The 54696-nt window shown below is 40.9% G+C and carries 74 protein-coding genes, 1 pseudogene and 1 riboswitch (1 of these 76 only partly in view); all 75 genes and pseudogenes read left to right on the plus strand.

What is annotated here, in order from left to right:
- Window positions 1–333: 333 nt before the first annotated feature.
- Complete coding sequence (locus tag JXR81_10685) at window positions 334–663, plus strand: hypothetical protein (GenBank protein ID MBN2755308.1); 330 nt, start codon at window positions 334–336, stop codon at window positions 661–663.
- 101 nt (window positions 664–764) lie between these two features.
- On the plus strand, window positions 765–989 hold the full coding sequence (locus tag JXR81_10690; protein ID MBN2755309.1) for a hypothetical protein: 225 nt from the start codon (window positions 765–767) through the stop codon (window positions 987–989).
- Window positions 990–1174: 185 nt separating this feature from the next.
- Complete coding sequence (locus tag JXR81_10695; GenBank protein MBN2755310.1) at window positions 1175–1801, plus strand: hypothetical protein; 627 nt, start codon at window positions 1175–1177, stop codon at window positions 1799–1801.
- Window positions 1794–2090, plus strand: a complete 297-nt coding sequence (locus JXR81_10700) for a hypothetical protein (GenBank protein ID MBN2755311.1) — start codon at window positions 1794–1796, stop codon at window positions 2088–2090. The genes JXR81_10695 and JXR81_10700 overlap by 8 nt, the downstream gene beginning before the upstream one ends.
- Before the next feature lie 55 nt (window positions 2091–2145).
- Entirely contained in the window at window positions 2146–2679 is a 534-nt protein-coding gene (locus JXR81_10705) for a hypothetical protein (GenBank protein ID MBN2755312.1), read from the plus strand.
- Entirely contained in the window at window positions 2676–3227 is a 552-nt protein-coding gene (locus tag JXR81_10710; protein ID MBN2755313.1) for a hypothetical protein, read from the plus strand. Before JXR81_10705 ends, JXR81_10710 begins: the two co-directional genes overlap by 4 nt.
- Window positions 3228–3273: 46 nt before the next feature.
- Window positions 3274–3492, plus strand: a complete 219-nt coding sequence (locus tag JXR81_10715) for a hypothetical protein (protein ID MBN2755314.1) — start codon at window positions 3274–3276, stop codon at window positions 3490–3492.
- A 24-nt stretch (window positions 3493–3516) separates the two neighbouring features.
- On the plus strand, window positions 3517–3891 hold the full coding sequence (locus JXR81_10720) for an ankyrin repeat domain-containing protein (GenBank protein ID MBN2755315.1): 375 nt from the start codon (window positions 3517–3519) through the stop codon (window positions 3889–3891).
- 117 nt (window positions 3892–4008) lie between these two features.
- Window positions 4009–4668 carry a hypothetical protein gene (locus tag JXR81_10725; protein MBN2755316.1) on the plus strand — a complete coding sequence of 220 codons (660 nt, stop codon included), beginning with the start codon at window positions 4009–4011 and terminating at the stop codon, window positions 4666–4668.
- On the plus strand, window positions 4655–5893 hold the full coding sequence (locus tag JXR81_10730; protein ID MBN2755317.1) for an MFS transporter: 1239 nt from the start codon (window positions 4655–4657) through the stop codon (window positions 5891–5893). Before JXR81_10725 ends, JXR81_10730 begins: the two co-directional genes overlap by 14 nt.
- A 69-nt stretch (window positions 5894–5962) precedes the next feature.
- Window positions 5963–6388, plus strand: coding sequence for a transcriptional repressor (locus JXR81_10735; GenBank protein ID MBN2755318.1), 426 nt, complete (start codon window positions 5963–5965; stop codon window positions 6386–6388).
- A gap of 45 nt (window positions 6389–6433) precedes the next feature.
- Window positions 6434–6712, plus strand: a complete 279-nt coding sequence (locus JXR81_10740) for a ferrous iron transport protein A (GenBank protein ID MBN2755319.1) — start codon at window positions 6434–6436, stop codon at window positions 6710–6712.
- Complete coding sequence (gene feoB, locus JXR81_10745; GenBank protein MBN2755320.1) at window positions 6705–8849, plus strand: ferrous iron transport protein B; 2145 nt, start codon at window positions 6705–6707, stop codon at window positions 8847–8849. The genes JXR81_10740 and feoB overlap by 8 nt, the downstream gene beginning before the upstream one ends.
- Window positions 8850–8861: 12 nt before the next feature.
- A complete protein-coding gene (gene zupT, locus JXR81_10750) occupies window positions 8862–9650 on the plus strand; it encodes a zinc transporter ZupT (protein MBN2755321.1) in 789 nt (262 codons plus the stop codon).
- Window positions 9651–10028: 378 nt separating this feature from the next.
- Entirely contained in the window at window positions 10029–11090 is a 1062-nt protein-coding gene (locus JXR81_10755; protein ID MBN2755322.1) for a hypothetical protein, read from the plus strand.
- Between the two features lie 11 nt (window positions 11091–11101).
- The gene (locus JXR81_10760; GenBank protein ID MBN2755323.1) at window positions 11102–12001 is read left to right on the plus strand and encodes a zinc ABC transporter substrate-binding protein; all 900 of its coding nucleotides are present in this window, start codon (window positions 11102–11104) and stop codon (window positions 11999–12001) included.
- Window positions 12002–12056: 55 nt separating this feature from the next.
- Entirely contained in the window at window positions 12057–12872 is an 816-nt protein-coding gene (locus JXR81_10765) for a metal ABC transporter permease (protein MBN2755324.1), read from the plus strand.
- Window position 12873: 1 nt separating this feature from the next.
- Window positions 12874–13413, plus strand: a complete 540-nt coding sequence (locus JXR81_10770) for a DUF1007 family protein (protein MBN2755325.1) — start codon at window positions 12874–12876, stop codon at window positions 13411–13413.
- Window positions 13385–14284, plus strand: coding sequence for a hypothetical protein (locus JXR81_10775; GenBank protein ID MBN2755326.1), 900 nt, complete (start codon window positions 13385–13387; stop codon window positions 14282–14284). The genes JXR81_10770 and JXR81_10775 overlap by 29 nt, the downstream gene beginning before the upstream one ends.
- A gap of 27 nt (window positions 14285–14311) precedes the next feature.
- Window positions 14312–15274 (plus strand): aldo/keto reductase, encoded by a 963-nt coding sequence (locus JXR81_10780; GenBank protein ID MBN2755327.1) that lies wholly within the window; start codon window positions 14312–14314, stop codon window positions 15272–15274.
- Complete coding sequence (locus tag JXR81_10785) at window positions 15271–16074, plus strand: SDR family oxidoreductase (protein ID MBN2755328.1); 804 nt, start codon at window positions 15271–15273, stop codon at window positions 16072–16074. Before JXR81_10780 ends, JXR81_10785 begins: the two co-directional genes overlap by 4 nt.
- Window positions 16075–16367: 293 nt before the next feature.
- Window positions 16368–18239: a TonB-dependent receptor gene (locus JXR81_10790; GenBank protein ID MBN2755329.1), complete on the plus strand. Its 1872-nt coding sequence runs from the start codon at window positions 16368–16370 to the stop codon at window positions 18237–18239.
- A gap of 18 nt (window positions 18240–18257) precedes the next feature.
- Window positions 18258–18503, plus strand: a complete 246-nt coding sequence (locus tag JXR81_10795) for a hypothetical protein (GenBank protein ID MBN2755330.1) — start codon at window positions 18258–18260, stop codon at window positions 18501–18503.
- Window positions 18471–18606, plus strand: a riboswitch (cobalamin riboswitch). Its footprint overlaps the gene before it by 33 nt.
- A 26-nt stretch (window positions 18607–18632) precedes the next feature.
- Entirely contained in the window at window positions 18633–20903 is a 2271-nt protein-coding gene (gene metE / locus JXR81_10800; protein MBN2755331.1) for a 5-methyltetrahydropteroyltriglutamate--homocysteine S-methyltransferase, read from the plus strand.
- A 300-nt stretch (window positions 20904–21203) separates the two neighbouring features.
- Entirely contained in the window at window positions 21204–21425 is a 222-nt protein-coding gene (locus tag JXR81_10805; GenBank protein ID MBN2755332.1) for a 4Fe-4S binding protein, read from the plus strand.
- A gap of 26 nt (window positions 21426–21451) precedes the next feature.
- A complete protein-coding gene (trxA, locus tag JXR81_10810; protein ID MBN2755333.1) occupies window positions 21452–21775 on the plus strand; it encodes a thioredoxin in 324 nt (107 codons plus the stop codon).
- Window positions 21776–21787: 12 nt separating this feature from the next.
- The gene (locus JXR81_10815) at window positions 21788–21955 is read left to right on the plus strand and encodes a hypothetical protein (protein ID MBN2755334.1); all 168 of its coding nucleotides are present in this window, start codon (window positions 21788–21790) and stop codon (window positions 21953–21955) included.
- A 48-nt stretch (window positions 21956–22003) separates the two neighbouring features.
- Window positions 22004–22210 carry a DUF2892 domain-containing protein gene (locus tag JXR81_10820; GenBank protein MBN2755335.1) on the plus strand — a complete coding sequence of 69 codons (207 nt, stop codon included), beginning with the start codon at window positions 22004–22006 and terminating at the stop codon, window positions 22208–22210.
- Between the two features lie 2 nt (window positions 22211–22212).
- The gene (locus JXR81_10825) at window positions 22213–22527 is read left to right on the plus strand and encodes a hypothetical protein (protein MBN2755336.1); all 315 of its coding nucleotides are present in this window, start codon (window positions 22213–22215) and stop codon (window positions 22525–22527) included.
- A gap of 26 nt (window positions 22528–22553) precedes the next feature.
- Window positions 22554–22874 (plus strand): DsrE family protein, encoded by a 321-nt coding sequence (locus tag JXR81_10830; protein ID MBN2755337.1) that lies wholly within the window; start codon window positions 22554–22556, stop codon window positions 22872–22874.
- Between the two features lie 6 nt (window positions 22875–22880).
- Window positions 22881–23309 (plus strand): transcriptional repressor, encoded by a 429-nt coding sequence (locus tag JXR81_10835; protein MBN2755338.1) that lies wholly within the window; start codon window positions 22881–22883, stop codon window positions 23307–23309.
- A gap of 96 nt (window positions 23310–23405) precedes the next feature.
- Window positions 23406–24095 (plus strand): peroxiredoxin, encoded by a 690-nt coding sequence (locus JXR81_10840; protein MBN2755339.1) that lies wholly within the window; start codon window positions 23406–23408, stop codon window positions 24093–24095.
- Between the two features lie 374 nt (window positions 24096–24469).
- Window positions 24470–25042 (plus strand): glutathione S-transferase N-terminal domain-containing protein, encoded by a 573-nt coding sequence (locus JXR81_10845; protein ID MBN2755340.1) that lies wholly within the window; start codon window positions 24470–24472, stop codon window positions 25040–25042.
- A gap of 14 nt (window positions 25043–25056) precedes the next feature.
- Entirely contained in the window at window positions 25057–25341 is a 285-nt protein-coding gene (locus tag JXR81_10850) for a co-chaperone GroES (protein ID MBN2755341.1), read from the plus strand.
- 29 nt (window positions 25342–25370) lie between these two features.
- Window positions 25371–25874: a DUF302 domain-containing protein gene (locus JXR81_10855; protein ID MBN2755342.1), complete on the plus strand. Its 504-nt coding sequence runs from the start codon at window positions 25371–25373 to the stop codon at window positions 25872–25874.
- Between the two features lie 13 nt (window positions 25875–25887).
- Window positions 25888–26853, plus strand: a complete 966-nt coding sequence (locus JXR81_10860) for an SLAC1 anion channel family protein (GenBank protein ID MBN2755343.1) — start codon at window positions 25888–25890, stop codon at window positions 26851–26853.
- A gap of 17 nt (window positions 26854–26870) precedes the next feature.
- On the plus strand, window positions 26871–27224 hold the full coding sequence (locus JXR81_10865) for a thioredoxin family protein (protein MBN2755344.1): 354 nt from the start codon (window positions 26871–26873) through the stop codon (window positions 27222–27224).
- A gap of 89 nt (window positions 27225–27313) precedes the next feature.
- On the plus strand, window positions 27314–27724 hold the full coding sequence (locus JXR81_10870; GenBank protein MBN2755345.1) for a NifB/NifX family molybdenum-iron cluster-binding protein: 411 nt from the start codon (window positions 27314–27316) through the stop codon (window positions 27722–27724).
- Window positions 27721–29100, plus strand: a complete 1380-nt coding sequence (locus JXR81_10875) for an FAD-dependent oxidoreductase (GenBank protein MBN2755346.1) — start codon at window positions 27721–27723, stop codon at window positions 29098–29100. The genes JXR81_10870 and JXR81_10875 overlap by 4 nt, the downstream gene beginning before the upstream one ends.
- Window positions 29101–29116: 16 nt before the next feature.
- Window positions 29117–29296 (plus strand): 4Fe-4S binding protein, encoded by a 180-nt coding sequence (locus JXR81_10880; protein ID MBN2755347.1) that lies wholly within the window; start codon window positions 29117–29119, stop codon window positions 29294–29296.
- Window position 29297: 1 nt separating this feature from the next.
- Window positions 29298–29714, plus strand: coding sequence for a hypothetical protein (locus tag JXR81_10885; protein MBN2755348.1), 417 nt, complete (start codon window positions 29298–29300; stop codon window positions 29712–29714).
- Between the two features lie 44 nt (window positions 29715–29758).
- The gene (locus tag JXR81_10890) at window positions 29759–30589 is read left to right on the plus strand and encodes a prolipoprotein diacylglyceryl transferase (protein MBN2755349.1); all 831 of its coding nucleotides are present in this window, start codon (window positions 29759–29761) and stop codon (window positions 30587–30589) included.
- Window positions 30590–30709: 120 nt separating this feature from the next.
- The gene (locus JXR81_10895) at window positions 30710–31174 is read left to right on the plus strand and encodes a transcriptional repressor (GenBank protein MBN2755350.1); all 465 of its coding nucleotides are present in this window, start codon (window positions 30710–30712) and stop codon (window positions 31172–31174) included.
- A gap of 104 nt (window positions 31175–31278) precedes the next feature.
- Complete coding sequence (locus JXR81_10900; protein MBN2755351.1) at window positions 31279–32640, plus strand: FAD-dependent oxidoreductase; 1362 nt, start codon at window positions 31279–31281, stop codon at window positions 32638–32640.
- Window positions 32641–32735: 95 nt separating this feature from the next.
- Window positions 32736–33068, plus strand: coding sequence for a DUF5320 domain-containing protein (locus tag JXR81_10905; GenBank protein MBN2755352.1), 333 nt, complete (start codon window positions 32736–32738; stop codon window positions 33066–33068).
- Between the two features lie 72 nt (window positions 33069–33140).
- Window positions 33141–33527 (plus strand): NifB/NifX family molybdenum-iron cluster-binding protein, encoded by a 387-nt coding sequence (locus JXR81_10910; GenBank protein MBN2755353.1) that lies wholly within the window; start codon window positions 33141–33143, stop codon window positions 33525–33527.
- A 17-nt stretch (window positions 33528–33544) separates the two neighbouring features.
- Window positions 33545–33901: a NifB/NifX family molybdenum-iron cluster-binding protein gene (locus JXR81_10915; GenBank protein ID MBN2755354.1), complete on the plus strand. Its 357-nt coding sequence runs from the start codon at window positions 33545–33547 to the stop codon at window positions 33899–33901.
- A gap of 18 nt (window positions 33902–33919) precedes the next feature.
- Complete coding sequence (locus tag JXR81_10920; protein ID MBN2755355.1) at window positions 33920–34225, plus strand: rubrerythrin; 306 nt, start codon at window positions 33920–33922, stop codon at window positions 34223–34225.
- Window positions 34226–34241: 16 nt separating this feature from the next.
- Window positions 34242–34466: a DUF5320 domain-containing protein gene (locus JXR81_10925; GenBank protein MBN2755356.1), complete on the plus strand. Its 225-nt coding sequence runs from the start codon at window positions 34242–34244 to the stop codon at window positions 34464–34466.
- 2 nt (window positions 34467–34468) lie between these two features.
- The gene (locus JXR81_10930; GenBank protein ID MBN2755357.1) at window positions 34469–35107 is read left to right on the plus strand and encodes a class I SAM-dependent methyltransferase; all 639 of its coding nucleotides are present in this window, start codon (window positions 34469–34471) and stop codon (window positions 35105–35107) included.
- Window positions 35104–35976: an ATP-binding protein gene (locus JXR81_10935; protein MBN2755358.1), complete on the plus strand. Its 873-nt coding sequence runs from the start codon at window positions 35104–35106 to the stop codon at window positions 35974–35976. The genes JXR81_10930 and JXR81_10935 overlap by 4 nt, the downstream gene beginning before the upstream one ends.
- Window positions 35973–36833, plus strand: coding sequence for an ATP-binding protein (locus tag JXR81_10940; GenBank protein MBN2755359.1), 861 nt, complete (start codon window positions 35973–35975; stop codon window positions 36831–36833). Before JXR81_10935 ends, JXR81_10940 begins: the two co-directional genes overlap by 4 nt.
- A gap of 21 nt (window positions 36834–36854) precedes the next feature.
- On the plus strand, window positions 36855–37625 hold the full coding sequence (locus JXR81_10945; protein MBN2755360.1) for a radical SAM protein: 771 nt from the start codon (window positions 36855–36857) through the stop codon (window positions 37623–37625).
- Window position 37626: 1 nt separating this feature from the next.
- Window positions 37627–38106: a peptide deformylase gene (gene def / locus JXR81_10950; GenBank protein MBN2755361.1), complete on the plus strand. Its 480-nt coding sequence runs from the start codon at window positions 37627–37629 to the stop codon at window positions 38104–38106.
- A 23-nt stretch (window positions 38107–38129) separates the two neighbouring features.
- Complete coding sequence (locus JXR81_10955) at window positions 38130–38756, plus strand: class I SAM-dependent methyltransferase (protein ID MBN2755362.1); 627 nt, start codon at window positions 38130–38132, stop codon at window positions 38754–38756.
- Window positions 38753–39049, plus strand: coding sequence for a DnaJ domain-containing protein (locus JXR81_10960; protein MBN2755363.1), 297 nt, complete (start codon window positions 38753–38755; stop codon window positions 39047–39049). The genes JXR81_10955 and JXR81_10960 overlap by 4 nt, the downstream gene beginning before the upstream one ends.
- Window positions 39050–39117: 68 nt before the next feature.
- Window positions 39118–40092, plus strand: a complete 975-nt coding sequence (locus JXR81_10965; protein MBN2755364.1) for a ketoacyl-ACP synthase III — start codon at window positions 39118–39120, stop codon at window positions 40090–40092.
- A 101-nt stretch (window positions 40093–40193) separates the two neighbouring features.
- Window positions 40194–41210: an arsenic efflux protein gene (locus tag JXR81_10970; GenBank protein ID MBN2755365.1), complete on the plus strand. Its 1017-nt coding sequence runs from the start codon at window positions 40194–40196 to the stop codon at window positions 41208–41210.
- Window positions 41211–41231: 21 nt separating this feature from the next.
- A pseudogene (locus JXR81_10975) lies at window positions 41232–41553 on the plus strand (DsrE family protein).
- Between the two features lie 42 nt (window positions 41554–41595).
- Window positions 41596–42567, plus strand: a complete 972-nt coding sequence (locus JXR81_10980) for a hypothetical protein (protein ID MBN2755366.1) — start codon at window positions 41596–41598, stop codon at window positions 42565–42567.
- Between the two features lie 9 nt (window positions 42568–42576).
- Window positions 42577–43359 (plus strand): Mrp/NBP35 family ATP-binding protein, encoded by a 783-nt coding sequence (locus JXR81_10985; protein MBN2755367.1) that lies wholly within the window; start codon window positions 42577–42579, stop codon window positions 43357–43359.
- A 1-nt stretch (window position 43360) separates the two neighbouring features.
- Window positions 43361–44068 carry an MBL fold metallo-hydrolase gene (locus JXR81_10990; protein MBN2755368.1) on the plus strand — a complete coding sequence of 236 codons (708 nt, stop codon included), beginning with the start codon at window positions 43361–43363 and terminating at the stop codon, window positions 44066–44068.
- Between the two features lie 15 nt (window positions 44069–44083).
- Window positions 44084–44455, plus strand: coding sequence for a CoA-binding protein (locus JXR81_10995; protein MBN2755369.1), 372 nt, complete (start codon window positions 44084–44086; stop codon window positions 44453–44455).
- A gap of 27 nt (window positions 44456–44482) precedes the next feature.
- On the plus strand, window positions 44483–45526 hold the full coding sequence (locus tag JXR81_11000; protein ID MBN2755370.1) for a hypothetical protein: 1044 nt from the start codon (window positions 44483–44485) through the stop codon (window positions 45524–45526).
- Complete coding sequence (locus JXR81_11005; GenBank protein ID MBN2755371.1) at window positions 45523–45987, plus strand: DoxX family membrane protein; 465 nt, start codon at window positions 45523–45525, stop codon at window positions 45985–45987. Before JXR81_11000 ends, JXR81_11005 begins: the two co-directional genes overlap by 4 nt.
- 337 nt (window positions 45988–46324) lie before the next feature.
- On the plus strand, window positions 46325–46684 hold the full coding sequence (locus tag JXR81_11010) for a type II toxin-antitoxin system RelE/ParE family toxin (protein ID MBN2755372.1): 360 nt from the start codon (window positions 46325–46327) through the stop codon (window positions 46682–46684).
- Window positions 46668–46970, plus strand: a complete 303-nt coding sequence (locus JXR81_11015) for a helix-turn-helix transcriptional regulator (protein MBN2755373.1) — start codon at window positions 46668–46670, stop codon at window positions 46968–46970. The genes JXR81_11010 and JXR81_11015 overlap by 17 nt, the downstream gene beginning before the upstream one ends.
- A gap of 134 nt (window positions 46971–47104) precedes the next feature.
- Complete coding sequence (locus JXR81_11020) at window positions 47105–47605, plus strand: hypothetical protein (GenBank protein ID MBN2755374.1); 501 nt, start codon at window positions 47105–47107, stop codon at window positions 47603–47605.
- 108 nt (window positions 47606–47713) lie between these two features.
- Window positions 47714–47998: an Asp-tRNA(Asn)/Glu-tRNA(Gln) amidotransferase subunit GatC gene (gene gatC, locus JXR81_11025; GenBank protein ID MBN2755375.1), complete on the plus strand. Its 285-nt coding sequence runs from the start codon at window positions 47714–47716 to the stop codon at window positions 47996–47998.
- A gap of 15 nt (window positions 47999–48013) precedes the next feature.
- A complete protein-coding gene (gene gatA / locus JXR81_11030) occupies window positions 48014–49477 on the plus strand; it encodes an Asp-tRNA(Asn)/Glu-tRNA(Gln) amidotransferase subunit GatA (GenBank protein ID MBN2755376.1) in 1464 nt (487 codons plus the stop codon).
- Between the two features lie 12 nt (window positions 49478–49489).
- Window positions 49490–49798, plus strand: a complete 309-nt coding sequence (locus JXR81_11035) for a hypothetical protein (GenBank protein ID MBN2755377.1) — start codon at window positions 49490–49492, stop codon at window positions 49796–49798.
- Between the two features lie 15 nt (window positions 49799–49813).
- A complete protein-coding gene (gatB, locus tag JXR81_11040; protein MBN2755378.1) occupies window positions 49814–51271 on the plus strand; it encodes an Asp-tRNA(Asn)/Glu-tRNA(Gln) amidotransferase subunit GatB in 1458 nt (485 codons plus the stop codon).
- A gap of 282 nt (window positions 51272–51553) precedes the next feature.
- Window positions 51554–52936: a 23S rRNA (uracil(1939)-C(5))-methyltransferase RlmD gene (gene rlmD, locus JXR81_11045; GenBank protein ID MBN2755379.1), complete on the plus strand. Its 1383-nt coding sequence runs from the start codon at window positions 51554–51556 to the stop codon at window positions 52934–52936.
- Window positions 52930–53700: an ATP-binding cassette domain-containing protein gene (locus JXR81_11050; GenBank protein MBN2755380.1), complete on the plus strand. Its 771-nt coding sequence runs from the start codon at window positions 52930–52932 to the stop codon at window positions 53698–53700. Before rlmD ends, JXR81_11050 begins: the two co-directional genes overlap by 7 nt.
- Window positions 53697–54696, plus strand: the 5' portion of a protein-coding gene (gene miaB, locus JXR81_11055) for a tRNA (N6-isopentenyl adenosine(37)-C2)-methylthiotransferase MiaB (protein ID MBN2755381.1). The gene runs 272 nt beyond the window's last position; only the first 1000 of its 1272 coding nucleotides appear in the window; the start codon lies at window positions 53697–53699; its stop codon lies off the right edge, out of view. The genes JXR81_11050 and miaB overlap by 4 nt, the downstream gene beginning before the upstream one ends.

Raw genomic sequence — 54696 nt, forward strand, 5'->3', positions numbered from 1 at the left:
CCATAATCCATCCTCCTTATTATACTCAGTACACTTAAGTGTACTTCAGATTATGGCCGTTTACACAAATTTTATGACAGACTCAAAGATTATCTTTATGGTTCCTATGAGACAAAATCGGCTGTAAAGAAAAAGGCAGAAACAGATGAAACTGTTGGAGAGCCGGAAAGTTTTAAAACCGTACACCTTTATCCTTTTACATTTGATTTCTTCGGAGGATTATCAGGTTCATATTATGGCGGTTCCGTTGTTCCTGATAGTATATATTTTAACTTTGGGGCATATGTATTGTATCATTTTAATGATATTGTCGCTTTTAAGACCGGCATATTATTGGCGCCTTCGGGATATGAATCATTTTATGTAAGTTATCTTAATATCCCGGTTGCGATTGTATTTAAGTCATACGCGCTGTCAACATTGTCTCTGGGAATGTATTTTGGACCCAAATTAGTGGGAACATACGATGGTTATTCCGGCTACGCGGATTCTGACATATATGGCACAGATATAGGTATACATGGCGGATGCAATATATATAATATTCGTGGTGACTTTGGGACATATTATGGGTTTACGGTACATTACAGCCTGCTTCCTTTTCATCCTGAACTTGAAACACATAACGGCACTATCATGTTGAATTTGGGATTAACGTTATAAGAGTTTTATATGAAAATTTATTCCGCCCCGGCAGCAGAAAACTTGATAATTGATAAAACCCCTGCTATACTTTTTATGTTGTTAAATTAAGGGGGAATGGAATGGCAAAAGAAATATCTAAAAAACAGCTTCTTAAATCTCCGCGCAGAAAAGAAACCATTGAATCTGCCAAGCAGTCGCTTCTTCAGCTTATGGAGCCGGATAACAGGGCCCTATTCAACACGCTGACAGGCAGGCAGCAGGAAGAACTTATCCTGGAAATGGCTTTTGAACACCATGTGATAGAGATTAAAGAGCAGGCTTTCCGCGCAACAAGGGCTAACTGATTTTTTCCTGTATGCCGCTAAGTCTTTTTTCGGTAAAAAATTTAAACGATCAAATTAAAAAATAAAATAATGTTGAAAAAAACTTTTAATATGCTACAATAACTTCATCAAACATGGGAAAAATCTCATAAACATCACGTGACACAATAATTTTGGGGCCCGTGATAATCAAAAGGAGACATTTAATGTCCGCAGTTTACAGAAAGAAACCCGCCGGTCAGGCAGGAAGCAAAGATGCAGGCAACAGCAGGTACGTTGGGGGAAATTCAGGCTATACTACAAGGTTAACGTCGCATGAAAGGCCTGCAATGGGCAATTCAAGAGACGGCGCTAAAAGATATGGTTCTGCAGGTACGGGGTCAACGGGTTCATATTCCAGAAACACATCCGGTTTTTCACGCGACGGCAATACGGCCGGTTTTTCCCGTGACGGCAATACCGCGGGTTTTTCCCGCGATGGCGGGAAGAAAAAATTCTTTAATGACAGAAAAAAAGATTTTGGAGCGCAGGGCAGGCCCCCGTATAAACCTTTTAACCAGCAGAAAAAACATAACGGCCCACCCAGGGATTTTGTTGAAATAGGAAAATTTGACGCGGCTAAAAGGACATACTCTTTTGGAATGCAGAAAACTGAAACAGGCGACAGCGCTCTTGTTATATTACAGACGCGCAACGATAACGGCAGGTTAAGGCAGGATACGGTTCTGGTGTTTGAAGACCACGTTGAAGGTTTCATAGAAGCTATTAATAAGGCCATGGTGGTTTTCAGGGAAAAGAAAGGTGATGGCGTGAAAGAGGAAAAAGGTGAGTGATAAAGAAAGCGGCTGCGGCGGATGCAATAAAGATGAATCCGGAGCCTACCTTGCAAATGGCACTTTTATGGAAAGCTGCCCGGAAACCGCGATAACCAGGGAATTTGAATTAACCGACGGCATAAAAAACGGAAGTTACAGGGAATTATCCGGCGAAGAAGACAGGGTTTCTGTAACCGGGTCTTATAAAAACGGACTTATGCACGGCGAATGGTCTTTTTACGGGGCTGACGGCAGGCTTTCTAAAGTTCAAATATTCAACGAAGGAAGGCTTATAGAAGAAAGATGATACCTGTATAAAAACCGTTAAAAAATACCGGTTTTTTTTAAGGGGAAAATAAAAGATGCCCGCCCATAAACAGAAAAAGAAAGGCAATATAAAAATACTCCCGTTAATAATAATTGTTTTTATTTTTTTATGTGCTGTTTTTTATTTATTGTACTTTGTTAAAGGCAATAGTATCAGCAATGACAGGGCTGTCATTTACTCCTTTCCGATAGAAAAACAGGCAATAACACCAATCGGGGAAAAAATATCATCAGATAAAAGGTCTTATGAATATTATGAATACGGGGATAAAAGAAGTAAAAGGGGGGTATATGTCCTTAAAGTCATTAATAAGGATGGCAGCGAAGATTACCGTTACACCTTAAAACTTCCCGTTGAAATAGCTGATTATGATTTTGGCCCCGGGGTAAAAGCTTACGTGACGCTTGAAGATGATCCGGCGCAGAAGGATACGGTAATTTTCAGGGTATGGATGGATTCTGAAGAGTACAGGAAAAGTGTTGAAAACAGTTTAAGCGGGCTTTTCAGGCTTATAAAAAAACACAGGCCGGAAAGTATGGTAAGGGGAGAAATAAAGGTGAGGGAATGAAGAGGGGGGCGCGCGTGGTATCTGTTAAAATAAAAAAAGATAATTTTCTGCGTAATATGGCGGCGGGTTTTGCGGTATTTGTAATTTTGGATTTTGCGGTAATAATGTCAACCATGAAAGAGACGGCCAAGCCGGTGATACCGGAAACAATACAAACCGAAGCTTTAACACAGGATATAAAATCAGAAAAAATGCCTGTGTTCAGTGAAGAACTTAAATTTGAACTTTATTATGACAGCGTCATAGGCCCTGCAACCGGAATGCACAGTTTAAAGGTGTGCTGTCCTGCCGGCCTTGTAAAAGAATATTACACATATAAAATGCCGTGGGAGCTTATCCTGTATAAATTCAGCGCGACAATACCCACGGTGGTGTTGTTTGAAAAAGACGAAGAAAAAAAAGAGGGTAAAATAAAAATTTTAATACTTGATCCAAAGGTACAGGGCACCGACATAAAACAAAGTGATATCCTTAAGTTTATCAAAAAAACCGGAGATTACCTGCCCGGCTATTCCTGGCAGGCGGATGTGTTTACAGAGGCGTTTTGAATATAGTATAATTACATCGGTGTGAAAATTGATATGGGGGTGGCGTATGGCTGATTGTGAGTGTCTTGAAAAATGTCCGTTTTTTAATGACAAGATGGTAAATCTGCCGGCAACAGCGGAGATTTACAAGAAAAAGTTCTGCAGGGGAGATTTTGAAGGCTGCGCAAGATATATTATTTTTAAAAAACTTGGAAAAGAAAAAGTACCCGCTGACCTGCTTCCAAATCAGGCAGACAGGGCACAGGTAATAATAGCGCAGGGATAGGCAATAAAAAAATATGGCGGGGATATGGATATATTTGAAGCCGCAAAAAAAGGGGTTATTAACGAGTTAAAAGAGTGCGCTAAAAATAGCATTGATATAAATTCCCGCGACCGTGACAGGATTTCCCCCATAGTATGGGCGGCGTATCATAACCATACAGGCGCGGTTAAATATCTTATTTCGGCCAAAGCTGATGTTAATTCCCGCGGCCTTGACGGCATTACCGCGCTTATGCGCGCTGTTGAAAATAAAAACACTGAAATGGTAAAACTGCTTATTGCCGCGCGTGCTGATCTTAACGTTACGGATAAATATAAAGGAACAGCCCTGACAAGGGCTGTTAACGAGATAAAAGATGTATTAATAACAGCCCTTTTAAAAAAATCCGGCGCAAAATAAATAATTTAAAAAAAACGGTATTTCGGATTATATAATAATTGCTATAATTCGAATTGTAATTCTGTTTGTTGCAGGAAAGGTTATATACAGTAGTATAAAAAATTAAGGGGCAATACTATGTGCGGTGAAACAAAAGAAGGATGCGCATGTGAAGATGAGAGGGAAGAATTTAAAGAAATGATAGGTTATACACTTTCCGGATATGGAATCGGGCTGGCGCTTGGCGCGGTTCTGGATTATCTGGGTATGCCTTTAAATGCTGTCGGCAACTGGCTGGTGAGGACATTTTCCGGCGAGGGGGAAAGCATCTTTGAAGGGATATTCGCGATAAAGAAAAAAATTCAGGGCAAAGCAATGTCGCTGGCGCAGGCATACGGCTGGGGAAAATTTTTTGGAATGGCGCTTCCCTGGATAATAGATTTTACAAGCAGGTTAATGGGTGTTGATATGCTTGGCGTGCAGGCTTTTTATATACCGTATTTTTACGCGCTGTCCGACCAGATGGGCGCAAGCGTTTCCGGATTTATGTATTTTTCCAAAAAAGAAGGCAATGTATCTAAAGGTTTCAAAGCGTATATAAAAAATCCGGTCATGCTTGCGGGCTTGTTTATACTTGCAATAGTGCCTGCGGGGCTTTTGGGCGCAAGGCTGCTTGGGTTTAAACCGGATACGCAGACATATTCAGCAATAGAGACCATAGCGGCAAATCTTTGCTGGATACCGCCGCTTATAGGAATTCTTCAGATAAAAAAGGAGCAGCCTGATGCCAAAAGTTGAAATGACAGATGATTTAAAAAGGGCTTTTCAGCTTGTAATATTTTTTGGTTTTGTAAGCCTTTTGGGCGATATTATTTATGAAGGAGCCAGAAGCGTAAACGGGCCGTATTTAAAAACCCTGTCCGCTAACGCGGCAATGGTGGGTTTAATCGCGGGTATAGGAGAGTTTGTAGGTTACGCTTTAAGGCTGGCATCAGGATATTTCGCGGATAAAACAAAAGGGTATTGGGTATTTACTTTTCTGGGTTACGGGCTTTTAATTACCGTACCCATGCTTGCTTTAACCGGTGTATGGCAGATGGCGGCGGTGTTTATGGTATTGGAAAGGCTGGGTAAGGCTGTGCGCGCGCCGGCAAAGGATACAATTTTATCAAGCGCGGCAAAAAGAATCGGCACCGGAAAAGGGTTTGCAATTCAGGAAGTGCTTGATCAGTTTGGCGCGCTTTTGGGGCCTTTGATATTTGCGGGATACTTTGCCGCAACAGGCGGCGGTGTTAAAACCGCAATTGATTACAGGCACGCGTACGGAATTTTTATAATTCCTTTTATACTGCTTATGATATTTGTATGGATAGCATATACAAAAGTGCCTGACCCGTCAAAGCTGGAGCCGCCAAAAAAAGACGGCGACCCGGAAACAATCACAAAACTTTTCTGGATATATAATATTTTTTCTTTCGTTACTGCTTTTGGTTTTATAAGTTATGCAATCATGGGTTTTCATTTTAAAGCAGCCGGGGTTATATCAGACGTTATGATACCTTTATTTTATGCCGCAGCCATGCTTTCAGACGGCGCGGCGGCTTATGTTATGGGGCACTGGTATGATTATTTGAAAGAAAAATTAAACCACCACGGCGGCGGCCTTGTTACTTTGGCGTCAATGCCTGTATTAACAGCTTTAATTCCTTTTCTGGCTTTTACAAATAAGCCGTGGCTTGCTTTTGCATCCGCGATATTATGGGGGGTTGTAATGGGAGCGCATGAAACAATAATGAAAGCGGGAATAGCGGATATTACCCCCATGAAAAAACGCGGTACCGGGTACGGTATTTTTAACTTTAATTACGGTATAGCGCTTTTTGCAGGCAGCTGGCTTGCGGGAATCCTTTATGAAATTTCACTTCCTGTTTTATGCTGGGGAATAGCCGGCGTGCAGGTACTGGCGCTTGGCGTGTTTTTCTATATGGAAAAAGAGATTAAAGTAAATACGTCCAAAATATAAAAGCATATTGACAATCGCCTGATATTTTGTATAATGCTATTGAGATTCAATATCAAAATGGAGAAGGGCATGGATAAGGAAAAAACATTCAGCAGTTTTTTGGAAAAGAAGTCCCTTAAAAAAACCCGGGGCAGGGATATTATTGTAAAAGCCGCCGCTTCTATTAAGGGCCATTTTGACGCGGAACAGCTGCTTGATTCGGTAAAAAAAATTGACATTAAAACCTCAAGGGCTTCGGTTTACCGCACTATCCCCCTTCTGGTAAAAGCTGAAATAGTTGAAGAAAGCATCCAGAAAGACGGGCGCAGGATATATGAATTTTCACAGGGCAACGGCCATCATGACCATATGATCTGCACAAAATGCGGGGCAATACTGGAATTTCACGATAATGTTATTGAAAAACACCAGGAACTGATAGCAAAAAAATATAATTTTGAAATGACAGGGCACAGGATGGAAATAAGAGGCGTTTGCAGCAGGTGCAGAAAGTAATTTTTTTAAACGCTAAATGAGACTGTATCTCAAAAGGAGCCGGATATGAAAATGTCGGAATTAAAAGCGGGCGATAAAGCTGTTGTAACTTCGGTTGACGCGCATGGCGAAGTGGCGCAGAGGCTGCTGGATATGGGGCTTGTAACAGGGACAAAATTCAAAGTGGTAAGAAAGGCGCCTTTGGGAGACCCCATTGAAATTAAGCTGCGCGGCTTCATGATGGCTTTAAGGGTTAAAGAGGCGTCATTTATATCTGTTGAAAAAACAGGGCAGGTTGGCGACGGCATACCAATGTCCGGCAGAAGAGGGAACCGCAATGGGTAAAAATAAAATAATAAAAGCCGCCTTTGCGGGAAATCCTAATTCCGGAAAGACATCGCTGTTTAACGCGATTGCAGGCACAAATTTAAAAGTGGGAAACTGGTCCGGTGTTACCGTTGAAAAATATGAAGCGGAAGTTGAATATGAAGGGTATACGATAAATTTTGTAGACCTGCCCGGGACATATTCGCTTACGGCGTATTCCCCGGAAGAGACGGTGGCAAGGGATTACATAGAATCAAAGGAAGCCGACGTTATTGTTAATGTGGCTGACGGCACCAACCTTGAACGCAGTTTGTATCTTTCTGTCCAGCTTCTGGAATTGCAGCCCAAAACAATAATGGCTTTAAATATGTATGATGAAGTGGAAGAGAAGGGTATTAAAATAGAGTTTAAAATGCTGCAGCAGCTTTTGGGATGCCACGTGGTGCCGGTTTCCGCCGCCAAAAAAACAGGGCTTGAATCGCTTCTTAGCCACATAGTAAGGCTTTATGAAGGGAAAATTACTCCCCCTGAAGCTAAAATCACTTATAGTGATGAAATTGAAGACGCAGTTGAAAAACTGCAGGCAATGGTTGAAGCCGACCCTGCAATGTCATCAAAGTTAAAACCAAGGCTTGCCGCGATAAAACTTCTGGAACACGACGCGTTTACTTATAATATGGCAAGGCACAGCCCCGCCTGGATACGGCTTGAAACAGAGCTTCCGCAGATATTAAAAAATCTTGAAGCCGCGGTTAAAATGAATATTCAAAAAAAGATAGCAGAAGACAGGCATGCTTTTGTGCGCGGCGCTTTTAAAGAAACTGTTATGGAAAAAGAACAGGATAAAAAGACTGCCACTGACATTATAGATTCGGTTTTAATAAACAGGGTGCTTGGTCTTCCGGTATTTTTTGTGATAATGTGGCTTATTTTTCAGATGACGTTCAAGCTTGGCGAAGCTCCGATGGGATGGATAGAAAATTTTTTTAACTGGCTTGGAAATAAAGCCGGCAATAATATAAGCAATAACCTGATGCGTTCAATTGTTGTGGACGGAATCGTGGCCGGTGTGGGCGGCGTGCTTGTATTTCTTCCCAATATACTTCTTCTGTTTTTTGGGCTGTCTTTTCTTGAAGCCACGGGTTATATGGCGCGCGCGGCTTTTGTGGTGGATAAGGCTTTTCATAAAATAGGGCTTCACGGCAAGTCGTTTATTCCCATGGTCACGGGTTTTGGATGTTCTGTGCCGGCGTTTATGGCGTGCCGAACGTTAAAGAACCGCGGTGACCGGCTTGCCACAATGATGGTAATTCCGTTCATGAGCTGCGGGGCAAAACTTCCCGTGTACGTGCTTTTAATAGGGGCGTTTTTCCCGGAAAATACTGCCGGCAATATTCTGTTTGGCGTTTACCTGTTTGGCATACTGGTGGCAGTGGCGTCTGCAAAACTTTTTAAATCAACTGTTTTTAAAGGGCAAAGCGAGCCGTTTGTAATGGAACTTCCCGTTTACAGGCTGCCGTCGCTTCAGTCCGTCCTTATGCAGATGTGGATGAAGGCGTGGATGTACATGAAAAAAGCCGGTACAACAATCCTTGCCGCTTCTTTAATAATATGGTTTGCCTCAAATTTTCCGGTAAACCATAAGCTGGCTGATGAGTACGCGCAGAAAACAGCGGCTGTTGAAAATATGAAAACCATTCCGGAAAGCGAAAAACAGAGTATAATAAAAAACTTAAGAAATGAACTGGCCGGCAAAGAACTTGAATACTCTTTTGCCGGAAAATTCGGCAGAGCGGTGGAACCGCTGATAAGGCCGCTTGGTTTTGACTGGCGCATAGGCGTGGCTTTAACCGCCGGTATTGCCGCCAAAGAAATCGTGGTGTCCACGATGGGGACAATTTATTCGCTTGGAGATATAGGCGAAGAGACCTCGCCTTTAAAGGAAATGCTGCATTCAGACCCTTCGTATAACACGGCTGTAGCGCTTGCGCTTATAGTTTTTGTGCTTTTGTACGTACCATGCCTTGCGGCAACCGCGGTTTTTCATAAAGAGGTCGGTAAGATGAAAATAACTTTATTTTATATAGCATATTCCATGTCTGTGGCGTGGGTGCTTTCTTTTATAGTTTACCGTATCGCGCTGTTGTTTTTATAAAAGGGAGAAAAGATGGAAATAAATATATTATACGCGCTTTTGCTGTCTTTGTTCGCCGGTATGTCAACCGCTATAGGCGCGGCAATCGCGTTTATTTCCGGCAGCAGGGGGGGAAAGTTTCTTTCGTTCGGGCTTGGTCTGTCTGCGGGAGTTATGGTTTACGTATCATTTATGGAAATACTTCCTCATTCAGCGGAAACCGCCGGGCCATGGATATCTTTGGCGGCATTTTTTGGAGGAATGGGGTTTACCGCGCTGATTGACAAAATGATACCGGAAGCGCAGAACCCGCATGAAGTAAGGTCTGACGCAAGCGTAAAAGAACTGAAGATTAGCGGCAAACATTCAAAACACAAACTTATGCGCACCGGGCTTTTTACCGCCGCGGCAATTACAATTCATAATTTTCCGGAAGGGTTCGCCACTTTTGCGGCGGCCGCAAGCGATATCAAACTTGGAATAACAATTGCGATAGCCGTGGCTATACATAATATTCCGGAGGGTATTTCGGTGTCTGTACCGATTTACGCGGCAACCGATGACAAAAAAAAGGCTTTTTTATACTCTTCGTTATCTGGGCTTGCAGAGCCGGTAGGCGCGCTTTTAGGCTGGCTGATACTGGCGCCTTTTCTTACACCGCAGCTTCTGGGTATTGTAATGGGGGCTGTCGCCGGAATCATGATATATATTTCGTTTGATGAACTGCTGCCCACAGCGCGTGAATACGGGGAAGGTCACACGGAAATCGCGGGTATAGCCGCGGGTATGGCGGTAATGGCGGTAAGTTTGAATCTGTTGTAAAATTTTGATAATTGTTTTTAATCTTGTTTTTAAAAAACTTGACAAAAAAGTATAAAGCGGTATTCTATGTACATGAAAAAAAATATATTACTTTTTTACTTTTTTTTATTATTTTGTTTGTTTCTGTGGCCGGTGCTTTTCATCATCATAACAATCATCATGAAGAAAGAAACTGTAATATATGTAATTTCATAGGTAAGTATTTAGCAACTGTTCCTGTAACTCTTTCTTTGGTACTGTTTTTTATTTGTATTATAGTAAAGTTTTTAACAAATGTATTTTCATTTAAAGAATATTATAAGTTTTTTGTTGCAAGGGCGCCTCCGGCAAACTGCTGAATTTTCAAAAGCGGTTTTATAAAAAACACGGAGGCGCGAAATGCGTAAATTAATGTTTATTGTTTTATTTATATCTATTTTTTCGTTTTTAAATGCTGCTGAACAAAGTGCGGCGACAGCCCTTCCTGACATCAGTTTTATAGGCCAGGCGGGATTAAATGCTATGGCTGATTCGGACGGCAATAAAGAAGCATCTGTTTCTTTTGATGGTTTTGAAATATGCGCGACAGGTTATATGCATCCCGATGTCCGCGCGGATTTTGTTGTTGGCGCGCATAATCATGATGGTTCAATTAATTTTGAAGTGGAGGAAGCCTACGCCACATTTGCCAACCTTCCCTTTTCTACAGGTTTAAAGGCCGGAAGGAAACTGGTTGATTTTGGAAGGATAAATCACATACACTCGCACGAGTGGCTTTTTTTAGGCGCCCCTCTTGCGTATGGCAGTTTTCTTGGGGAACACAGCCTTGCCGGTGACGGCGCTTCCATAGACATGCTTTTGCCGCTGCCTTTTTTTATTAATGTACAGGCCGGCATATACAGGGTATCGTCCGCACACAGCCATGAAGAAGCTGAAGAATCCGAAGAACATCATCATGCTTTTTCACCTGCGGGAGAGATATATAACGCAAGGGTATGGTCTTCTTTTGCGCCTGCCGAGTCTGCTGAAATAGAGCTGGGACTTAGCGGGTTAAAAGGCACAGGAGCTCATTACCTTGAGCATATGGACAGAATACAAATGACGGGAGCGGATTTTACTTTCAAGTTTTGGCCGTCAGCTTATTCGCGTCTGATGGTGCTTGCAGAAGCGGTTTATTTAAAACGCGAAGTACCGCCCGGTACTTTTGAAAGCTGGGGCGCTTACGCGTATCTTGGTTACAGGATAGACAAACAATGGGAAGCGGCATTAAAGTATGACTGGTCGGAAACGCCGGGCCCCGAAAAAACAAAAAAATCCGTGTTTTCTGTGATAGCGTCTAATTACATGACTGAATCGCTTAAATTAAGGGCGGAATATTCCTATTCCCCTGAAGCACAGGAACATACCGGAATGCTTAAAGTAATCTTTGGAATCGGGCCGCATACGCACCCGCTTCAATAAAGGGGTGAAAAATGAAAAAAATACTGCTTATGCTGGCTGCGGCTGTTTTTCCATTTATGCTTTTTGGCGGGACGTTAAAGGTGGTATGTACTACGCCTGAAATTGCGGATATAGTAAAAAATATCGGCGGGGATAAGGTGGAAGTATACTGGCTTATGGACGGCAGACAGGACCCGCATTCCGTGGAACCAAGGCCTTCAATGGTAATGAAAGCAAAAAATGCTGATGCCGTAGCCGTTATTGGAATGGACCTTGATATGTGGATGGACGGGGTTATAAGGGCTTCCAAAAATAATAAAATTCAGAAAGGCGCTGACGGCTATATTGACCTTTCGGCAGAAATTAATAAACTGGAAGTGCCGAAAGGCAAGATTGACGGGTCAATGGGCGATGTGCACATCTATGGCAATCCCCACTATCACCTTGATCCAGCGAACGGGATTTTAATGGCAGGGACTGTATTAAAAAAACTTTCAGCCATAAGCCCTGCGGACACGGATGCGTTTAAGTTAAATTATACGGTATATGCCGACAAGCTTAAGGAAAAAATAGAAGAATGGAAAAAAAGAATGTCGGTTTTTCAGGGCATATCCGTGCTTCCAACGCATAACTGCTGGCTGTATTTTACAGAAGCTTTTGGAATGAAAAGCGCGGGATATTTGGAAAATAAACCCGGAATTGCACCTTCTCCCAAAGAAATGGCGGTTCTTTCGGAAAAAATGAAGAAAGAAGGGACGAAAATAATTTTCGCGGAGCCTTTTTATCCTTCTGCCGCAATGGAGCGGCTGTCGCAGATGACCGGCGCGAAAATTGTAAGAATACCAAGTTCGGCGCTGGGTGTTAAGGAAGCTGACACCTATATTAACCTTTTTGAATACAATGTAACGGAACTTGAAAAAGCGTTAAAATAGAAAAACAACTCCTGCCCCGCGTTACGCGGGGCAGGAGTTTAAAAATGGAGATACTATGCTGGAACTTATAATATGGCCGTTTATTGCGTGCGTAGTGCTTGCCGGGATACACGCATATCTTGGCATGCATGTAATAGAAAGGGGTGTTATTTTTGTTGACCTTGCCCTTGCGCAGACTGCGGCTCTTGGCGCATTATTGGGTTTTTTATTAGGGATAGAATTGCATACGACAGGGTCTTATTTTGTCTCTTTGACAGCAACACTAGTTGCGGCAATTTTTTTGTCGTGGTCGCGTAGTTCCGGGAAACAGGTGCAGCAGGAGGCTATAGTTGGGATATTGTACGTATTTGCCGCGGCTGTTTCCGTGCTTATTCTTTCAAAAGCTCCATCCGAAGCGGAACACATAAAATACATGCTTGTAGGAAATATACTATTTGTGAAACCACAGGAGGTTATTAAAATGGCGGTACTGTATTCCGCCATAGGCATATTTCATTATATTTTTAGAAAGAATTTTTTTGCCGTGACAGAAGGCAATACAGATGGCGGAAAAAAAATAAATGTGCCGTTCTGGGATTTTGTGTTTTATGCTACTTTTGGCGCCGTAGTCACTTCTTCAGTTGAAATGGCAGGAGTTCTTCTTGTTTTTTCTTTCCTTATTGTGCCTGCGGTTTGTGCTATGATGTTTTTTGAAAATATACGCGCAAGGCTGTTTTTTTCATGGATACTTGGAATAACAGGAAGTTTATTTGGAATGGCTGTTTCTGTATTTTATGACCTTCCGACAGGCGCGTCAGTTGTTGCGGTATTCGGGATTTTGTTTACGGTTTCTATGGTTGTAAGGTTAACCGTTAAAAAAAGAAAGGGATAATATGAAGAAAATGATTTTTTTATTTATTATGATATTGTTCACAGGTTTAAGTCTGGATGCGCATCCGCACTATTTTATAACGCCTAATGTGTTTGTTTACACGGACTTAAAAGGGTTAAAAGAGATAGAAGTGGAATGGGTGTTTGACAGGATGACATCTGTTTCTTTGTTTGAATATATTGATTCTGATGGTGACGGCGAAATAAGCGAAGCGGAGATTGATAAGATAAGAAAAAAAGATTTTAAATCGCTTTCCGCTTATAATTATTATACTTTTATAATCGTTGACGGCGGAAAACCTTTGAAAATTGACCCTTATTATTTTTCTATAGAAACAGGCGAAGATCAGGAAATAAGCTACATTTTTAAAGCTAAAGTTAATATGGAAATTAAGAGAAAGTTTAAATTATACTTTGAGGACAGTGAGATTTATATTGCTTTTGACCTGTTTGAAGAAAATATAGTTCTTAAAGGTAATGAAGAAATGAAGTTAAAGTTTTTGGAGGGCGATTATGGAAACGCCGTTGAAGCGTATTATTAATATGCCGGCTTATAAAAAGGCGGTAATTTTTATTTTATTTTTTTTTACTGTGTCTTTTCTTGCGGCCGGAGATAATCCGTTTGACAGGCCTGTAAAAAGGACAGCCGGTGAAAAAAGCTTTGTTTCAGGCAAATTTTTAAAGAAAACAATTATCTGGCAGGCCAGGCTGAACAGGGAAATAGCGGCAAAGATAGATAATTATAAAAAAACCGGAAAATCCGGCGTGCTTGCCGTTTTAATGGCTGCCCTTTTTTTATACGGGGCGGTGCACGCGCTTGGGCCGGGCCACGGCAAAACAGTTATTTCATCATGGATGGCGTCTTCAAGAAAAAAATATTCAACCGTTGTGTTTGTATCGGTTTTTTCCGCCGTTGTCCACGCGCTGTCGGCTGTTCTTATGGTGGTTTTATTTTTTATTATACTTAAAGGCGTGCTGAAAGATTCAGAGAGCGCGGTTAAAGACGCGCTTCAATTCGCGTCAGGGGCCCTTATATTTATTATAGGTATAATAATGGCGTTTAAAGTCTTTCGTTCTGAAAAAGGGGCGGAAAATAAAAAAAATACCGGGCATCCGCTTGCCCTTGCGCTTGCCGTGGGGCTTGTTCCGTGCCCGTCCACTTCAATTATATTGATTTTTTCATTCAGTTTCGGGCTTTATTTGCAGGGGCTTCTGTTTACAATGTGTTTCGCTGCGGGTATGGCCTTGACACAGTTTTTAATAGCAACCGGAGTATGGCATATAAGGGAAAAAGCCGAATCCGCGCCGGGTAAAATAAAAACAGTTTTAACTTCAAAAATATTTCCCGCAGGCGCCGCGGTCATTTTATGCCTGTCCGGCGGCATGATTATGCTTCCTTATATTTACCGATAAATAAAAAATCGGCTTCCGGAGGAACTTTTGAAATACAGGAAAATAAACAGTACCGGGATTGAAGTGTCAGAGGTGTCATTAGGGTGCTGGACAATAGGCGGTAAAAGCTGGGATAACGGCCGGTCTACAGGGTATGCGGATGTAAATAAAAAGGATGCCATAGAAGCGCTGTTGTTTGCCCGCGAACTTGGCGTAAACCATTTTGATACCGCTGATTCTTACGGTTTTGGAAATTCAGAAAGGCTGTTGGGCGGGGCGTTTGAAAACATAAATGATGTTTATATTTCAACTAAAATTGGAAATAACGGCGGTACGTCTGAACATCCTTATAAATCCATGCACATAAGGCATCAGTGCGAGCAGTCGCTTGAAAACCTTAAGAGGGAGTTTGTAGACATATATTATTTTCATCACCCATATTTTGGTAATAATGATATGTATCTTGATGAAGCCGTTGAAACTATGTGTAAGCTGAAAAAAGAAGGCAAGATAAGATATATCGGGTTGTCCGCGTACAGTGACGGAGATTTTGAAAGGCTTTGCCCTGTTATAAAACCCGATATCATTCAGGCTGAAGGAAATATGGCGCAGGCAAGGTTTATAAAAAAAGGCGGAACCGCGGAACGTGTGGGCTTAAAGGCCGCGGTGACTTCGCCTCTTATAATGGGTATTTTGACAGGCAGATACGCCGCCGAAAAGCCTCCGTATTTTTTAAACGGCGATCACAGGAAAGAAGATCCGCGTTTTTCCAAAGAATTTCTTGTGCTTACAGAAAAACGGCTTGAAAAAATAAAACAGCGTTTTGGCGGTTCAAATGAAGAACTTACACGTACGGCAATTTCGTATGTTCTGTCTTTTGACAGTGTGTGCTGTGTAATGCCGGGATTCAGAAATAAAAAACAGATACTTACGAATGTATCGGCTTCGGATATGAAACTGACGGCGGAAGACATTGAATATATAGAAAAAGTATTTTCGGAGGAAATATGAAAACAGCCGTAATTACCGGGGCTTCTTCGGGGATAGGAAAGGCGGCTGTTTTTAAATTCGCAAAAAACGGCTGGAAAGTTTTTGCGTGCATGCGCGAAGTGAAAAATAATATTTTTGAAGGGATTAAAAATATTGAGTGTGTTGAAATGGATGTTTCTGACGCTGTATCTGTGAAAAACGCTTATGAAGAAATATGCAAAATTTCTGATACGGTGGACGCGGTGGTAAACAACGCGGGATACGGATTAAACGGGCCGTTTGAAGCCGCGTCCGCGGAGCAGGTACAAAGGCAGTACGATGTCAATGTATTTGGGCTTATGAATGTCACGCGTATTTTCCTTCCTTTGTTCAGAAAACAAAAATTCGGTATCTTTATTAATGTATCATCAGTGGCGGGCAGGACTGCTTTTCCTTTTTCGTCGCTTTACATTTCTTCAAAGTGGGCTGTTGAAGGTTTTTCGGAGTCTTTATATCTGGAGTTAAAACCTTTTGGCATAAAGGTTAAGCTTGTGGAACCCGGTACGGTAAAAACTGATTTTTTTACAAGGTCAATGGTGTTTGCGAAAGAAGCCGGTTTTGAAGCGTATGAAGAGATGTATGAAAAACGGAATAAAACAGCAAAGGGAAATATGGGGGCGGCTTTACCGGAAGAGATAGCAGGTGTAATTTACAGGGCCGCCTGCGATAAAAGCGGCAGGCTGCGTTACCCTGCGGGAAAAATGGCTTTTGTTGTGCTGCTGCTTAGAAAAATGCTGCCTGATAATATTTTTTTAAAACTTGTAGGGGCGGTAAAAAAATAGTTTTGTTGACAAGTTTTTAATTTTGTTGTAGTTTATGAAACAAGTTTTTTATATGTAAATAGTAAAGCACGATCTGATAAAGGAAATGCCGGTGAGATTCCGGCGGCTGTTTCGCAACGGTAATGCCAAAAAGGCTAGCCCGGTCTATTATCAGATACGGCAAGTACCTTCGAAAAAAGGGAAGCAGACTGTATTGATTTAGCCGTTTGCGCAGCGGCAAATTCATCTACCTGTAAACCCGGCATCGAAGGCCGGGTTTTTTTATGCCCGGAAATATTAAAAAGGAGGGCAGTATGAATTTGAAAAGGTTTATTTTAGTGGCGGTGTGCGTGTTGTTTTTGTTTCATGGGGTTTTTGCCGAAGAAGCACAGCAAAGCGCCGGGAAAAAGGAAACGGTTGAAGTTCAGGCTGATTCACGGGGTAATACAGGGGTTATTATGACTGTAATTGTAACAGCCAGGAAAACAGAAAGCAGCCTTGAAGATACCGCTCGAAGCGTAAAGGTTATTACAAAGGAAGAAATTGAAAAAACCGGCTGCCTTTCATTGGCAGAAATAATTAAAAATACTGCCGGCGCTGTGGTTAGTTCAAACGGATATATAAGCGGCGTTTCTGCTGTATCGCTAAGGGGTAAATCATCAACTCAGACTTTGGTGCTTTTAAATGGAGTGCCTTTAAAAGATATTATGACCGGCGGTTATGACATAAGCGGAATTGACCTGTCTTCTATTAAACGGATAGAGGTTATTAAAGGTGGAATTTCCTCGGTTTACGGGCCGGATGCTATGGGCGGTGTAATTAACCTGCTGACGGGGGATGATGAAAACAGCCTGATAAAAGCATCTTCAAGATATGGAAGTTTTGGATATCAAAAAAATCAGATATCATCATCACATATAATAGGTGATTTTGATTATTTTGCCTCCGGCACGGAAGAAAAAGGGGACGGATACAGGGAACATTCCGCGTTTACAAAAAGAATGCTTAATACGAATATAAATTACAGTGTGAACGTATTTAAATTCGGATTTTTTGGAAATTATCTGAATTACGGGCAGGAAGTTCCGGGAAGTCTTTCCTGGCTGTCGCCTTTGGCTAAACAATGGAGTGAAGATTATATTTTAGGGTTGTCCGGAAGCGCGGCTGTCAGTGAATTCTTGGTAAAGGCTGATGGTTTCTATAAGTCTTCTGACCTGAAATATCAGAATCCGGACCCTTTTTATCCTATAAATTCCAGGCACATAGCAAAGGAGTGGCAGGGCTCTTTTACGGCGGCGTATGATAATAATGACAATATTTCCGGTTTGGCGGGTGCCGAATTTAATAACAAAAATATGGACAGCACGGATGTAGGTAAAAAAACCATTCAAAACACCGCTTTTTTTACAAATGCCGTATATTTGCCGGTTTCTGTAATTATTTTAAATGGCGGGGTAAGGCATGATATGAGCACCGCTTATAACGATATGACAAGCGCAAGCGCCGGCATAAAGTATTTGATGGACAGCAAAGTGGAAATACACGCTGCCGTTGATAACTCTTTCAGCGCGCCGACCATAGGTCAGTTGTACTGGCCTTTTGACGGAATGATGGTTGGAAACGTTAATTTAAAGGCGGAAAAGTCAACAGGATATGAAGTCGGCATAAAACAACAGGCGGAAAATTTCAAACATTCGTATGTATGGTTTTCAAAGGATGTCAGGGATATGATACAGTACGTAAGCGATTCTGTTACCTGGACAGGTACTTATGAAAATTTAAGCGGGGTAAAAATAACCGGCCTTGAAGCGGAAGCGGAGTATAATCCTTTTGATTTTTTGAAAATTACAGCGGCTTATACATACACAAATGCCGTTGATTCGGCTTCGGGGCAAAAAATCAGTTTAATACCCGAAGGCAGAATAAGCGGTGATATTACAATACAGCCGGACAAAAACATGTCTGTTGTTTTAAAAGGCGAATATACTGACGCGTGTAAAGATAATTCAGGGGCAATAATCAGAGAATACTATCTTGTGGGGTTAAACGTAAGCGGCAGATTAAATAAGAATGTAAGAATTTTTGCCGCGGCGCATAATTTACTTGATAACAAAGAATACGTCATAGCAAAAGGATACCCAATGCCCGGAAGGTCCGTAAGCGCCGGCGCGGAAATTAAGTTTTAAGGGTTTGATTTTGTTGTTTTGAAAAAACAAATAAATGTTGAGGTGAGAACCGTGGAAGAAAAGGAAATAAAGGAAAGAATAGAAGTGCTTACAGAACGCCTGAATAAAGTGGAAGGGACTCCCTGCGAGGTTTATAGCAGGGTTGTGGGGTTTTTCAGGCCTGTGAAACAATGGAACGAAGGCAAGGCGGAAGAATACAAAGAAAGGCTTATGTTTACGGTGGAAGGGAAAGAAGAAGAATTAAAATGCGTTAAAAACGGATAAGATGCTGATTTAAGGCGGGGAAGGCCGTGTGAATCGGCCGCAGTCGCGCTACGGTGTGGGATAATTCCCAAGTCCGAATGCCGCCGCAATAAAAAATTTTTTGTCGCGAAAACAAAAAAGGAGAAAAAAATGAACAAAGGCCTGAGGACATTTGTGACCGGATTTCCAAGAATCGGGAAAAACAGGGAATTAAAAAAAGTTCTTGAAAGTTTTTGGGACGGGAAACTGGGATTTGACAGCGTTACAGAAACCGCTGACAACCTTAAAAAAACAAACTGGGAAACGCAGAAGCGGGCCGGTATGGGTATTTTTTCCTGCGGCGATTTCAGTTATTACGACCAGATGCTTGATATGGCAGTTATGCTGGGCGCCGTACCGGAGAGATTTCAGGGTATTTCTGACCCGGCAGAAAGATATTTTGCAATGGCAAGAGGTTCTGCAGAATCCTCCGCTATGGAGATGACAAAGTGGTTTAATACAAATTATCATTATATTGTTCCGGAACTGAAAAAAGGTTGCAGGTATAAGCCGGATTTTGGCAGTTTATTTAAAGAGTACAGACAGGCTGAAAAACTGGGATACAGGACAAAGCTTAATGTGATAGGACCTGTAACTTTTCTTATGCTGTCCAAACGCGTCGATTCTGAAGGAAGTATGCTTGAACTGCTTCCGGAAATAATTCCCGCATACAGGGAGTTTGTGAACGCCGCCGGATTTTTGGGAAAAGAAATTTATGTCCAGTTTGATGAACCGTGGTTTGTAAAGGACTGCGGGAAAGAAGAATTAAAAATATTAAAAAAAGTATATGGCGAATTATGCGGGGTTTCTAAAAATTTAAAAATAATAGTGATGACATATTTTGATTCTGCCGTTAATGCGGCGGAAGCTTTAAAAGATGTAAATATATGGGGTGTTGGACTGGATTTTGTATATGGGCCGGAAAATGTTAAAGCGGCTAAGTTTCTAAAAGGGAAAAAACTTATAGCCGGAGTTGTTGACGGCAGGAATATCTGGAAAAATAATTATGAAAAAACGCTGAATATTCTTGGTGAGATATCTAAAACAGTTTACAAAGAGGATATTATTATTGCTCCAAGCTGTTCGCTGCTTCACGTGCCATATTCGTTAAAAAACGAAAAAATAATTGACTCGGAAATTAAAGGCTGGTTTAGTTTTGCCGGGGAGAAGCTGGCGGAAATAAAGGATATTGCGGATATTTTTACCGAAGGAAAGGAAAAACATGCCGAAAAAATAGAACAAAACAGGGCGGTTTTCGCAAGAAGGGAAAGTTCCGCAAAGGTCAATGACCCTGATGTTAAAAAAATTATAAAATGCGGTTATTCAAAGAAGCGCAGTGAAAGTTTTAAAGACAGAAAGAAAAAACAGGAAAAAGTTTTTTGTTTACCGCTTCTGCCCGTTACAACTATCGGCAGTTTTCCTCAGACGGAGGTGCTGCGCCGGTTAAGAAGAGGCTATAAAACAGGAGCTGTAAAAAAAGAAGATTATGATAAGGGCATATATGAGTATATAGATAATTGTATCGCTTTTCAGGAAAAAACAGGGTTTGACGTTTTGGTACACGGCGAACCCGAAAGAAATGATATGGTGGAATATTTTGGAGAGCGGATGAAAGGGTTTATTTTTACGGAAAATGGATGGGTGCAAAGCTACGGGACAAGGTGCGTTAAACCCCCTGTTATCTACGGTGATGTTAAAAGGGCCGGGGATATGACCGGTAAAATTATTTTGTACGCGCAGAAAAAAACAAAAAAAAATATGAAAGGAATGCTGACGGGGCCTGTTACAATTCTTAATTGGTCTTTTGTACGCGACGATATACAGAAGAAAGATGTTTGTGTTCAGATTGCTCTGGCTGTCAGAGATGAAATCAGGGACCTTCAATTTGAAGGGATAAAGATAATACAGGTTGATGAAGCCGCTTTTCGTGAAGGGTATCCTTTAAAAAAATCAAAAGCGTTTATTTATGAAATATGGGCTGTGGAATGTTTCCGCGTGGCGGTAAGCGGCGCAAGGCCTGAAACTCAGATACATACGCATATGTGTTACAGCGATTTCAGGGATATTATGCCCGCGATTAAAGCTATGGATGCTGATGTAATAACAATTGAAACATCAAAAAGCGGAAATAAACTTCTTGAAACATTCAAGAAGCAGGGATACGAAAATGAAATCGGGCCGGGAGTTTATGATGTGCATTCGCCGCGTGTGCCTTCTGTGGAAGAATTTGAAAACAAAATAAAATTGCTTTTAAATGTTTTTCCCGCGGAAAGGTTATGGATTAATCCGGACTGCGGCCTTAAAACCCGGAAGTGGGAAGAAACTGAAAAAAGCCTGCAAAATATGGTTGAAGCTGTTGCCAATGTCAGAAAAAGTTTATAGAAAAACTTATTACGGTTCAGTTTTTTAGCTTTTAAAAAGTTCATAATTGCGGGCAGGGTTAATCTGCGGGTAAACTGGTGTTTTTTATATTGCTAAGAAAAATACTGCCTGATTATATATTTTTGAAACTTGTAGGGGCGGTAAAAAAATAAATTTAAGGATTTTATGATTTAAAATACTGCAACAATTAAAAAAACGGCCTTTCAGTAAAACAATTAAACAGATTGACAAAATTGATATATTTGTGTATATTTATATATACAAATATACGTATAAAAGAATAATAGAAGGAGGCGGAAGGTGGAAAAGAAGGTTGAAATAAGCGAAGAACTTTGTACGGGATGCGGTGCGTGCGTGTCAATGTGTCCGGCGCAGATTATTGAATTAAACAGCAGTTCAAATAAAGCGGTGGTGACGGATCATGAGTCGTGCGACCTGCTTGGAGGCTGTATGTATGTCTGCCGCACAGGGGCTATAAAAGTTAACAGAAAATTAAAGTTTGGAAGTTTATTCGGCTTCTGATAAAAAAATCCTTAAAGGAGGATGTTATGGAAATCAACGTGGATTCAAAGAGTTTTAAGAAAGAGGTAATAGAGTCAAAAGAACCGGTGCTTGTGGACTTCTGGGCGGAATGGTGTATGCCGTGTAAAATGGTGGCGCCCGCGCTTTCACAGATAGCAAAGGAATATAACGGAAAATTAACGGTTGCCAAAGTAAACGTGGATGATTCCCCGGAGCTTGCCGGAATGTATGGAGTATCAGGTATACCCACAATGGCTATTTTTAAAGACGGAAAAGTAGTGGATCGTATAGTGGGCGCGCTGCCTAAACAGCATATAATTCAGGCAATAAAACCGCATCTTGCGGCTTAAAGGAGAATTATAATGGATACTGTATTGAAGTTTATAAGGGGGGGCGCGGGCGGCGCCCTTGTGGCTGCCGGTTTTTTCTCAGCCGCTCCCAAATCATATGTTCTTTGGTTATTGGGAACGGTCCTGCTTTTGTCGGTAACCGGCCTTTGCGCGGCAGGCAGCGCCTGTGAAAGGAAGTAAAAACGTGTATAATTGATATATGGGAAATTAAATCATGGGAGGTGTTTTATGTTAAAGCCTAATGAAGGAAAGACAGACAGGATTGTAAGGGTTGTATTGGGGGCAGGGTTAATAGCAGGGGGATTCTTTACAACAGGCACGCTTGCAATTGTTTTATGGGCAGTTGGCGCAATATCACTTATAACAGGCGCTGTAGGTTTCTGCGGGTTATACGCGTTATTGGGAATTAATACATGCCCTGTAAATAAAAAATAAGAATGGAACTGTCAAGAGAAACGCTTAAAAAAGCACAGGTTATTGTTATTAACGGCGCTGAACCGCAATTGGAATCTTTTTTGGCTGATTATTACACTTTAAAAAGCCTGAAAGATGAATTTGATTCCGGTTCAGCGTTGTTTTATTCAGAAGAACTGACAGAAAGTGAAGTTAAAGGCAATCCGTGCGCAATGCTTTGGAGTAAAAAAAATATTTCTAAGGAAGTAAAAGAAGCGGCTGGAAATAAAATAATTATAGAAGGCAGGGATATTAAAGAGGATTATATAATGTTTTTTCTTTCGCAGTGCGGCGTATAAAAAATCTGTAATATAAGGATAATGTAATGAAAATAGGGATTGTAATCGCTTCAAATGACGCGGAGACTTGCTGGAACGCAATCAGGTATGGTAATTTCTGCCTTGGAAAAAAGGAAGAGGTAAAGATTTTTTTTATGGGCAAAGGCGTGGAGTATCAGAAAATAAGCACGGATAAATTTAATACGACAGAGCAGGCGGAAAAATTTCTGGCATCCGGCGGCAAAATATTTGCCTGTGGAACCTGTATACAGTCCCGGGAGCAGGAAAGTTCGGATGTCTGCCCTTTATCCACCATGCAGGATATGTATGATATCGTAAAAGAAAGCGACACGGTTGTCAGTTTTTAATGAATTATGAAAAATAAACAAGCGATTGAAAAATGTAAAAAAGTATGCGGGGAAAAGGGGTTTAAAGCCACGCCTCAGCGTATTGCTGTATATTCCGAAATAGCATGCAGATATGACCATCCGCCTGTTGAAAGTATATATTCTTCGGTAAGAAAGAAGCATTCTAGAATATCGTTTGATACTGTTTTTAGAACAATTAATTTATTAGTTGAAATAGGGCTTATAAAACCGGTCGCGTCGCAGGATGGCGTTAAAAGATTTGACGCAAATAACGGGCAGCATCACCATTTTTACTGTACTAAATGCGGTAAAATTTATGATTTTTTAAGCGCTTATTATGATGAAATTAAGATACCCGACAAGCTGCCTGATGCTTCTAAAATAACAGGAAAAAAAGTGATGCTGGAAGGTATATGCGAAAAGTGTAATAAATAGTTTTTTTAAAAACTAAGTAGTAATTATTACTACTTAAAAAAGGAGGTGTTTTTAAGGTTTGGTGTTAAAAAAATAAAAAAACAGGAGGAAATAGAAATGGAAAATAATGAAACGAAGCAGTACAGCATTCCAAAGATCGGAGAAAAGGCGTCTTCTTTTACGGCGGATACAACGCAGGGTCAGATTAAATTCCCGGATGATTACAGCGGAAAATGGGTTATTCTTTTCAGCCATCCTGCGGATTTTACGCCTGTATGCACCACGGAATTTATGGCTTTTGCTTCAATGGAAAAGGAATTTGAAGCTTTAAACTGTAAGCTTATAGGGCTGTCTATAGACAGCAGGCACAGCCATATTGCCTGGCTTAGAACTATAAAAGAAAAGATTGAATATAAAGGAATGAAAAATGTTGAAGTAAAATTCCCGGTGATAGCCGATTTAACAATGGAAGTTGCAAATAAATTTGGAATGGTGCAGCCGGGCGAATCAAATGTAAGCGCTGTAAGGGCGGTTTTCTTTATGGATCCGGAGGCAAAAGTAAGGGCGTTAATGTATTATCCGCTTTCAATGGGAAGAAATTTTGCCGAAATAAAAAGGATGGTTATTGCCCTTCAGACAGCTGATAAGTATAAAGTTGCAACTCCTGCTGACTGGCAGCCGGGTGAAGATGTTATAGTGCCTGCTCCGGGAAGCTGCGGCGCCGCTAAAGAAAGGGTGGATAACGCAGAAAAAGAAGGGATTAAGTGCCTTGACTGGTTTTTGTGTTTAAAACCGCTTAAACTTTGATTTGAAAATTTCATTTTTGCATATTTAAAAGGTATGCTCAAATGGGAAAGTTTTTGTTGCGCAGCATATTGTGCTTAAAATACTGGGAAAAATTGCTTAAGGATATGTCCGCGCCGGTCAGGTAATATACTGTAAAAACCCGGACAGGAAGGCCTGGTGCTTTCTTGTCCGGGTTTTTTTATATTCAAAATTAAGTATTTCTGAAAGTGTAATTAATATTTCTTCTTGACAATTAGAGTTTTATTTTATATAAATATACACATAAATGTATAAAGATATAATATGAAAGTTGTTTAGGATGTTTTAAATAAAGCGCGCTGTAAAACGGCTGTTTCTGCAAACGGCATATTGATATAAGAAAAGAGAGGTCTTTTATGATTATAAATGTGCAAAGCGTTGGACAGCTTAGAGAAGAAATAGAAAAAGAAAGTGTTATAGGTTTTTTTGGCGGTTTTTCTGAAAAATCCAAAAAGGCTGAAGAGGTTTTTAAAAAAACATCTTTGGAACGCGCGGATAGGAATTTTTATTATGTCGATGCCGCTTTGGCAAAAGATGTAAATAAATATTTTGGAATAACCGCAGTGCCTTCCGTAATAAAGGTAAAAGGCGGGCGTGTTGAACGCGGTGTATATGGTGAGGCAAAGATTGAAGAATACTTGTCTCTTGTTGATGAAGCCGGCAGTAACGCGGCGGTTGAAAATAAAAGAAAAAAAGAAACGGCAGTTATCGTATATTCCACGCCGTCATGTTCATGGTGTGTCAAAGTAAAAAGTTATCTTAAAGAAAAAGGTATAAGGTTCACGGATGTGGATGTATCTAAAGATGAAAAGGCGGTACGGGAGCTTGTTAATAAAACAGGGCAGACCGGTGTGCCTCAGCTGAAAATAGGCGGAGTTTATGTTGTGGGATTTGATAAAGATAAAATAAACAGCCTTTTGGGCTTATAAAAAAGGAGGGCTATATGAAATTACAGCCGTTAAATTCCAGGGTTTTAGTCAGAAAAAATGAAACAGGAGAAAAGAAAATAGGCGGGCTTTATATACCGGACGCGGGAAATGCGGGTATAAGCGACGGTATTGTTGTTGAAGTGCCGCAGGACGGAATAAAACACATTTATCCCGGAGACAGGGTAATGTTTAAAACGGGAAGCGGAGATGAAATACTTGTAAATGAAGAGAAATTTCTGCTGTTAGAAGAGGATGAGCTGATTGCTAAAGCTGTTGAAATGGATGATATACCGGCATAAAGTCAAGTTTTTAAAAAAGGAGAATTAAAATGAAAAAAACGGCAGTTTTAGTTATTTTTGTTTTTGGGCTTGTCATAGGCCTGTTGGCAGCGGCCCTTATGTTGAATTTATCAGCTGAAGGTATAATGTTAAAAGAAATAATCAGCCCGTATGATTTTGAAAAGACGGTTAAAGTATTGTCTGACAGGATAAATAACGCGGAAAACTGGCATGTAACAGGGGTTATTGACCAGTCGGCTGAAGTGGAGGGGCACGGCGGTAAAAATATAGGAAAACTTAAAATAATCCAGTATTGCAGCGGCAAATACGCTTATGAAATGCTGTCGGCTGATGAAAGAAAAAAAATGTCGGTTATGATGCCTAAAAGTTTCGCGGTATATGAAAAAAGCGGCGGCCGTGTGTATATAGCTCTTATGAACGGGGCTTTCATGGGCAAGATGTTTAAGGGTCCGGCATTTCAAATCATAGAAGATGTTTCGCTTGAAGTTGAAAGGATTATGAGCTTTACGAATTTTAAATATAGTTTGTTTTAAAAGGCGGCTTAAAATGGAAAAACCTGTTTTAGTCTCGAAATTGCAATACTTTCCGGTGACTGTTTTTTCCATAATTATGGGAATTTCAGGGCTTGCTATAGCGTTTTACAGGGCTTATCATCTGGGGTGGTTTCCTTTCTGGCCGTATTTTCTTGTTGTGCTTTTTGACGGCATTCTTTTTATACTGTTTTTATTTGTTTATGGTTTAAAAATGATTAAGTATCCTGAAGAAGTAAAAGCGGAATATGGGCATAAAATAAAAATAAATTTCTTTTCAGCCGTTTCAATTTCGTTTTTGCTGGTGTCTGTGGCTTTTTATGGTTATCTTCCGATGGTGTCCATGGTTTTATGGTATGCGGGGGTTGCGATGCATGTGCTGCTTACTTTTCACACCGTGGCTTTCTGGATAAGGGGTACTTTTGAAGTGCATAACGTCAATCCTTCCTGGTTTATTCCTATTGTGGGAAATCTTATCATACCTGTTGTGGGTGTTGATCTGGCGCCTGTCTGGGTAAATGTGTATTTTTTTATTACCGGAATATTTTTCTGGGTAATACTGTTTTCAATTGTTTTATACAGGCTGGTTTTTCACCATCAGCTTGCCGCTAAGTTTGTACCCACTATGTTTATTCTTATAGCCCCGCCGGCTGTTATTTTTATCTCTTATTTCAGAATGTTCATGAATGTTGACTTTTTTTCCCTTTCCATGCTTATGCTGTCATTTTTCTTTCTTGGGCTCCTTTTATTCCTTGTAAAAGATTTCTTTAAAATAGATTTTTTCCTGTCGTGGTGGGCGTATACGTTTCCTATAAGCGCGTTTGCTATCGCGCTTATGATAGCTTTTCAATCGACAAATATGGGTATTTTTAAATACAGCGCGGTTTTGGTGCTTCTGGGTACAATTTTGTTAATCGGTGTTGTTTTGTTTTATACGGCAAAGAACGTAATTAAAGGCAAAATTTGCGTTGTTGAAGACTAAAAAAAAGAGGTGTGAAAATGTCATTGAACACAAGGTTAAAGCACGTGGAAACAGGCAGTGAGTTTAAAAAAATAATTGAAGAAAATGAAAATGTAATGGTGTGCTGCGGCAGAATGGGCCCTATGTGCGTGCCTGTTTATTTTGTGATGGAAAAACTTGAAAGGGATATAAAAAATGTTGTGTTCAGGGACTTTGATTTTGACAGTCCGGACGCCCGTATTATAAAAGAAATGCCGGAGTGCAGAAATTTTATGGGCCTTCCGTTTACGGTATATTATAAGAACGGAAAATTAGCAAAAGCTACATCTGGAATACAAAACGAGAAACAGGTAAAAGATATTCTTGAAAAACACCTTTTAAAAACTGTTTAAAAATAAATTAATTTGACATTTATACAGTATATTGTATAATTCTAAATGAAAATGATTTTCATTTAGAATTTGTTTAAAAGGCGGTTTATATGGGCGCGGTAAGAGTGGTAGCGGCAAGCACCGGAAACAGTAAAGAATCGGAAATATCCGGCAGTTTTAGCGGGTGCCCTTTTTTTGCAGTAGCGGATATTTCTGAAGGAAAGGTAAAAAGTATGGTTTTTGTGGATATAGGCTCTGTAAAAGACAAAAGGGCTGAAAGCGCGATAGGGCTGGGGGCGGATATTTTAATAACCGGCGGTATTGCGGCAAAAGACAGAAACAGGTTTAAGGAAAAAAATATTAAAATGGCGGGTTTTAAAGGTACGGTACAGGAAGCTTTGAATTTATATATTAAAGATTCAGAAAAGTTACTTGGTGAAAAAATTTATGGTGAAATGCATAACCGCGGCAGGTGTTATTCCTGCCGGATAAAAAATACTTTAAATGAGGAGGATAAATGAAAAAACATTTTGAACTTGTAATAGTAGGGGGCGGCCCCGCGGGCATTACGCTTGCGAAGAAACTGGGCAGAATTTATCATACGGCGGTTATAAGGCCGGAGCCGTACAGTATGATTTACTGCGCTATGCCTTACGCGGTTGAAGGGATTATTGAGAAGGAAAAGACTTTTAAGAATGACAGCCTTATTACGGAATCCGGGGCGGAATTGATAAGGGATAAAGCCGAGTCAATAAATGACAAAGAAAATTTTGTCACTCTTAAATCGGGAGAAAAAATTTCATATGAAAAACTTGTTATTGTAACGGGCGCGGAACCTTTTTTACCTCCTGTTCCGGGCAGTAAGCTTAAAGGTGTCTATGTATTTAAAACGCAAAATGACCTTGAAAAGCTGGAAAGCATGAAAAGTACTCTTAAAAAAATCGCCGTTATCGGGGCAGGGGCTATCGGGATAGAAGCCGCGCAGGCGTTTAACGCTATAGGGGTGGAAACCACCCTGATTGATATGGGAAAAAGCGTTCTGCCAAATATGATTGATGAAGATATGTCAATGGAAGCTGTTTCTGAACTTACCGCCAAAGGTATTAAACTGCATCTTGACAGAAAAGTTGTTGAAATTAAGGGAAAAGAGCACTGTGAATCCGTAATTTTGGATAATGGTTTTGAAATTAACCTTAAAAATGATATTAACTGCAATATTGACGATGAACCCGGGAAAAGCGGTGCTGTGCTTTTTGTCGCCGGAGTAAAACCGTCTGTTGAACTGGCTGACGGCACGCGGATAAAAAGCGGGCGTGACGGTATTATTGTAAATGAATATATGGAGACAAGCGTAAAAAATATTTATGCCTGCGGTGACTGTGCTTCTTATGTCAGCGGTATTACGGGAAAACCATCCGGCGGAAAACTTGCGACAAATGCAGTCCCTATGGCTAAAGTGCTTGCGGATAATTTAAAGGGCGTAAAAAGGCCTTATACCGGCTTCTTTAACGGCGCGGCGACAAAAGTAGGAAATCACTATGTAGGCAGCACAGGGCTTAGTGAAAAAGACGCTAAACGAGAGGGTTATGATGTTGTAACCGCGGTTTCAGAAATAACGACCAAGTTTCCAATAATGCCGGGCGCTGTAAAGCTAAAGACAAAACTTGTGGCGGATAAAAAAAGCGGAAGGCTTATAGGCGGTCAGATTGTAAGTAAAGAACCGGTAGCCGCAAGGATAGATGTCCTTACAATGGCGCTTCAGAACAAGATGACGGTGAAGGATCTTGTTGAACACAGTTACTGCGCGCAGCCTTATCAGTCTTTTTATCCGGCGGAAAACGGCATGGTAATGGCATCAGAAAAACTTTTTGAAAACATGGAAAAAGAAAACAATTAAAATAAGGAGGAAGATTATGAAACTGGCTGTTGATTTAAAAATTTGTACCGGATGCGCGAAGTGTGTTTCTTATTGCCCGTTTGAAGCGATTTCAATTGAAGATGAAAAGGCAGTGATAGATTATCAGAAATGCGGAGTATGCGGGGCGTGTATTGAAGGCTGCAGGCGCAACGCCCTGTCAATTAAAGAAGGCTGATATGGAAAAAATTAAAATTGTTTTTGGCACGGATAACAATAAAAATTTATGGAAAGGCCATTTTGGCGATTCTGAAATTTTTAATCAATGGTATGTGTATGCCGGAGGTAAAACCGAATTTGTAAAAAGTTTTATAAATACAAGAAAAGATATGGACGAAAAACACGCGAGCGAGGAAAAACTGAATGCTGTTAAAGCGATGCTTAATGAATGTGACTGCGCTGTTGCCGTTTCTATGAGCCCGAATTTTAAAAAAATGGCGGAAAATACGGCGCTTCAGCCGTTAATCGTTACTGATTGCGCCGATGTGCCGGAAATGTTTACTGTAATTGTTAAAAACTTTGATAAAATATCTGAAGAAATAACAAAAAGGAAAAAAGGCGGACGTGAAAAAAACATTCCAAAGTATGAAAAATAAAACTTTATTTATTAAAAATAATAAATAAAAAAAATTGTCTGAATATGGAATTCTGGCAGAATCTTCCTTTAAAAATTAATCCCGTCCTGTTTCAGGCGGGTTCTTTTCAGATAAGGTACTATGGCCTTATGTATGCCGCGGCTTTTCTAACGGTGTATTTTATTCTGGCATACAGGATAAAAAGAGAAACCGCGCCTGTTTTTAATACCGTGCTGCTTGAAAATTTTTTGTTATTTGAAATAGCGGGAGTAATGGCGGGCGGAAGGCTTGGGTATGTGTTATTTTATGACCTTCAGTACTATATATCAAATCCGTTTCTGATTATATCCCCGTTTGCCATGGAAAATAATAAACTGATTTTTACTGGCATTGCGGGCATGTCATATCACGGAGGCCTTATAGGCGCGCTTGCCGCTGCAGCTGTTTTTTGCCGGATGAAAAAAATAAATTTTTGGGTTCTGTCCGATTTTGTCATACCTGCCGTGCCTGCCGCGTATACTTTTGGAAGAATCGGAAATTTTCTTAATAATGAATTGTATGGCAGGGCTGTATCATCTTTTCCCGGAATGTATTTTAACACGACGGAAGGGTTAAGTTTAAGGCATCCTTCGCAGTTATATGAAGCGGTTTTTGAAGGGATAGTATTATTCTTTATATTGTGGTCAGTTAGAAATAACAAAACAATGGAAAAATTATTATTGGGTTTATATATTTTTGGATACGGGCTGTTTCGTTTTTTTATCGAGTTTTTCAGGCAGCCTGACGCGCATTTGGGTTTAATAGGGGGTTTGTTTTCCATGGGGCAGATACTTTGCCTGATAATGATAACGGCAGGTTTTGGGATTATGGTTTATCAGGTTAAATACCGTTCATAATTAATTCTTGATTTTTCTCTGTGTTTTTTACATTATATTTTATTCTTACAGCTGTGTTTGATTGACACAAAGGGCAAAATTGTGTAAAATTCATTGAAAATCATTTTCAAAAGGACATATATGAAAAACGGCAATTGTAACGGGCAGGGCAGGCTTCACGGCAGATTTAAAGGCTGCGGTTTTAAAATGACGCTTGCAAGGCAGGCGGTATTGGATGTACTTTCGGATTCAAAAGAACATTTAAGCGCTGAAGAAATATTTATTCTTGCAAAAAAGAAGAATCCGGATATCGGGTTAACCACCATATACAGGACCACTGAAATACTTTCCCAGCAGGGGTTTTTATACAGGTTTGATTTCGGCGACAAAAGGGCAAGGTTTGAGCTTGCTGATTCTTCCAAAGGCCATCACCACCACCTTGTATGCACATCATGCAACCGTGTTATAGATTACGATGATTTTATAGATGAAGAGGTAAAGCTGCTTAAAGAAACAGAGGCAAAACTTTCGAAAAAGTACAATTTTAAAATAGAAAATCATGTAATTCAATTTTATGGAAAATGCGAAAAATGTTCTAAAATTTAATTTTTTGACTTTAATTGATAATCATTTTCAATTAACCGATGAATTGATTTTTAAATGTTCCAATGTAAAACACAGGTTATTAAAAAATATTTAAGGAGAAAAACATGGAAAAAACAGATGTACTGGTAATTGGAGGGGGGCCGGCCGCTATTATTGCCGCCATTACGGCAAAAGTGAATAATCCTGATAAAACAGTGACACTTGCAAGAAAATTCGAGAAGGTTATGGTGCCGTGCGGTATTCCTTATATTTTTGGAACGCTTAATGATGTTCAGAAGAATGTTATGGGCGACGCTCCCATGCAGGCTGTTGACGTAAAAATAGTAATAAACGAAGCTGTTAAAATAGACCTTAAAGGAAAAAAAGTGTCTTTTGCTGACGGGCTGGAAATTGAATATGAAAAACTTGTTATTGCAACGGGTTCCGCCACATTAAAACCTAATTGGCTTGAAGGCAGGGAAAAAAAGGGTGTTTATTATGTTGAAAAAAATATAGAGTATCTTACAAAACTTTTTGAAGAACTTAAAAAGGTAAACAGCGTTGTTGTTGTAGGCGGAGGGTTTATCGGGGTTGAAATGGCGGAAGAACTTGTAAAATCCGGAAAACGGGTGACAGTGGTTGAAAAAATGCCGCATGTTTTAATGGCTGCTTTTGACGCGGATATTTCAGAACAGGCTGAAAAGGTTTTGATAGAAAGGGGCGTTATTATAAGGTCGGGTGTAGGAATTAAGAAAATAACCGGCGGCGATAAAGCTGAAGGCGTTGAACTGGAAGACGGCAGCAAAATACAGGCAGATGCTGTTATTCTGGCTATGGGATACACTCCTGAAGTTCAGCTTGCGAAAGACGCGGGAATAGACACCAACCAGTTTGGTTTTATAAGAGCGGATGAATATATGAGAACAATATGCTGTGATAATGTTTTTGCCTGCGGCGACTGTGCTGAAAAAAGGGATTTTATAACAAGAAAAGTAAGCAGGACAATGCTTGCTTCCACCGCGACTACAGAAGCAAGGACTGCCGGAATGAACCTGTTTAAACTTTCTGTGGAAAAATCTTTTGGCGGGACGATTTCAATTTTTGATACAAAGTTTGGCATATTTGGTTTTGGCGTGGCGGGTGTCACAGAAAATAACGCCAAGGCGGAAAGAATGGATTATGTTACAGGAGAGTTTGCCGGTTTTGACAGGCATCCCGGAACACTTCCGGATACCGGGAAACAGTATGTAAAACTTATTGCTTTAAAAGATACCGGAACCGTAATAGGCGGACAGGTCTGCGGCGCTGCAAGCGCGGGCGAGATAACAAATCTGATAGGCCTTGCCATTCAGAATAAAATGAATGTATATTCCTTAATAACTTCACAGATAGGCACGCATCCGCTTTTAACTTCGGCCCCTACAAATTATCCGCTTATTAAAGCAGCTGAAGCAGCCATGAAAAAAATGAAAATCGGTTCAAAATAAGGTAAATTTTAAAAAGTAAAAAATCTTGACTTTTTTTGCATATAGGATATAATTCTAAATGAAAATGATTTTCATTTAGAAAGGAGGTGAAATATATGCCAAGAGGAGATGGAACAGGCCCTACAGGCGCGGGTTCAATGACCGGCAGGGCAATGGGTTTATGCGCCGGAAATTCGGTGCCCGGGTATGTTAACGGCGGTTTTGGAAGAGGAATGGGATCCGGGCGCGGATTTGGTTTTGGAAGAGGTTCAGGACGCGGTTTTGGGCGTGGTTTTGGAAGGGGTTTTGGTTTTTTTGGAAACAGCGCGTATGCGCCGGTTTCGGTTAACGAAAAAGAAATGTTAAAAAATGAAACATCGGTTCTTGAGAATCAGTTAAAAGCTCTTAAACAGAGACTGGATGAACTTGAAAAAACTGATAACAAGTAAAGCATCCGGTATGGCCAGGCGCCTGGCTGTGCCGGTAAACGTGATTTGAAAATATTATATGGAGGTAATAAATTGAAATACGCAATTTCTACGGATAACGGAAGTGTATCACAGCATTTTGGAAGATGCCCGCAGTTTACAATTTTGGATATAAATGAAGGAAAGGTGACAGGAAAAAAAATGGTTTCAAATCCCGGACATGAACCCGGTTTTCTGCCAAAATTTTTAGGCGGGCAGGGTGTAAATGTAATGGTTGCCGGCGGCATGGGGCCAAGTGCTGTAAGTTTGTTTCAGCCGCAGAATATTGAAGTTATTTTGGGAGTGTCGGGAAGTATTGATGAGGTAATAGAAGAAATAACAAAAGGAAGCCTTAAAGGCGGCGACAGCACCTGCAATCCGGGCGGCGGAAAAGGTTATGGATTGGATAAAACCGTATGTGACCACGGAAACGAAAAATAAAAGAGGAGATTATAAGTATGAAAATCTGTATCAGTTCAAAGGGAAATAAAATATCGGATGAAATGGATCCAAGGTTCGGCAGATGCGCCAATCTTATAGTTTATGATACTGATTCAGGTGAATTTGAATCCGCGGAGAATTCAAGTGTGCAGCTTTCAGGCGGGGCGGGTATTCAGACCGCGCAGTTTATAGTTTCAAAAGGGGTAAAAGCAGTGATTTCCGGAAGTTTCGGGCCGAATGCTTTTAATACTTTAAAAGCCGCGGGAATTGAAATGTATACTGCTGCCGGCGGTACGGTTGAAGATGTTATAAAAAATTTTAAAGAAGGAAAGCTGAAAAAGTCTGAAGATGCGGGAGCGTCATTTAAGCATTAAATAAAAAGGGGGAGTGTTATGCCGGAATTTGGATCGCCTTTTTCAGGGCTTGCGAAAGATAAAAAGTTAACAGATGCCGAACTTGTACGCGCTATAAGGTTTATGGTGGCGGCAGAATATGAAGCTATTCAGCTTTATATGCAGCTTGCGGAATCAACAGATAACAAACTTGCACAAGAGGTTTTGAAGGATATAGCCGATGAAGAACGGGTTCACGCGGGCGAGTTTTTAAGATTGTTAAAAGAACTGGCGCCGGATGAAGACGGTTTTTATAATGAAGGCGCAAAAGAAGTTGAAGAAGAAATAGAAAAATTTAAAAAATAAAAGGAGCGTGGTTTATATGCCAAGAGGCGACGGAACAGGGCCGCAGGGAAGCGGATGCGGAACAGGACGCAAAATGGGAAAACAGGCCGGCAATAAAGCGGGCGGGATGGGAATTGGAACACCAAGAGGAGCCGGAAGCGGCACAGGCGCGGGCAGAGGCGCGGGAGGCGGTATGGGTTCAGGAAAGGGAAGCGGAAGGGGAGCCGGAAAGGGTGCCGGTAGAAATAGAAGCGGATTATAAATATGACCATGGCGGCAAAAGGCGAATTTTCTGAAGAAGAGCTTGAAAAAAATAAAAAAGTTTATTTGTCAAGGCTTGAGCTTTACAAAAGTTACGGTTATGACAATGAAAAAGAGAGGCTTTTTATAATAAATGCCGCTGAACCTTTTGGCGGCAGTGTGCTTGAAGCCGGAACCGGAAAAGGACATCTTGCCCTTGCAATCGCGAAAAAAGGGCATAAGCTTATTACTTATGACGTTGATGATACAAATCAGCGTTACGCAAGGATGAATATTGATTCGGCCGGTTTAAGTGAAAAAGTTAAATTTTTAATTGAAAGCAAAGAAAAATTAAGTTTTAAGGACAACAGTTTTGACACTGTTTTCTGCGTTAACACGCTTCATCATCTGCGGGATTCCGCAATAGTGCTGGATGAATTAATAAGGGTGTTATCGGATAACGGAAAATTTATCCTCAGTGATTTTACAAAAAAAGCCTTTGATGTTATGGATGTTATACACAGAAATGACGGAAATGAACATGAAGTTGTAGGGTGGAGTATGGATAAAGCGGCGGAATTTTTGAAAAGTAAGGGCTGTATCATCACGGAAACGGCTGATGAGTATCAAACGGTATATATAATAAGGAAAGGTGTAAAATGATAATAGCGGTGGCAAGCGGAAAGGGCGGCACCGGGAAAACCACGGTTGCCGTAAATTTCGCCCTTTCAATAGATAACGCGCAGCTTCTTGATTGTGATGTTGAAGAGCCAAATTCGCATTTGTTTTTAAAACCGGAAATAACTGACAGAAAAAAATCTGTTGTTTTGGTTCCCAGGGTAAATCACGATATATGTACTTACTGCCAAAGGTGCAGGGAAGTATGCGCTTATGGCGCTATAGCTGTTATCCCCCCTTCTGCCGGTAAAGGAAAAGGGCAGGTTTTAATTTTTGACAACCTTTGCCACAGCTGCGGCGCCTGCGTTATGCTTTGCCCTGAAAAAGCCATGTTTGAAGAAGAACGGGAAACCGGAATTATAGAAACAGGGAAAGCGGGAAAGGTTGATTTTACACACGGCAGGCTTAACTTAAAAGAAGCCATGTCTCCGCCCCTTATTAAACAGGTAAAAAAAGGCATTAATAAGGAAAAAATTTCCATTATTGATTCTCCTCCGGGGACATCGTGCCCTGTTATTGCGTCGGTTAAGGGCGCTGATTTTGTGCTGCTTGTAACCGAACCCACGCCTTTTGGATTAAATGACCTTAAACTTGCGGTTGAAACCGTTAAAACATTAAATTTACCGGTTGGAATAGTGATTAACAGGTCGTGTGAAAATGACCATCTTATTGAAGATTACAGTAAAAGGGAAAAGATACCCGTTATGATGAAAATACCTTTTGACAGGAATATAGCGGTGGCTTATTCAAAAGGGATTAATATCGTTGAGGTTATGCCTGAATACATGGAAAAGTTTAAAGGGCTTTTAAATTTAATCACCTCCCGTATTGCGGGAAAGGGGGGTGTTCAATGAAACAGATTGTTGTTATAAGCGGCAAGGGCGGAACAGGAAAAACTATTTTTTCTTCTTCTTTTGCCGTGCTTGCCAAAAACAGCGTGGCCGCGGACTGTGATGTGGATGCGGCGAATATGCACCTGCTTTTGCATCCGCAGATTGAAGAAAGGCATGAATTTATGGCGGGTCAAAAAGCGGTGCTGGATAAAGAGCAATGCATAAAATGCGGAAAATGCGTCGAAGCGTGCAGGTTTGAAGCTATAAGTGATGGCTATATAATTGACGCCGCGGCGTGCGAAGGGTGCGGGTTGTGCCAAAGAATATGCCCGGTGAAAGCCATTAAGATGAAACCAAGCACGGCCGGAGAGTGGTTTGTTTCAAAGACTAAATACGGCCCTTTTATTCACGCCAGACTTGGAATTGCCGAAGATAATTCAGGAAAGCTTGTAAGCAAAGTAAGGGAAGCGGCAAAGAAAAAAGCTGAAGATATAAATGCTTCTTATATTATAGTGGACGGACCTCCCGGAACAGGATGCCCTGTAATGGCGGCAATTACCGGTGTTGACCTTGCTGTTGTAGTAACCGAACCTACAGTATCGGGCGTGCATGATTTAAAAAGAGTCGCGGAAGTGCTTGGCCACTTTAAGATAAAAGCGGGAATTGTGGTTAATAAAAGCGATATAAATACTGAAAAAACCTCTGAAATAAAAGAATTTGCTTTAAAATCCGGCATGATTTTTTTTGGGGAGCTGTCTTTTTCCAAAGAGGTAAGCGATGCCGTCATAAACTGCAAACCGCCTGTTGAATACTGCGGTGAAAATATAACAGGTAAAATTAAGGAAATATGGAAATCTGTAGAAACGGCTTCAAACTGATCCGCTGAAAGGAGATATAAAATGGATTATAAATATATTTACGGCCCTGTGCCTTCGTGGAGGCTGGGAAGTTCGCTTGGAATAGACCCTCTTTCACAGAAGGAAAAAATATGTACTTTTGACTGCGCGTACTGCCAGATAGGGAAAACAAAATTTTTTACGGAAAAAAGGGATGTTTTTGTTGAAACAAAAGATATAATTGAAGAAATAAAAAAACTTCCCAAAGTGCATATTGATTATATTACATTTTCCGGAAGGGGTGAACCCACCCTGGCATCCAATCTAGGTGAAATGATAAGGGCTGTAAAGGAAATAAGAAAAGAAAAAACAGCTGTTATTACAAATTCATCGCTTCTTAATCTGTATGAGGTTCAGTCTGATATTGCGGCCGCTGATTTTGTTGTGGCAAAACTTGACGCGGTTTCGGATGATGTTTATAAAAAGTTAAATAACGCGGTTAAAGGACCTGATATTAAAACCATTATTCAATCGCTGAAGGCGTTTAGAAAAAAATATAAGGGGCGGCTTGCGCTGCAGATTATGTTTATTAAGGATAATAAAGACAGCGCTTTGGAAATCGCGAAAATTGCCAAAAAAATAGGCGCTGATGAAATTCAGATTAATACCCCTTTAAGGCCCTGCGCTGTAAAACCTTTAAGCAGGGAAGAAATTGAAGATATATGCAGGGTGTTTAAAGGTATGAATACCATAAATGTTTATGATTCCCATAAAACGGATGTAAAGCCGGTAAGCGGTTCTGACACAATGATTAGAAGAGGGAAGGTATTGTGATATGGCAAAGAAAGGTATTGAAACCGGTTTAATAAAGGTATATCCTGATTCAATTCTTCGCGTCAGAAGCACAGAAGTTGAAAAAATAGGGCATTTGGAGAAAGTCCTTTTCAGGCAGATGCTGGAAATAATGAAAGCGTTTAAAGGTGTCGGGATTGCAGCTCCTCAGATAGGCATATCGCGGAGGCTGATTGTTGTTGATACGGGAGAAGGCCCTGTTTTTATGGCAAATCCAAGGATAATAAACGGAAGCGGCCTGGAAGTAATGGAAGAAGGGTGTTTAAGCGTTCCGGGCGCGCTTGTGGACGTTTCAAGAAAAAGCAATGTGACGGTCACAGGGATTAATGAAAAAGGAAAATTTAAGGAAATTAAAGCCGAAGGGTTCTTTGCAAGGGCGCTTCAGCATGAAATAGACCATCTTGAAGGGAAACTTATAATTGATTATATGCCTTTTGATGATAAAATAAAATTTGGGATGTAATAATAACCGGTTTTTTATGAAAGGTGAAAATGAAAGTATATGATGTTAATGCGGCAGAATATGACAGCTGGTTTGATAAAAACAAAGCGGTTTTTTTGTCCGAAATTGCAGCTATAAAAAAGTTTATTCCTGAAAAAGGCGAAGGTGTTGAAATAGGCACAGGCACCGGCAGATTTGCCGCGGAATTGGGCATAAAAACCGGTGTGGATATTTCCGTGCCTATGATGTCTTTTGCTGTTAAAAGGGGCGTTATCGCTTTAAAGGCTGATGCTTCCGCGCTTCCGTTTATGAATGATGTATTTGATTACGCGCTTTTAACCACGGTCATCTGTTTTTTAAAAAAACCCGCCGCGGCTTTAAAAGAGGCGTGCAGGGTATTAAAACCCAAAGGTGTTTTAATTATTGGTTTTGTACATAAAGACGGTTTTTTGGGGCGTTTTTATAAAAAAAAGAAAAGTGTTTATTATAAGCACGCCGTATTTTATACTGCCGGTGAAATAAAGAAGATGCTAAAAAAGGCTGGTTTTTCAGGGTTTAAAACCATAAAAACACTTTCAAGGATGCCGTCTGAAATAAAAAAGCCCGAACTGAACGGCTGTAAAGACGGCGGTTTTACCGTAATAGCCGCGGTTAAAAAAGGAGATTTATGAAGCACGGAATTGAAGAGATAAAAAACGCGTGCAAAATACTTGGACTTTCAATGTTTGAAACAAGAAAGGGTGTTGAAAAAAAGTATAAAGAACTTATAAAGCAGAAACATCCGGATGTTAATAAAAAATCGGAAGCAACCGCCGAAACGGCTGAAATTAATAAGGCGTATGCTGTTATAAATGATTATTTTGATGATTATGTTTTTTCTTTTGGGAAAACTGAATTTGGCAGATATAACCCTCATGACGCTGATATGGAAAGAATGAAACACGACACCACATGGGGTGTTTAAAGTTTTTGTGCGCGGAAATATTTACGGTAAACTGATTTAAAAATCTGATTAAAAGGCGGTATAAAAAAGTGAAAGCAGGGCTGCTGGGCACAGGTTATTATGTTCCTGAAAAAATTATGAAGAATAAAGATTTTGAAACAATGGTGGAAACTTCCGATGAATGGATAAGGACAATGACCGGAATTGAAGAACGCAGGTTTGCCGCGGAAGGTGAAGCAGTATCTGATATGGGGTTAAAAGCCGCTGAAATGGCAATAAAAAATGCCGGCATAAAAAAAGAAGATATAGGACTTATAATAACCGCGACTATCACTTCGGATTATCCTTGGCCGTCAGCCGCGGCCCTTATACAGTCAAAACTGAATATTCCGGGAGTTCCGGCTTTTGATATTTCAGCAGCCTGTTCCGGATTTATGTACGGCCTTTCACTGGCTAAAGATATGGTAAACAGCGGGACTTACAAGAATGTACTTGTAATAGCCGCGGAAAAATTATCATCAATAACCGATATGACAGACCGCAATACCTGTGTGCTTTTAGGCGACGGCGCGGGCGCCGCTGTTGTAGGGCTGTCTGAAACATCGGAAATATTAGCAGCAGCCATACACGCTGACGGGTCAAAAGTTTCCATGTTGTACCAGCCTGCCGGCGGTTCGCTGATGCCGGCGACCGAAGAAAGCGTTAAAAACAGGATGCATTACCTTAAAATGAACGGCAAAGAGGTTTATAAACAGGCGGTTGATAAGATGCCCGCTGTTTTAACCGAAGTAATGGATAAAGCTCAAAGAAAACCGGAAAATATTGATTTTATTATTTTTCACCAGGCCAATTTAAGAATTATTAATTCCATCGCGGAAAAATTCGGATGGCCGGCGGAAAAAAATATAGTGAACATTCAGAAATACGGCAACACCTCCGCCGCCACAATACCAATAGCTCTGGCAGAGGCAATAGAGCAGGGCAGGATAAAAAAGGGAAGTATAGTGGCAATGTCCGCTTTCGGCGCGGGCTTAACCTGGGGCGCCGCTATAATAAAAGTATAACCGTTAATATAAAATTGTTTATTCATACGTTTTTTTAAAAAGTTAATATATGTATTGTGAATTAACGCACAGCATGATGAAAATAACAGGAGATTTTTAGGATGGTATTTGTGATGGATGTTCTGAAACACACATTAAGCATAACGGCTTTTGTTTTTGCCATGATGCTGCTGGTGGAATATATAAATGTTTATACAAAAAACAAACTTACCGCGCTGCTTAATAAAAACAGGTTTATGCAGTACGTTGCAGCCGTTGTCCTGGGGCTTTTACCCGGCTGCCTTGGGTCTTTTGCGGTTGTTACCCTGTATATACACGGCGGGGCTACCTTAGGCGCGCTTGTCGCAAATATGATGGCTACAAGCGGGGACGAAGCCTTTGTAATGCTTGCGATGATACCAAAAGAAACGTTTATAATTACAGGAATGTTATTTGTGTCCGGTATTGTAATCGCTTATATTGTTGATGCGGTTTTTAAAGGCAAACACCGTTTTCATGAAAAAGGCATGCCTCTTCATGAAGAAGAGTGTATTTGTTTTGATAAAAACTTAATAAAAGAACAGTGGCAAAAAATAACGCCTGTCAGAGGCATTTTGTTTGTTCTGGTTTTTATACTTTTATTAATGTTTGTTTACGGCCAGATAGGGCCCAAGGAATGGAATTATATAAGGGCTACTTTTATAGCTGTTTATGTTTTTGTGATATTTGTAGTGGCAACTGTCCCGGATCATTTTTTGGAAGAACACCTTTGGAAACATGTTGTTATAAAGCATGTACCTGTTGTTTTTTTGTGGACCTTTGGTATATTGGCGGTAATGGAACTGGTTGAACTGTTAAATATTACCATTCCGTATATGGAACATTCAAAGTGGATTGTGCTTCTGGCAGCTTCGCTTGTGGGAATAATACCGGAATCAGGACCCCATCTTATATTTGTAATGCTGTACGCCGAAGGAAGCCTGCCTTTCAGCGTGCTGTTCGCGAATTCTATTGTCCAGGACGGGCACGGCATGCTGCCTTTGCTTGCGCATTCAAGGAAAGATTTTATAAAAGTAAAAGTTATAAATTTTACCGCCGCTTTATTATTGGGCGGTGTTATGATGGCTGCAGGCTTTTAAACGGATAAAATGGAGGAATTTATGAAAATCGGGATTGTAATCGCTTCAAATGACGCGGAAACATGCTGGAATGCTATACGGTACGGAAATTTCTGCCTTGGAAAAAAAAGAAGAGGTAAAAATATTTTTTATGGGCAAAGGCGTGGAGTATCAGAAAATAAGCACGGATAAATTTAACACAATAGAACAGGCGGAGAAATTTCTGGCATCCGGCGGTAAAATATTTGCCTGTGGAACCTGTATGCAGTCCCGTGAGCAGGAAAGTTCGGATGCGTGTCCTTTGTCCACAATGCAGGATATGTATGATATTGTCAAAGAAAGTGATAAGGTAGTAAGCTTCTAAGAAACGGCAGCAGGTAATAAATTATATATTTACGGAGGATTTATGAAAAAGAAAGGTGAAATTAAAAGGAACACGGGTGCGGAACACAAAAAAGATATTATGTTTATTAACGCGGCAATTATAATTGTTTCAATAATGGGGGCTGCAGGCGTTTTTTTGGGAATTAAAAACTCTTCACCTGTGCAGGACGTGCCGGCAGTATCGCAGGGGCAGCCGTATGCCGTGGACGGACGTTATAAGCACCTGTTTAGGGATGTCAATTCCAAAGAAGCGATACTTAAGATTCATATTGACGAGGCAAAAGTGCTTTTTGAAAGCAATATGGCGGTTTTTGTGGATTCAAGAAGCGTTAATGAATACAACCAGTCGCATATAAAAGGCGCGGTTTCTATACCTGCCGGTACACCTTCGGATAAAATCAGCGAAAAGAAAAGCGAGCTTAATAATAAAGTTCTTGTAACTTATTGCAGCGGTACAGGGTGCCGTCTTGCGGATAAAGCCGCGCATGTTTTATTTGATATGGGTTATAAAAAAATTGTAATTTTTTTCGGTGGCTGGCCGGAATGGACGCAGGCGGGTATGCCGGTTGAGGAATATAAAATACCGGAAAAATATCTGCCCCTTTATCAGGAAGCCCCTTCAGCGGGAGAGATAAAAAAAATAAACCTTGAACAGGCAAAATTTCTTTATGATAACGCTGCGGCGCATTTTGTGGATGTTGACACGGTTGAAAACTTTTCAAAAATGAGGATAAAAGGCTCTCATTCAGTGCCGTTGGAAATGTTCGGAGAAATGGTGCCGAAATTTAAAGTATATATGCTTCAGAAACCTGTTGTTGTTTTCAGCCATAAAGGTGAAGAGAAAGCGGCGGAAGCGGCAAAACTTCTTTATAAAGACGGAATAAAAAGGGTTTTAATATTTCCTGACGGAATAATGTACTGGGACAGGGCCGACTACCCGATGGTAAAAGCTTCAAAAACAATTAAACTGCAGGCATTGCAATCAAATAATTAGGAGGAACAGATGAGTGTAATTGATGACATTAAGAACGGCGCAGCAGGGATTAAAAATATCGTGGCGGTGGCAAGCGGAAAAGGCGGTGTGGGTAAATCTACGGTTACCGCAAATCTGGCGATAGCCCTTGCCAAACAGGGGTATAAGACAGCTGTGGTTGACGCGGATGTTTACGGGCCCACCATGCCTTCATTTTTTGGGATATATACAAGGCCTGTAATGAAAGATAATAAATTAATACCTGTTGAAAAAAACGGTGTAAAAATAATGTCAATAGGGTTTATGCTGGATGACTATTCCGCTGTTATATGGCGCGGGCCTATGATTATGGGCGCTATAAAACAGTTTATAGCTGATACAGAGTGGGGCGATATTGACATAATGTTAATTGACCTGCCCCCCGGCACAGGCGACGCGCCTTTGACAATATGCCAGGCGCTGCCGCTTAAAGGCGGGCTTATTGTTTCCACTCCGCAGGCTGCTGCCGCAAAGACGGCCGCGCGCGCTGCCGACCTGTTCAGGCAGATGAATGTTCCGGTTTTAGGCGCTGTGCTTAATATGTCATATTTAATCTGCGAATCGTGCGGCAAAAAGAATACTGTGTTTCCGTCAAGCGGGGCGGCGCTTCTTAAAAATGAAGCAGGGCTTGATATTATTGCGGAACTTCCTTTTTATGACGGTTTTATGGAAGAAACAGTTCCGGGAGAAATTACACATATTGAAAATGACAAAGCCGCAGCGCAGGCTTTTGATGAACTTGCAAAAAAAGTAGTTAAGGCATGTGTATTATAAAATGAAGATAAAGGTTATAGCCGAAGCTTCCACACCCGCGCAGCGCGCAAGGGAGGAGTGGGGCCTGTCGTTGTTAATAAATGGGAATACCCTTTTTGATGCTTTTGGGCAAAGCAGAGTGTTCAGCAAAAATATTATAAAGTATGAAGTTGACAGAAAAAAAATCGGACGGATTATAATTTCTCACTGCCATTGGGACCATATAGCGGGAATGGAACATGTTTTGTTTGCCGGCGGCAATCCTATGGTATATCTGCCTGAAAAAGAATGGCGTCTTGAAGAATTGCTTAACAGATATTCGGTGCGTTATACTGTTGCTGGTAAAAAAAGTACGGCAGAAGACGGGTTTATTCTTACAGGGGCTCTTAAAGGCAGGCTTGGAAATGACACAATAACAGAACAGGGCGCAATATTTAAAGGAAGAAAAGGGCTTGTGCTTGTTGCCGGTTGTTCCCATCCGGGTATTGTTAAGATGGTAAAACTTGCGGAAAAGGCCGCTGGAAATAAAATATACGCGGTTGTGGGCGGGCTGCATTTAAAAGACAGCCTGATTGATGAAATAGCAAAGACAGCCAAAGGGCTTAAAGCGCTTGGGGTAAAACGTGTCATTGCAGGGCATTGCACAGGGGCGGCTGCATGTGATATTATAAAAAAAGAGTTTAAAACAGATTTTAAAAAACTTGAAACAGGCGATGAATATATACTATAGAAGCGGGGTGCTGATATGGGAATAAAAGAAAGGGTTGTAGTGCTTGGAGCAAGCCATAAGCCGGAAAGATATTCTTACAAGGCGATACAGGCTCTTTTAAATAACGGGCATGAGGTAATACCTGTAAATCCGGCGTTAAAAGAGGTGCTGGGTCTTAAAGTGATTAATAAACTTGAAGAAATATCCGGCAAGGTGGACACAGTCACATTGTATGTGGGGCCTGAAAGGCTTGCGCAGATGGCGGATGAAATTGTAAATTTAAAACCCAAACGCATAATTGCCAATCCCGGCGCCGAATCAGAAATTATGCGTCTTGCAGCTGATAAAAATAAAATTGAATATGAAGAAGCGTGCACTCTTGTGCTTCTTTCAACAGGGCAGTTTTAAACGGAAAAAAAAGAAAGGGGAAAATAAATGGCAAAAAAAGCGGCAAAAAAAAGAGTAAAAAAAACAGTAAAGAAACCTTTGGTAAAAAGCGCGGTAAAATCCGGGGATAAAAAAGTTAATTATTTTGAATTTATAAAGGATATGGTTATAAAAGCTGCTGTTATAAGCGCGGCGGCTTTGTTAATAGCCCTTTTATACACGGGAATAAGGGCGCTTATTCCGGTGAAAAAATCAGACGCGCAGCCTGCCGCTGTAATAACCACACAGCCGGAAAAGCCTGCCGAAACAAAATCCTTGCCGGGCAAGTTCAGGTACCTTTTGAAAAAATCATCAAGCAAAGAGAAAATACCAAAGATACATGTTGAAGAAGCAAAAGCCCTTATGGACAGCGGCAAAGCCGTGTTTGTTGACACAAGGGGCGCTTCAATGTATGACGACGCGCATATAAAAGGCGCGATTTTAATTCCCGCCGGTTCGCCGCCTGATAAATATAAAGAGCATGAACAGGCCTTAAAAGATAAAGTGATAGTCACTTACTGCCACGGCGTGGGGTGCCACCTTGCGGATAAAGTGGCCAACGCGCTTTTTGATATGGGGTACAAAAAGCTTGCGATATTTTTTGGCGGATGGAATGAATGGACGCAGGCGGGATACCCTGTTGAAAAATATGAACCGCCGGCGGAATTTAAACGCCTTTTTGAAGAGGTTGTGTCAGTAAATGAAATACCAAAAATTACACTTGCAGAAGCGTATTTTCTTTATGAAAGGCAAAAAGCCAATTTTGTTGACGCGGGAAGAAAAGACCAGTATATAGACAGGCATATTAAAAGCGCGATTACAATTCCGGCCGACGGTATAGATGAAGTGCTGCCGCGTTATTCGGGTTTTCTTATGCAGAAGCCCACGGTTATTTATTGCCACGGCAAAGGCGGCAACGCCCGTAATCTTGCGGCAAAAATTTATGAAGGCGGCAATAAAAAAGTGCTTCTGTTTATGGACGCGCTGCCGCAGTGGGAAAAAGCGGGTTATCCTGTATTTAAAAATCCCGCGTTGAAAGGGGAAACGAAATGAATAAGATAAAAGAGATGCTGTCAAATAAATACCTGCTGTATTTTTTGAAACTTGCGCTTGGTTTTGTTTTTATTGTGGCAAGCGTGGGAAAAATTATTGATCCCGCGGGATTTGCCAAAGACGTGTATTCGTACGTGATTCTTCCGACGACATTTGTTCCGTTTTTCGCCTCTGTGGCGCCGTGGGTGGAATTTATCGCCGGTATTTTACTTATGCTGGATATAACGCCAAGAAGCAACGCGCTTATAATAAATGGCATGCTGGTTGTTTTCATAGCCGCAATTGCCATAGACATTTACAGGGGTGTTGAAATATCCTGCGGTTGTTTTGATTTTCTGTTCCCCGAAGAAGAGATTGGGGTAAATACGATAATCAGGGATTTTATAATGCTTGGCGCGGGTATTATTGTAATGTTCTTTGACCATAACGAGGTAAAGATGTACGGTATGTTAAAAAAATAAAAGCCGGCAAATTATAATATTTTTAAACGCCCTGTCTGGGGTCTGACCCCAGACAGGGCGTTTGCTTTTTAAATATATGTATTTTTTTGTATATGTTTTTAGAAGTGTATCAATATTTAATGTCTTGTAGGCGCACCTTTTAAAGTGCGGCAGTTGAATTGGTTTAAAAAACCCGATGGGTATCGTCATTATTATTGAGTGAGTTTTAACGCTGCGTACAGAAAAACACAGCTAATCTGTTTTCAATTAACTTCTTTATTATTTGACTTTATTTTTTACTTGACTTTACAAGTCTAAACTTGTATAAATATATTATAACCAAAACATAGAGGGTTAAATGCAAAAATATAATATCGTTTTTTATTCTAAAGGTGACAGTAATCCGGTCAGGGATTTTATTTCGGAAAGGACCAAAAAAGAAGTATCAAAAATCCTTTTTTGTATGGAATTGTTAAAAAGCAAAGGGCGCGAATTAACGGAGCCATACAGCAAATATATTGAAAACGGCATCAATGAGCTGCGTGTGGTTTTTGCGGGAAATGCTTTCAGGTTATTTTATTATTGGGATGGAAATGGTGCCGTGTTTGTTCATGCGATTCATAAAAAAGACATGAAATTAAAGAGAAATGATATAGAAATTGCCATAAAAAGAATGAAAGAACTTGAAGGAGATGACAAAAATGAAAAAAGCAAATAAAGCGGTCAAAGACAGAAAAGCATATAAAAAAATGTTTGATTCTTATATGAAGGATGATGAAATAAGGAAAGATTATGAAAATGAATGGCTTTTAAATGAATTTGCGCGGGAACTGCAGGCTGAGCGCGAAAAAAAGCATATATCGCAGGCGGATTTGGCAAAAAAAACAGGCATGAAGCAGCAGGAAGTTTCCAGAATTGAACGCGGCGACCAAAACGCCAAAGTTGAAACGCTTAGAAAGCTTGCTGATGGTGTAGGAAAAAGGCTTATAGTAAAACTTGGGTGAATTAATTATTCAAGTATGATTTTGATTATGGATTAGTTTTAGTAAATAGTCCTTTGAATTAAAAATGAAATTTTTACCGGTTCCGTCTGATATTTGATATAATAACTATATATTAAATAGGGAAGGGGATAAGATTGAAAAAACTGCTGATAATTTTTATAATTCCAATATTTTTATGTTTTACAGGCTGTGTTACTCCTCAAATGAATGAACATAGAGAAACGTTCTCCGAAAAATGCGCCGAAGAACTTCATATAAGCAATATTGGTCTTATTTATACCGATGATAAACATAATGCTGTCAATCCGGCCGACCCGCGAATTTCTCTTCTTATGTCATTTGATGATTCAACTCAAAAATATTACAACGATTATCTGGAAAATCTTCAAAATTCGCAAATAAGTCTAATTATTGCTGCTGTTTCAAGCGCTGTCGGTTTTTTTGCTATGGTTCAAATTTTTGCTGCCGGATTATCTAAGGATGGAACTGAAGAACAGGCTAATGCAGGAGCCGTTGCATTATATACGGTTATACCGATAGATATAATATCTTGGATATTTTATTTTGTTTCAGATTTTAATGCTAAAGATAATTTATTTAAAGCCGTGGATACGTATAATAGTAATTGTTTTTAATAAAATTCAAATACCCCTTGAAAGACCCCCCTTTAATATGTTATCTTATCAATACTTTATTAAAACGGTATGATTTTTGCTTGATGGCTATATAAGGAGCGGTACATTATGGCAATTACCATTAAAGACGTAGAATACATAGCGCACCTTTCCAGGCTGGAAATAACCGAAGAGGAAAAGGTGCAGTTTGCGAAAGAGCTCTCTGATATCTTAGAGCACGTAAACAGGCTGTCCAAAATCAACACAGATAACGTGGAACCCACGTACTTTGCGGTGGATACTAAAAACGTTTACAGGGAAGACGTAATTAAGCCTTCTATAAACAGGGAAGATGTTTTTGCGGCGGCGCCTTCAATAGAAAACGGCGGGTTTAAAGTCCCAAAGATAATATAAGGAAAACGGAGAATTATGGAACTGTATTATGATTCAATAGAAAATCTGCACAAGAGACTGGTAAAGAAGGAAATTAAACCTTCTGACATACTTGATTCTGTTTTTAAAAGGATTGAATCGGTTGACCCAAAGGTGCACGCATACCTTAAACTTACAAAAGAGCGCGCTTATGAAATGGCGAAAGCAGCCGAAGAACGCATTATGAAAAATGATAATGTCACGGAACTTACCGGCATACCGCTTGGAATAAAAGATAATATGGTATTAAAAGGCGTTGAAACTACCTGCGCGGCTAAGATGCTTGAAGGGTATAAACCGCCTTACACCGCGGCGGTATTAACAAAACTTGAAAAAGCCGGCGCTGTTTTTACCGGCAAATTAAATATGGATGAATACGCTTTTGGCTCATCCACTGAAAATTCCGCTTTTGGCCCCACAAAGAATCCGTGGGACTTGCAGCGCGTGCCCGGCGGATCCAGCGGCGGCTCTGCAGCATCGGTGGCCGCGGGATTATGCATCGGCTCGCTTGGTTCTGACACCGGCGGTTCCATTAAACAGCCCGCTTCATTATGCGGAGTAACCGGAATTAAACCCACATACGGAAGGGTGTCGCGCTACGGCCTTATTGCGTTTGGTTCCTCCCTTGACCAGATTGGCCCTATTACAAGAACAGCGGCAGACAATGCCATTATATTAAAACACATAGCCGGACATGATGAAAATGACGCGACGTCCGCAAATATTGATGTTCCGGATTATTCGGCTTTATTAAAGGACAGCGTAAAAGGAAAAGTATTCGGGCTGCCGAAAGAATATTTTATAGAAGGGCTTGACCCGGAAGTAAAACAGAAAGTAATGGACGCGGTTGCCGTGTTTGAAAAACTTGGCGCTAAAATAGAACAGATATCGCTTCCAAACACCGAATACGCCATTGACGTTTATTACGTTGTGGCGCCGGCGGAAGTTTCCAGTAATCTGGCCCGTTTTGACGGCGTGCGTTACGGGCTGCGCGATAAAGACGCGGATAACATGATAGACATGTATAAGAAGAGCAGGCAGAAAGGTTTTGGCCGTGAGACAAAAAGAAGGATAATGCTGGGGACATACGTTCTTTCCTCCGGTTATTATGACGCTTATTATAAGAAAGCGCAGAAAGTAAGGACGCTTATTAAAAATGATTTTGACAGGGCTTTTGAAAAAGTGGACGCTATATTAACGCCCACTTCGCCTACCACCGCTTTTAAAATAGGCGAAAAAGCCGCTGACCCTTTAACCATGTACCTGTCCGATATTTTTACAATCGCGCCGAACCTTGCGGGGCTTCCGGGAATGTCAGTGCCCGCGGGCAATGATTCAAAAGGGCTTCCGGTGGGGCTTCAGATACTGGGTAAATGGTTTAAAGAACAGGATATTTTTGACATAGCGCATACATTCCAAAAAAACACGGACTGGCACACAAAGATGCCGTCCATAGACTAAGGAGGAAATATTATGAAATGCAACAAATGCGGAAACAACGGCGGGTTTTATGTTAACGTCACAGACTACAAACCCCTTGAAATGTGGGAATTCAGCGAAGGAAGCATGACGCGCTACTGCCAGAAGGACGCCGGCGACAACGAAATGGATGTTGTATGCGCCAGCTGCGGTTCTGATGATGTTGACTTTGAAGGTTTTGACAAGGAAAACTACACAGACAGGCCGCTTGTAATACTGTCTGACGATGAATGGGACGGAAAAGTGGCGGAAAACAAAACAGAAGAAACCGCCGAAGAAAATGAAGAAAGCAAAGAGGAGTAGTACTGATAAATGAGCATGGCTGAAAAATATGAAGTCGTAATAGGCCTTGAAGTGCATGTGGAACTTTCCACTGCCACCAAGATCTTCTGCGGCTGCAAAAATAAATTCGGCGGAGAGCCGAATACAAACATCTGCCCTGTATGCCTTGGGCTGCCGGGGTCGCTGCCTGTTGTAAACAGGGAAGTGGTGCGCCGCGCCGTTAAGACAGGGCTTGCGCTTGGCTGTACTATAGCCGCGTATACAAAATTTGACAGAAAAAATTATTACTATCCTGACCTGCCTAAAGCATATCAGATATCTCAGTTTGACATGCCCATTGCCGAACACGGGCGTATAACCATTGTGGACAAAGAAGGTAAGCGCAAAGAGATAGGTATTACCAGAGCGCATATGGAAGAAGACGCGGGGAAACTTCTGCATTTAACAAAAACCGGGCAGATAGCTGACGCGGAAGAGTCACTTGTAGATTATAACAGGGGCGGCGTTCCGCTTATAGAAATAGTAAGCGAACCGGACATGCGTTCTTCCGAAGAGGCGTACAATTATTTAAACACCTTGAAATCCATTTTAAAATATATTGATGTATCTGACTGCAATATGGAAGAAGGAAGCCTGCGCTGCGATGCCAACGTGTCAATAAGGCCGTGGGGACAGAAGGAATTCGGCACCAAAGTGGAAATTAAGAATATGAATTCATTTAACAATGTCCGCAAGGCGATAGATTATGAAATAGAACGCCAGGTGAAAATGACAGAAGCGGGCGAAGTAATAACGCAGGAAACAAGGTTATGGGACGGCGGAAAAGCAAAGACTTTTTCCATGCGCAGCAAGGAAGGATCGCACGATTACAGGTACTTCCCGGAACCCGACCTTCCGCCTTTTGTGCTGGAACAGTCATTTATGGATGAGGTTAAAAAAGAAATACCGGAACTGCCGGTGCAGAAAATGGACCGCTTTACGGAAAAATACAGCCTGCCGCTTTACGACGCGGGAGTGCTGACGCAGTCAATAGAAACGGCGGATTTTTTTGAAGAGGCCGCGGCAAAATGCAGCGAACCAAAACTTGTAAGCAACTGGATGATGACCGAACTTCTGGGCAGGATGAACGAAGCGGGAATAGAGTCCATCTCCAAAACAAACATAACAACCGGCAGCCTTACAAAGATGATAGCCCTTATACAGAAAGGGACGATAAGCGGAAAGATAGCAAAGACGGTTTTTGACGTAATGTTTAAAGAAGGCGGAGATCCGGAAAAAATAGTGGCGGAAAAAGGGCTTGTGCAGATATCAGACACAGGCGCCATTGAAGCTGCCGTGGATAAAATACTTGCAGCCAACCCGAAAGCCGTGGAAGACATTAAGGGCGGAAAACCGCAGGGAATGGGCTTTCTTGTGGGGCAGATAATGAAAGAGACAAAAGGCAAAGCTAACCCGCAGATGGTCAACGAAATCTTAAAAAAGAAACTGGGATAAAAACAGTTATATAATAATTTCTTGTTTTTGTATTAGTAGGGACAGCGCTCCTGCGCTGTCCGAGTATTAAAAATTAAAAAGAATAAAGGCCGGACAGCGCGGGAGCGCTGTCCCTACGAAAGCAAATACAATGAAATATTAAAATAGTTTTAACATAAATGCCTGTCGCAAAAGGCTGAATAAAAAAACGGTTTTCAGAGCTGATATTTTTTAGCGGCAGGCAAAGCATTTAGCTTAAGCCTGTTTTTTTGTTTTTATAGGTATTCAATAAAAAGGTGAAAAATGGAAAAAAAACGTGAGGCAACTCCCCCTGTAAGGCCGGGGCAGAAAGTGGAACTGGAAATAACAGATTTAGCCTACGGCGGAAACGGCGTGGCAAAGTACGAGAATTTTACGGTATTTGTGCCGCTGGGGCTGCCGGGTTCTAAAATTACCGCTTCCATAACCGAAGTGAAAAAGAACTATGCCATGGCAAACATGAATAAAATACTTGTTGAATCCCCGCATTTTGTAAAACCCGTATGCCCGCTTTTTTCGGTCTGCGGCGGGTGCCAGTGGCTTCATATTGATTATGCCGGCCAGATGAAATACAAAAAGAAATTTATTGAATACGCGCTTAAAACACATTCCGGCGTTGATAATCCAAATTTAAATGAAGTGATTGGTTATACAGAACCGCTGTATTACCGTGACCGCGCGCAGTATAAGCCGGGGGTTGATAAAGGTGTTCCTGTGCTGGGTTTCTACAGGGCGAATTCCCACGATGTGGTAAAAGTAAACGAATGCTTTATTGTAAATAAAAAGATAAACGAGATTGCCTCAATCATCTCCGCTATTCTTGAAAAGGAAAAGAAAAAAGTGACCGTGTATGACGAAAATACAAATACGGGGTACCTGCGTCATGTGGCAATAAGGGTAAATTCCAAAGGTGAATCGCTTGTAGCTTTTGTGGTAACAGAGAGCATAGCAAGGGATTATATAGATGAAGCCGCGAAAGAACTTAGTGAAAAAGTGGAAGGTATTAAAGGCATTGTTTTAAACATGAATAAAAATAAAGGCAACAGGGTTTTTGGCGACAGCGAAAAACTTATTTGGGGAGATAATTTTATTAAGGAACAAATAAACGGAATAGAGTTTATGCTGGAAGCGGATACATTCTTTCAGATAAACACGGGTATGCTGTCACACATGTTAAGTTTTGTTGAAAGCCGCGTTAAACAGGGGGCCAAAGTCCTGGATCTATACGGCGGCACAGGCGCGTTATCCCTGCCGCTATACAAGAAAGCATCCGAAATAACAGTGGTGGAAATAAATCCGCACAGCATTGAACTCTTTAAAAAGGTGCTTGCAAATAATAATATAACGAACGCGTTTGCGGTCGCGGGAGACGCGGAAAAAGAAGCATCCGCAATTATTAAAGAGAAAAGGCCGGATGTCATAATTCTTGACCCGCCAAGAAAGGGAGTTCACGCGGATGTGTTAAAGAGCGTGATTGAAAACAATATACCGGAGATTATCTATATTTCCTGCAACCCCATGACATTTGCCAGGGATGTAAAAGAATTAAAAGGTCATTATGAACTTGTGGAAACAATACCGGTTGATTTGTTCCCGCAGACGTATCATGTGGAAACTATGGGGTATTTTAGAAGGATAAAATCTTGAAAGGTAAAATAGTTGAATTCAGGAATTTGACAGTTTTAAGGGACAGAAAAATATTAAACCGTGTCTCTTTTGACATAGAAGAAGGGTGCCATACGGCGATTATAGGGCCCAACGGTTCCGGTAAATCCACGCTTATTAATCTTATTACCAGAAAATTTTATCCGCTTGCGGACGAGCCGGATTATAAAATGAGTATCTGGGGCAGGGATGACTGGAATGTTATGGAGTTAAAAAAACTGCTGGGTATTGTTTCAGACACTTTGTCCCGTGATTTTGAAGAGGATATGCCGGTGAAAGAAGCGGTGTTATCCGGTTTTTTTTCCAGCGTCGGGCTTTTTCACGTCAAAGTGACTCCGAAAATGAAAGAACTTGCGGATAAAAGTTTAAGGTTTATGGGGATAAAAAAACTGGAAAATGAATCGGTGGAAGCGCTTTCTTCGGGAGAAAAAAGGAAAATGTTGATAGCAAGGGCGCTTGTACACTCACCCAAAGCGCTGATACTGGACGAGCCTGCAAACGGCCTTGATATTGTTGCCGCGGAAAAATTCAGGCGGACAATGAGAAAACTATGCAGAAAGACAACGGTCATAATAGCCACAAATGATTTTTTTGATATAATTCCCGAGATTAAAAAAGTTATTATGATTAAAAACGGCAGAATCTTCAAGCAGGGTTCAAAGAAAGAATTAATGACATTAAAAAATCTGTCGCGGCTTTTCGGCGGAAAAATTCCTTCGTCTTTATTAAACAGGTGGCGCGCATGAAAGTATACATACACACCTTCGGGTGCCAGATGAATGAGTATGACTCTGAAAGAATGGCGGGAGTGCTTGAACTTGCCGGCCATGAAATTGTATACAGCGAGGGTGAAGCTGACGCTATTATTATAAATACCTGCACGGTGCGCAATCTTGCCGAAGAAAAAGCTTATTCATACGCGGGGCGGTTTGTTACGGATAAAAAGGTAATCATAACCGGATGCCTTGCGGAGATAAAAAAAGAAGAACTGATAAAAAAATTTCCCACGCTGCACGCGGTGGTAGGGACATATAATTTTGCCAATATAGGAAAAGTAATAACAGCCGGAAAAGGCAAAGTGCTCTTTGGCGCCGCTGAAGAGGGTTACGGTAAAGACGTTAAAAGGCCGGGCGGGGTATCGGGATATCTTGCCATAATGCAGGGGTGTGACAACTTTTGTTCGTACTGTATCGTCCCATACGCAAGGGGAAGGGAAAGAAGCAGAAGCCTGGACGGCATTATTGCCGAAATGCATAAAATGGCATCTGACGGATTTGTGGAAGTAATACTTCTTGGACAGAACGTGAATTCATATAAAGACAGCAAGACAGGGGTTAATTTTTCGGGCCTTCTGAAAGAAGCGGCAAGAGTTGACGGAATTGAACGCATAAGGTTTATGACTTCGCATCCAAAAGATTTAAGCAGGGAACTTGTGGAAACTGTCGGCGCGCTTGATAAGGTGTGCAATCACATACACCTTGCCGTGCAGTCCGGGTCTGACAGAGTTTTAAAAAATATGAACAGAAAATATACAAGGCAGCAGTTTCTGGACAAACTTGAAATGATACGGGAAATAATACCGGGTGTGTGCATAACGACAGATGTGATGGTGGGTTTTCCGGGAGAGACACAAAGTGATTTTGAAGATACAGTATCACTGCTTGAAAAAGCGCGGTTTGATTCCGCGTACATGTTCAAATATTCCCCAAGGCAGGGGACAGAGGCATTTAAAATGAAGGATG

It is taken from the genome of Candidatus Goldiibacteriota bacterium (assembly GCA_016937715.1).
Classification (GTDB): domain Bacteria; phylum Oederibacteriota; class PGYV01; order PGYV01; family PGYV01; genus PGYV01.

Bases quoted from the DNA above. Each gene is read 5' to 3' on its own strand.
- JXR81_10690 (MBN2755309.1), top strand. From the start codon at position 765: ATGGCAAAAGAAATATCTAAAAAACAGCTTCTTAAATCTCCGCGCAGA.
- JXR81_10695 (MBN2755310.1), top strand. From the start codon at position 1,175: ATGTCCGCAGTTTACAGAAAGAAACCCGCCGGTCAGGCAGGAAGCAAA.
- JXR81_10705 (MBN2755312.1), top strand. From the start codon at position 2,146: ATGCCCGCCCATAAACAGAAAAAGAAAGGCAATATAAAAATACTCCCG.
- JXR81_10710 (MBN2755313.1), top strand. From the start codon at position 2,676: ATGAAGAGGGGGGCGCGCGTGGTATCTGTTAAAATAAAAAAAGATAAT.
- JXR81_10715 (MBN2755314.1), top strand. From the start codon at position 3,274: ATGGCTGATTGTGAGTGTCTTGAAAAATGTCCGTTTTTTAATGACAAG.
- JXR81_10720 (MBN2755315.1), top strand. From the start codon at position 3,517: ATGGATATATTTGAAGCCGCAAAAAAAGGGGTTATTAACGAGTTAAAA.
- JXR81_10725 (MBN2755316.1), top strand. From the start codon at position 4,009: ATGTGCGGTGAAACAAAAGAAGGATGCGCATGTGAAGATGAGAGGGAA.
- JXR81_10730 (MBN2755317.1), top strand. From the start codon at position 4,655: ATGCCAAAAGTTGAAATGACAGATGATTTAAAAAGGGCTTTTCAGCTT.
- JXR81_10735 (MBN2755318.1), top strand. From the start codon at position 5,963: ATGGATAAGGAAAAAACATTCAGCAGTTTTTTGGAAAAGAAGTCCCTT.
- JXR81_10740 (MBN2755319.1), top strand. From the start codon at position 6,434: ATGAAAATGTCGGAATTAAAAGCGGGCGATAAAGCTGTTGTAACTTCG.
- feoB (MBN2755320.1), top strand. From the start codon at position 6,705: ATGGGTAAAAATAAAATAATAAAAGCCGCCTTTGCGGGAAATCCTAAT.
- zupT (MBN2755321.1), top strand. From the start codon at position 8,862: ATGGAAATAAATATATTATACGCGCTTTTGCTGTCTTTGTTCGCCGGT.
- JXR81_10755 (MBN2755322.1), top strand. From the start codon at position 10,029: ATGCGTAAATTAATGTTTATTGTTTTATTTATATCTATTTTTTCGTTT.
- JXR81_10760 (MBN2755323.1), top strand. From the start codon at position 11,102: ATGAAAAAAATACTGCTTATGCTGGCTGCGGCTGTTTTTCCATTTATG.
- JXR81_10765 (MBN2755324.1), top strand. From the start codon at position 12,057: ATGCTGGAACTTATAATATGGCCGTTTATTGCGTGCGTAGTGCTTGCC.
- JXR81_10770 (MBN2755325.1), top strand. From the start codon at position 12,874: ATGAAGAAAATGATTTTTTTATTTATTATGATATTGTTCACAGGTTTA.
- JXR81_10775 (MBN2755326.1), top strand. From the start codon at position 13,385: ATGGAAACGCCGTTGAAGCGTATTATTAATATGCCGGCTTATAAAAAG.
- JXR81_10785 (MBN2755328.1), top strand. From the start codon at position 15,271: ATGAAAACAGCCGTAATTACCGGGGCTTCTTCGGGGATAGGAAAGGCG.
- JXR81_10790 (MBN2755329.1), top strand. From the start codon at position 16,368: ATGAATTTGAAAAGGTTTATTTTAGTGGCGGTGTGCGTGTTGTTTTTG.
- metE (MBN2755331.1), top strand. From the start codon at position 18,633: ATGAACAAAGGCCTGAGGACATTTGTGACCGGATTTCCAAGAATCGGG.
- trxA (MBN2755333.1), top strand. From the start codon at position 21,452: ATGGAAATCAACGTGGATTCAAAGAGTTTTAAGAAAGAGGTAATAGAG.
- JXR81_10815 (MBN2755334.1), top strand. From the start codon at position 21,788: ATGGATACTGTATTGAAGTTTATAAGGGGGGGCGCGGGCGGCGCCCTT.
- JXR81_10820 (MBN2755335.1), top strand. From the start codon at position 22,004: ATGTTAAAGCCTAATGAAGGAAAGACAGACAGGATTGTAAGGGTTGTA.
- JXR81_10825 (MBN2755336.1), top strand. From the start codon at position 22,213: ATGGAACTGTCAAGAGAAACGCTTAAAAAAGCACAGGTTATTGTTATT.
- JXR81_10830 (MBN2755337.1), top strand. From the start codon at position 22,554: ATGAAAATAGGGATTGTAATCGCTTCAAATGACGCGGAGACTTGCTGG.
- JXR81_10835 (MBN2755338.1), top strand. From the start codon at position 22,881: ATGAAAAATAAACAAGCGATTGAAAAATGTAAAAAAGTATGCGGGGAA.
- JXR81_10840 (MBN2755339.1), top strand. From the start codon at position 23,406: ATGGAAAATAATGAAACGAAGCAGTACAGCATTCCAAAGATCGGAGAA.
- JXR81_10845 (MBN2755340.1), top strand. From the start codon at position 24,470: ATGATTATAAATGTGCAAAGCGTTGGACAGCTTAGAGAAGAAATAGAA.
- JXR81_10850 (MBN2755341.1), top strand. From the start codon at position 25,057: ATGAAATTACAGCCGTTAAATTCCAGGGTTTTAGTCAGAAAAAATGAA.
- JXR81_10855 (MBN2755342.1), top strand. From the start codon at position 25,371: ATGAAAAAAACGGCAGTTTTAGTTATTTTTGTTTTTGGGCTTGTCATA.
- JXR81_10860 (MBN2755343.1), top strand. From the start codon at position 25,888: ATGGAAAAACCTGTTTTAGTCTCGAAATTGCAATACTTTCCGGTGACT.
- JXR81_10865 (MBN2755344.1), top strand. From the start codon at position 26,871: ATGTCATTGAACACAAGGTTAAAGCACGTGGAAACAGGCAGTGAGTTT.
- JXR81_10870 (MBN2755345.1), top strand. From the start codon at position 27,314: ATGGGCGCGGTAAGAGTGGTAGCGGCAAGCACCGGAAACAGTAAAGAA.
- JXR81_10875 (MBN2755346.1), top strand. From the start codon at position 27,721: ATGAAAAAACATTTTGAACTTGTAATAGTAGGGGGCGGCCCCGCGGGC.
- JXR81_10880 (MBN2755347.1), top strand. From the start codon at position 29,117: ATGAAACTGGCTGTTGATTTAAAAATTTGTACCGGATGCGCGAAGTGT.
- JXR81_10885 (MBN2755348.1), top strand. From the start codon at position 29,298: ATGGAAAAAATTAAAATTGTTTTTGGCACGGATAACAATAAAAATTTA.
- JXR81_10890 (MBN2755349.1), top strand. From the start codon at position 29,759: ATGGAATTCTGGCAGAATCTTCCTTTAAAAATTAATCCCGTCCTGTTT.
- JXR81_10895 (MBN2755350.1), top strand. From the start codon at position 30,710: ATGAAAAACGGCAATTGTAACGGGCAGGGCAGGCTTCACGGCAGATTT.
- JXR81_10900 (MBN2755351.1), top strand. From the start codon at position 31,279: ATGGAAAAAACAGATGTACTGGTAATTGGAGGGGGGCCGGCCGCTATT.
- JXR81_10905 (MBN2755352.1), top strand. From the start codon at position 32,736: ATGCCAAGAGGAGATGGAACAGGCCCTACAGGCGCGGGTTCAATGACC.
- JXR81_10915 (MBN2755354.1), top strand. From the start codon at position 33,545: ATGAAAATCTGTATCAGTTCAAAGGGAAATAAAATATCGGATGAAATG.
- JXR81_10920 (MBN2755355.1), top strand. From the start codon at position 33,920: ATGCCGGAATTTGGATCGCCTTTTTCAGGGCTTGCGAAAGATAAAAAG.
- JXR81_10925 (MBN2755356.1), top strand. From the start codon at position 34,242: ATGCCAAGAGGCGACGGAACAGGGCCGCAGGGAAGCGGATGCGGAACA.
- JXR81_10930 (MBN2755357.1), top strand. From the start codon at position 34,469: ATGACCATGGCGGCAAAAGGCGAATTTTCTGAAGAAGAGCTTGAAAAA.
- JXR81_10935 (MBN2755358.1), top strand. From the start codon at position 35,104: ATGATAATAGCGGTGGCAAGCGGAAAGGGCGGCACCGGGAAAACCACG.
- JXR81_10940 (MBN2755359.1), top strand. From the start codon at position 35,973: ATGAAACAGATTGTTGTTATAAGCGGCAAGGGCGGAACAGGAAAAACT.
- JXR81_10945 (MBN2755360.1), top strand. From the start codon at position 36,855: ATGGATTATAAATATATTTACGGCCCTGTGCCTTCGTGGAGGCTGGGA.
- def (MBN2755361.1), top strand. From the start codon at position 37,627: ATGGCAAAGAAAGGTATTGAAACCGGTTTAATAAAGGTATATCCTGAT.
- JXR81_10960 (MBN2755363.1), top strand. From the start codon at position 38,753: ATGAAGCACGGAATTGAAGAGATAAAAAACGCGTGCAAAATACTTGGA.
- JXR81_10970 (MBN2755365.1), top strand. From the start codon at position 40,194: ATGGTATTTGTGATGGATGTTCTGAAACACACATTAAGCATAACGGCT.
- JXR81_10980 (MBN2755366.1), top strand. From the start codon at position 41,596: ATGAAAAAGAAAGGTGAAATTAAAAGGAACACGGGTGCGGAACACAAA.
- JXR81_10985 (MBN2755367.1), top strand. From the start codon at position 42,577: ATGAGTGTAATTGATGACATTAAGAACGGCGCAGCAGGGATTAAAAAT.
- JXR81_10990 (MBN2755368.1), top strand. From the start codon at position 43,361: ATGAAGATAAAGGTTATAGCCGAAGCTTCCACACCCGCGCAGCGCGCA.
- JXR81_10995 (MBN2755369.1), top strand. From the start codon at position 44,084: ATGGGAATAAAAGAAAGGGTTGTAGTGCTTGGAGCAAGCCATAAGCCG.
- JXR81_11000 (MBN2755370.1), top strand. From the start codon at position 44,483: ATGGCAAAAAAAGCGGCAAAAAAAAGAGTAAAAAAAACAGTAAAGAAA.
- JXR81_11005 (MBN2755371.1), top strand. From the start codon at position 45,523: ATGAATAAGATAAAAGAGATGCTGTCAAATAAATACCTGCTGTATTTT.
- JXR81_11010 (MBN2755372.1), top strand. From the start codon at position 46,325: ATGCAAAAATATAATATCGTTTTTTATTCTAAAGGTGACAGTAATCCG.
- JXR81_11015 (MBN2755373.1), top strand. From the start codon at position 46,668: ATGAAAAAAGCAAATAAAGCGGTCAAAGACAGAAAAGCATATAAAAAA.
- gatC (MBN2755375.1), top strand. From the start codon at position 47,714: ATGGCAATTACCATTAAAGACGTAGAATACATAGCGCACCTTTCCAGG.
- gatA (MBN2755376.1), top strand. From the start codon at position 48,014: ATGGAACTGTATTATGATTCAATAGAAAATCTGCACAAGAGACTGGTA.
- JXR81_11035 (MBN2755377.1), top strand. From the start codon at position 49,490: ATGAAATGCAACAAATGCGGAAACAACGGCGGGTTTTATGTTAACGTC.
- gatB (MBN2755378.1), top strand. From the start codon at position 49,814: ATGGCTGAAAAATATGAAGTCGTAATAGGCCTTGAAGTGCATGTGGAA.
- rlmD (MBN2755379.1), top strand. From the start codon at position 51,554: ATGGAAAAAAAACGTGAGGCAACTCCCCCTGTAAGGCCGGGGCAGAAA.